52 protein-coding genes, 1 rRNA gene and 1 pseudogene are annotated in these 57,671 nt (G+C 42.7%); 18 read left to right on the forward strand and 36 right to left on the reverse strand.

The features are described 5' to 3' along the window. The 4 genes from FTU03_RS08190 to def form a co-directional block, all read right to left on the reverse strand. Positions 1-372 (reverse strand): 16S ribosomal RNA (locus FTU03_RS08190); the annotation flags it as partial. Between the two features lie 592 nt (positions 373-964). Further along, positions 965-2,995, reverse strand: a complete 2,031-nt coding sequence (locus tag FTU03_RS08195; protein WP_179992705.1) for a TonB-dependent copper receptor — start codon at positions 2,993-2,995, stop codon at positions 965-967. Between the two features lie 71 nt (positions 2,996-3,066). Continuing rightward, a complete protein-coding gene (locus tag FTU03_RS08200) occupies positions 3,067-3,480 on the reverse strand; it encodes a DUF2946 family protein (protein ID WP_179992706.1) in 414 nt (137 codons plus the stop codon). Between the two features lie 92 nt (positions 3,481-3,572). Further along, positions 3,573-4,103 (reverse strand): peptide deformylase, encoded by a 531-nt coding sequence (gene def / locus FTU03_RS08205; protein ID WP_004780730.1) that lies wholly within the window; start codon positions 4,101-4,103, stop codon positions 3,573-3,575. A 120-nt stretch (positions 4,104-4,223) separates the two neighbouring features. Between def and FTU03_RS08210 the strand changes: the two genes are divergently transcribed. The 3 genes from FTU03_RS08210 to FTU03_RS08220 are packed head-to-tail and all read left to right on the forward strand — an operon-like array spanning position 4,224 to position 7,185. Continuing rightward, on the forward strand, positions 4,224-5,378 hold the full coding sequence (locus FTU03_RS08210) for a LysM peptidoglycan-binding domain-containing protein (RefSeq protein ID WP_179992707.1): 1,155 nt from the start codon (positions 4,224-4,226) through the stop codon (positions 5,376-5,378). A gap of 57 nt (positions 5,379-5,435) precedes the next feature. Beyond that, complete coding sequence (gene dprA / locus FTU03_RS08215) at positions 5,436-6,575, forward strand: DNA-processing protein DprA (RefSeq protein ID WP_179992708.1); 1,140 nt, start codon at positions 5,436-5,438, stop codon at positions 6,573-6,575. Between the two features lie 40 nt (positions 6,576-6,615). Further along, positions 6,616-7,185 carry an L-threonylcarbamoyladenylate synthase gene (locus FTU03_RS08220; RefSeq protein ID WP_034171542.1) on the forward strand — a complete coding sequence of 190 codons (570 nt, stop codon included), beginning with the start codon at positions 6,616-6,618 and terminating at the stop codon, positions 7,183-7,185. A gap of 437 nt (positions 7,186-7,622) precedes the next feature. On the opposite strand, the gene FTU03_RS08225 is transcribed toward FTU03_RS08220, so the two are convergent. Further along, positions 7,623-8,522: a DMT family transporter gene (locus FTU03_RS08225; protein WP_179992709.1), complete on the reverse strand. Its 900-nt coding sequence runs from the start codon at positions 8,520-8,522 to the stop codon at positions 7,623-7,625. Positions 8,523-8,711: 189 nt separating this feature from the next. Here FTU03_RS08225 and FTU03_RS08230 point away from each other — a divergent pair, with 189 nt between their 5' ends. Together FTU03_RS08230 and FTU03_RS08235 are read left to right on the forward strand one after the other, a co-directional pair. After that, on the forward strand, positions 8,712-9,257 hold the full coding sequence (locus FTU03_RS08230; protein ID WP_064096960.1) for a glutathione peroxidase: 546 nt from the start codon (positions 8,712-8,714) through the stop codon (positions 9,255-9,257). Between the two features lie 409 nt (positions 9,258-9,666). Then, entirely contained in the window at positions 9,667-10,242 is a 576-nt protein-coding gene (locus FTU03_RS08235) for a hypothetical protein (RefSeq protein WP_179992710.1), read from the forward strand. A gap of 76 nt (positions 10,243-10,318) precedes the next feature. Here FTU03_RS08235 and adhP read toward each other — a convergent pair whose 3' ends face one another. From adhP to FTU03_RS08295, 12 genes are all read right to left on the reverse strand, one after another. Beyond that, entirely contained in the window at positions 10,319-11,350 is a 1,032-nt protein-coding gene (adhP, locus tag FTU03_RS08240) for an alcohol dehydrogenase AdhP (protein WP_179992711.1), read from the reverse strand. A 370-nt stretch (positions 11,351-11,720) separates the two neighbouring features. Then, positions 11,721-13,127, reverse strand: a complete 1,407-nt coding sequence (locus FTU03_RS08245) for an NAD-dependent succinate-semialdehyde dehydrogenase (protein ID WP_179992712.1) — start codon at positions 13,125-13,127, stop codon at positions 11,721-11,723. Positions 13,128-13,473: 346 nt separating this feature from the next. Then, the gene (locus tag FTU03_RS08250; RefSeq protein WP_004780711.1) at positions 13,474-13,893 is read right to left on the reverse strand and encodes a F0F1 ATP synthase subunit epsilon; all 420 of its coding nucleotides are present in this window, start codon (positions 13,891-13,893) and stop codon (positions 13,474-13,476) included. A gap of 26 nt (positions 13,894-13,919) precedes the next feature. Then, positions 13,920-15,314, reverse strand: a complete 1,395-nt coding sequence (atpD, locus tag FTU03_RS08255) for a F0F1 ATP synthase subunit beta (RefSeq protein ID WP_004780710.1) — start codon at positions 15,312-15,314, stop codon at positions 13,920-13,922. A 30-nt stretch (positions 15,315-15,344) separates the two neighbouring features. Beyond that, on the reverse strand, positions 15,345-16,214 hold the full coding sequence (atpG, locus tag FTU03_RS08260; protein WP_004780708.1) for a F0F1 ATP synthase subunit gamma: 870 nt from the start codon (positions 16,212-16,214) through the stop codon (positions 15,345-15,347). An 88-nt stretch (positions 16,215-16,302) separates the two neighbouring features. Then, positions 16,303-17,847: a F0F1 ATP synthase subunit alpha gene (gene atpA, locus FTU03_RS08265; RefSeq protein WP_179992713.1), complete on the reverse strand. Its 1,545-nt coding sequence runs from the start codon at positions 17,845-17,847 to the stop codon at positions 16,303-16,305. Positions 17,848-17,893: 46 nt separating this feature from the next. Next, positions 17,894-18,430, reverse strand: coding sequence for a F0F1 ATP synthase subunit delta (locus FTU03_RS08270; RefSeq protein WP_179992714.1), 537 nt, complete (start codon positions 18,428-18,430; stop codon positions 17,894-17,896). 12 nt (positions 18,431-18,442) lie between these two features. Beyond that, positions 18,443-18,913 (reverse strand): F0F1 ATP synthase subunit B, encoded by a 471-nt coding sequence (locus FTU03_RS08275; protein WP_004780703.1) that lies wholly within the window; start codon positions 18,911-18,913, stop codon positions 18,443-18,445. Positions 18,914-18,952: 39 nt separating this feature from the next. Continuing rightward, the gene (gene atpE / locus FTU03_RS08280) at positions 18,953-19,198 is read right to left on the reverse strand and encodes a F0F1 ATP synthase subunit C (RefSeq protein ID WP_000424060.1); all 246 of its coding nucleotides are present in this window, start codon (positions 19,196-19,198) and stop codon (positions 18,953-18,955) included. Positions 19,199-19,280: 82 nt separating this feature from the next. Next, positions 19,281-20,156 carry a F0F1 ATP synthase subunit A gene (atpB, locus tag FTU03_RS08285; RefSeq protein WP_004780701.1) on the reverse strand — a complete coding sequence of 292 codons (876 nt, stop codon included), beginning with the start codon at positions 20,154-20,156 and terminating at the stop codon, positions 19,281-19,283. A gap of 104 nt (positions 20,157-20,260) precedes the next feature. Next, on the reverse strand, positions 20,261-20,659 hold the full coding sequence (locus FTU03_RS08290; protein WP_166139355.1) for an ATP synthase subunit I: 399 nt from the start codon (positions 20,657-20,659) through the stop codon (positions 20,261-20,263). A gap of 170 nt (positions 20,660-20,829) precedes the next feature. Further along, complete coding sequence (locus FTU03_RS08295; RefSeq protein WP_159124347.1) at positions 20,830-21,669, reverse strand: metal ABC transporter solute-binding protein, Zn/Mn family; 840 nt, start codon at positions 21,667-21,669, stop codon at positions 20,830-20,832. A gap of 145 nt (positions 21,670-21,814) precedes the next feature. Between FTU03_RS08295 and FTU03_RS08300 the strand changes: the two genes are divergently transcribed. From FTU03_RS08300 to FTU03_RS08315, 4 genes are read left to right on the forward strand one after another with little or no spacing between them, the layout of a single operon-like run. Further along, positions 21,815-22,312, forward strand: a complete 498-nt coding sequence (locus FTU03_RS08300) for a transcriptional repressor (RefSeq protein WP_005233384.1) — start codon at positions 21,815-21,817, stop codon at positions 22,310-22,312. After that, on the forward strand, positions 22,294-23,076 hold the full coding sequence (znuC, locus tag FTU03_RS08305; RefSeq protein ID WP_179992715.1) for a zinc ABC transporter ATP-binding protein ZnuC: 783 nt from the start codon (positions 22,294-22,296) through the stop codon (positions 23,074-23,076). The genes FTU03_RS08300 and znuC overlap by 19 nt, the downstream gene beginning before the upstream one ends. Before the next feature lie 3 nt (positions 23,077-23,079). Then, positions 23,080-23,880 carry a zinc ABC transporter permease subunit ZnuB gene (znuB, locus tag FTU03_RS08310; protein ID WP_179992716.1) on the forward strand — a complete coding sequence of 267 codons (801 nt, stop codon included), beginning with the start codon at positions 23,080-23,082 and terminating at the stop codon, positions 23,878-23,880. Positions 23,881-23,883: 3 nt separating this feature from the next. Then, on the forward strand, positions 23,884-24,354 hold the full coding sequence (locus FTU03_RS08315; protein WP_179992717.1) for a DUF523 domain-containing protein: 471 nt from the start codon (positions 23,884-23,886) through the stop codon (positions 24,352-24,354). Positions 24,355-24,393: 39 nt separating this feature from the next. On the opposite strand, the gene FTU03_RS08320 is transcribed toward FTU03_RS08315, so the two are convergent. After that, complete coding sequence (locus FTU03_RS08320) at positions 24,394-25,014, reverse strand: LysE family transporter (protein ID WP_179992718.1); 621 nt, start codon at positions 25,012-25,014, stop codon at positions 24,394-24,396. A 160-nt stretch (positions 25,015-25,174) separates the two neighbouring features. Here FTU03_RS08320 and FTU03_RS08325 point away from each other — a divergent pair, with 160 nt between their 5' ends. Next, the gene (locus tag FTU03_RS08325) at positions 25,175-26,095 is read left to right on the forward strand and encodes a Dyp-type peroxidase (RefSeq protein ID WP_179992719.1); all 921 of its coding nucleotides are present in this window, start codon (positions 25,175-25,177) and stop codon (positions 26,093-26,095) included. A gap of 42 nt (positions 26,096-26,137) precedes the next feature. Here the strand turns inward: FTU03_RS08325 and FTU03_RS08330 are convergent, their stop codons facing one another. From FTU03_RS08330 to FTU03_RS08340, 3 genes are read right to left on the reverse strand one after another with little or no spacing between them, the layout of a single operon-like run. After that, a complete protein-coding gene (locus tag FTU03_RS08330; protein ID WP_004895313.1) occupies positions 26,138-27,004 on the reverse strand; it encodes a hypothetical protein in 867 nt (288 codons plus the stop codon). A 9-nt stretch (positions 27,005-27,013) separates the two neighbouring features. After that, positions 27,014-29,182 (reverse strand): LysM peptidoglycan-binding domain-containing protein, encoded by a 2,169-nt coding sequence (locus FTU03_RS08335; protein WP_004895314.1) that lies wholly within the window; start codon positions 29,180-29,182, stop codon positions 27,014-27,016. Between the two features lie 15 nt (positions 29,183-29,197). Continuing rightward, positions 29,198-31,996: a type VI secretion system Vgr family protein gene (locus FTU03_RS08340; protein WP_179992720.1), complete on the reverse strand. Its 2,799-nt coding sequence runs from the start codon at positions 31,994-31,996 to the stop codon at positions 29,198-29,200. A gap of 273 nt (positions 31,997-32,269) precedes the next feature. On the opposite strand from FTU03_RS08340, the gene FTU03_RS08345 reads away from it, so the two are divergent. From FTU03_RS08345 to FTU03_RS08355, 3 genes are all read left to right on the forward strand, one after another. Next, positions 32,270-33,424, forward strand: coding sequence for a methionine aminotransferase (locus FTU03_RS08345; protein ID WP_179992721.1), 1,155 nt, complete (start codon positions 32,270-32,272; stop codon positions 33,422-33,424). Between the two features lie 103 nt (positions 33,425-33,527). After that, positions 33,528-34,892 (forward strand): MATE family efflux transporter, encoded by a 1,365-nt coding sequence (locus tag FTU03_RS08350; protein ID WP_179992722.1) that lies wholly within the window; start codon positions 33,528-33,530, stop codon positions 34,890-34,892. Between the two features lie 162 nt (positions 34,893-35,054). After that, positions 35,055-36,422 (forward strand): LLM class flavin-dependent oxidoreductase, encoded by a 1,368-nt coding sequence (locus FTU03_RS08355; protein WP_179992723.1) that lies wholly within the window; start codon positions 35,055-35,057, stop codon positions 36,420-36,422. A 149-nt stretch (positions 36,423-36,571) separates the two neighbouring features. Here the strand turns inward: FTU03_RS08355 and FTU03_RS08360 are convergent, their stop codons facing one another. The 10 genes from FTU03_RS08360 to FTU03_RS08405 form a co-directional block, all read right to left on the reverse strand. After that, the gene (locus tag FTU03_RS08360) at positions 36,572-37,387 is read right to left on the reverse strand and encodes an ABC transporter ATP-binding protein (RefSeq protein ID WP_179992724.1); all 816 of its coding nucleotides are present in this window, start codon (positions 37,385-37,387) and stop codon (positions 36,572-36,574) included. 336 nt (positions 37,388-37,723) lie between these two features. Next, positions 37,724-38,536: an ABC transporter ATP-binding protein gene (locus tag FTU03_RS08365; RefSeq protein WP_179992725.1), complete on the reverse strand. Its 813-nt coding sequence runs from the start codon at positions 38,534-38,536 to the stop codon at positions 37,724-37,726. Between the two features lie 18 nt (positions 38,537-38,554). Then, positions 38,555-39,316: an ABC transporter permease gene (locus FTU03_RS08370; RefSeq protein ID WP_179992726.1), complete on the reverse strand. Its 762-nt coding sequence runs from the start codon at positions 39,314-39,316 to the stop codon at positions 38,555-38,557. A gap of 10 nt (positions 39,317-39,326) precedes the next feature. Beyond that, positions 39,327-40,181 (reverse strand): ABC transporter permease, encoded by an 855-nt coding sequence (locus tag FTU03_RS08375; RefSeq protein ID WP_179992754.1) that lies wholly within the window; start codon positions 40,179-40,181, stop codon positions 39,327-39,329. A gap of 27 nt (positions 40,182-40,208) precedes the next feature. Then, positions 40,209-41,276 carry an ABC transporter substrate-binding protein gene (locus tag FTU03_RS08380; RefSeq protein WP_179992727.1) on the reverse strand — a complete coding sequence of 356 codons (1,068 nt, stop codon included), beginning with the start codon at positions 41,274-41,276 and terminating at the stop codon, positions 40,209-40,211. 24 nt (positions 41,277-41,300) lie between these two features. Further along, positions 41,301-42,788 (reverse strand): hypothetical protein, encoded by a 1,488-nt coding sequence (locus tag FTU03_RS08385; RefSeq protein ID WP_179992728.1) that lies wholly within the window; start codon positions 42,786-42,788, stop codon positions 41,301-41,303. A gap of 13 nt (positions 42,789-42,801) precedes the next feature. Next, positions 42,802-43,017, reverse strand: a complete 216-nt coding sequence (locus FTU03_RS08390) for a molybdopterin-binding protein (protein ID WP_179992729.1) — start codon at positions 43,015-43,017, stop codon at positions 42,802-42,804. 110 nt (positions 43,018-43,127) lie between these two features. Further along, positions 43,128-43,832, reverse strand: coding sequence for a Crp/Fnr family transcriptional regulator (locus tag FTU03_RS08395; protein WP_179992730.1), 705 nt, complete (start codon positions 43,830-43,832; stop codon positions 43,128-43,130). Between the two features lie 118 nt (positions 43,833-43,950). After that, positions 43,951-44,892, reverse strand: coding sequence for a TauD/TfdA family dioxygenase (locus FTU03_RS08400; RefSeq protein WP_179992731.1), 942 nt, complete (start codon positions 44,890-44,892; stop codon positions 43,951-43,953). A gap of 185 nt (positions 44,893-45,077) precedes the next feature. Continuing rightward, the gene (locus FTU03_RS08405; protein WP_179992732.1) at positions 45,078-45,926 is read right to left on the reverse strand and encodes an SDR family oxidoreductase; all 849 of its coding nucleotides are present in this window, start codon (positions 45,924-45,926) and stop codon (positions 45,078-45,080) included. Positions 45,927-46,145: 219 nt separating this feature from the next. Here FTU03_RS08405 and FTU03_RS08410 point away from each other — a divergent pair, with 219 nt between their 5' ends. The 3 genes from FTU03_RS08410 (at position 46,146) to phoR (ending at position 49,153) form a co-directional block, all read left to right on the forward strand. Continuing rightward, entirely contained in the window at positions 46,146-46,838 is a 693-nt protein-coding gene (locus FTU03_RS08410) for a TetR/AcrR family transcriptional regulator (protein WP_179992733.1), read from the forward strand. 221 nt (positions 46,839-47,059) lie between these two features. Then, positions 47,060-47,770, forward strand: coding sequence for a phosphate regulon transcriptional regulator PhoB (gene phoB / locus FTU03_RS08415; RefSeq protein WP_159124126.1), 711 nt, complete (start codon positions 47,060-47,062; stop codon positions 47,768-47,770). Positions 47,771-47,794: 24 nt separating this feature from the next. Next, on the forward strand, positions 47,795-49,153 hold the full coding sequence (gene phoR, locus FTU03_RS08420) for a phosphate regulon sensor histidine kinase PhoR (RefSeq protein ID WP_179992734.1): 1,359 nt from the start codon (positions 47,795-47,797) through the stop codon (positions 49,151-49,153). Positions 49,154-49,205: 52 nt separating this feature from the next. On the opposite strand, the gene FTU03_RS08425 is transcribed toward phoR, so the two are convergent. The 3 genes from FTU03_RS08425 to FTU03_RS08435 form a co-directional block, all read right to left on the reverse strand. Then, positions 49,206-49,856: a glutathione S-transferase gene (locus FTU03_RS08425; RefSeq protein WP_179992735.1), complete on the reverse strand. Its 651-nt coding sequence runs from the start codon at positions 49,854-49,856 to the stop codon at positions 49,206-49,208. A 120-nt stretch (positions 49,857-49,976) separates the two neighbouring features. Beyond that, positions 49,977-50,375, reverse strand: coding sequence for an OsmC family protein (locus FTU03_RS08430; RefSeq protein WP_159124123.1), 399 nt, complete (start codon positions 50,373-50,375; stop codon positions 49,977-49,979). 34 nt (positions 50,376-50,409) lie between these two features. Beyond that, positions 50,410-51,357 carry a pirin family protein gene (locus tag FTU03_RS08435; RefSeq protein WP_179992755.1) on the reverse strand — a complete coding sequence of 316 codons (948 nt, stop codon included), beginning with the start codon at positions 51,355-51,357 and terminating at the stop codon, positions 50,410-50,412. 495 nt (positions 51,358-51,852) lie between these two features. Between FTU03_RS08435 and FTU03_RS08440 the strand changes: the two genes are divergently transcribed. Both FTU03_RS08440 and FTU03_RS16310 read left to right on the forward strand, forming a co-directional pair. Then, complete coding sequence (locus FTU03_RS08440) at positions 51,853-53,205, forward strand: GGDEF domain-containing protein (protein ID WP_179992736.1); 1,353 nt, start codon at positions 51,853-51,855, stop codon at positions 53,203-53,205. A 159-nt stretch (positions 53,206-53,364) separates the two neighbouring features. Continuing rightward, a pseudogene (locus tag FTU03_RS16310) lies at positions 53,365-54,589 on the forward strand (GGDEF domain-containing protein). A gap of 52 nt (positions 54,590-54,641) precedes the next feature. On the opposite strand, the gene FTU03_RS08450 reads toward FTU03_RS16310, so the two are convergent. Both FTU03_RS08450 and guaA read right to left on the reverse strand, forming a co-directional pair. Then, entirely contained in the window at positions 54,642-55,574 is a 933-nt protein-coding gene (locus tag FTU03_RS08450) for a restriction endonuclease (RefSeq protein ID WP_004780654.1), read from the reverse strand. Positions 55,575-55,667: 93 nt separating this feature from the next. Continuing rightward, positions 55,668-57,236: a glutamine-hydrolyzing GMP synthase gene (gene guaA, locus FTU03_RS08455; RefSeq protein ID WP_179992737.1), complete on the reverse strand. Its 1,569-nt coding sequence runs from the start codon at positions 57,234-57,236 to the stop codon at positions 55,668-55,670. Positions 57,237-57,671: the final 435 nt, after the last annotated feature.

Below are 57,671 nucleotides of genomic sequence, written 5' to 3' on the forward strand. Positions count from 1 at the left end.
CCATTGTCCAATATTCCCCACTGCTGCCTCCCGTAGGAGTCTGGGCCGTGTCTCAGTCCCAGTGTGGCGGATCATCCTCTCAGACCCGCTACAGATCGTCGCCTTGGTAGGCCTTTACCCCACCAACTAGCTAATCCGACTTAGGCTCATCTATTAGCGCAAGGTCCGAAGATCCCCTGCTTTCTCCCGTAGGACGTATGCGGTATTAGCGTCCCTTTCGGAACGTTGTCCCCCACTAATAGGCAGATTCCTAAGCATTACTCACCCGTCCGCCGCTAGGAATCAGGTGCAAGCACCCTATCCCCGCTCGACTTGCATGTGTTAAGCCTGCCGCCAGCGTTCAATCTGAGCCATGATCAAACTCTTCAGTTAAAATCATTTCGAACTTTATAAGTAAAGTTCTTAAACTTGGCTCATCAATTTTCTGACAAATATTTCTCAAATAAACTTCGAGTAATTTCTACCATTCAATCAATGAAAATAATTTCGATCAATCAACCAGTAAAAATCCACACAAGTTGTTCTTCATAATCTCTTAATGATCTTCTTACTACTTCGTCAGTAGCAAGCTAGGTCGGCTATATTACTCTCTATCTCTAGAAAGTCAACCAGTAATGAAAATTATTTTTAAACTTTCTTTCTAAAACCCAACTCAACCATTTCATGCTAAGTTACTGTTTTATCAGAAGTTTTAATCTTCATCACCGCCGATGGATGTGCATTCTACAGTATTTCAGGGGGCTTGCAACCCCATTTTTTAAACTTTACAAACGCATGTTTATTTTATAATCCATAAAATTCATAAGTTACTGTTTTATTTATAAAAATTATTTTAATAAAAGTTTGAGTTATTATTTAATGCAAAACAAAACAATATTAACTTACTGATAAACATGAATTTAAATTACTACCATAAACAAAAAGCAGGAAAAAACTCCTGCTTTTTGTTTGTTTTCAGTTCAAATTAGAATTTCATACTGATTCTTGCCCAGTAATTCCGTCCGATATTATTAAATTGCTCATTGGCAGCAAATCCAAAACCGGAACTGCCCATCTTGTTCAAATGCTCGGCATAGGTACGGTCCAGTACGTTATCGACACCCACAGAAAGATCCATGTTGTCATTTACATGATATGTACCATTTAAAGAGAGAGTACCAAAACCAGCACTTTGCTTAAGATCATAGCCGACAATATTGCCTTCACGCTCACTAATTCGGTTCTGACCATCGACCAGGCGCCAGTAGGCACCCAAAGTATAGTTATCCTGGATATAACGTAAATTTACCCGAGCTTCCAAAGGTGAAATCTGTGGCAACGGCGTATTGTCACTGGTATTTTTACCCCAAGCATACATCGCACTCAGATCAGCCTGAATCGCATCAGTAAACTGATATCCGATTCCGACTTCTGCACCTGCCACTGTTGCATCTACATTTCGGCTATGTGCTTCTAACATTCCCATATTACCTGTTGGCAAGTAAGTCGTGAGGATGTAATCATTGATCACACCTGCATATGCCGATGCCCATGAACTGAAATTACCATGTTCATGCTGGTAGCCAATATCCAGCTGTAAAGTTTTTTCAGTATCAATGTTCTTAAAGGTATTTGGATGACCATTGCCTGATTTTGGACTGAACAGCTCCCAGTAATCCGGCATACGTTCGACATAGCCAATACCCATATAAGTCTTGCCATCATCATGGTCTGGATGCTGATTCTCAAAACGCAAAAAAGCGCTTGGTAAAGTTTTTTTACGCTCCTGGTTTGACTCCACTGCTTCTACTTTGACCTGATCCAGACGCAGGCCACTCACCAACTTATGATTATCACTGACCTCATAACTGAGCTCACCGAAACCACCGATCGACTGGAACTCCATATCTTTAATACGTGGCTTATTCTGATACGCTGTCATCAGATTTCCGTTACGTTTGCTATGCTGATTATTCTGGCTGTCGATACCTGTAATCAGCTGTAATTTATCCCATTCACTGGTCACGGCCATACGCGCATTCAATGTCTTACGCGCTACATTGGTGGCCATAGGCATACTCATCATACCGCCAGGCTTGAACTCGCGCAGACTATAGTTATCCATGACATGGTCATTAAAATTGTAGTTTACCTGTGCTTCAATTTTCTTGATCACATCGCTGACATTTCTCTTTTCAACACGCAAACCCAGACTTTCACGGGCAAACTTGGAGCCATCCATTGCACGGCCGGCATACACAGCTTCACCATCCGCCTTGCCCCCGGTCAACTCTACCCAGGTATCGCTATCCGGTGTCCAGCCTAATGCAATGTCGGCATTCCAGCGCTCCCAATCGGAAGGAACAGTCGTGCCATTACCATCTTTATAACTGTCTGAAACAGAGCGGCTGGTATTCAGGCGGATATATTTCTTTTCATCACCAGCAGCTGCTTCAATATTCTGGTCCAGACGGCCAAAAGATCCCATTAGTACACTGGCCTGACCGCGATAATGTTGATCTTCCCCAAACTGTTCAGGTGTACGTTCAAAAATGACGGTTGCTGCCGAACCGGTATTGGCATATTGAACCGTTTGCGGGCCTTTAATCACTGAAATACGATCATAACTTTCTGGAGAAATATATGAAGTGGGCGAATCCATCCGGCTTGGGCAGGCACCGAGGTTTTCAGTGCCATCAGTCAGGATTTTAATGCGTGAACCGAACATACCACGAAAGGTCACATCGCCATTGGTACCTGCTCCGCTATTGACCGAACTAAAACCTACAATACTTTGCAGATAATCTGCGCCATCAGTTGCTGGCACTGGCTGAATCGGCTGTTTTGGATCAGCACGAACAATCAGACCATTGGCATCATTACCGGCAGTTGAAGTCACCACAATCGGTGCCATGGTTTGTACTGGCATGGCTTCATTTGCCAACACCATCGAAGAATAACAAGCAACACAAATCGCAGCCGCAAGGGGCTGTAAAGAAAATTTAGGCTGAGCCATTTTCTATCTCACTGAATACATAAATTGAACACGGCCTAAGTCAGTAAAGACCCAGGCAAAACAACGTGGATTTATGCAAACAGTGGCGGTGCCCGTCCCTGCGGGATTAAAAAGAGTCGTTGAAGGATAAACCAGACATGCTTAAAGGCTTGTTCAAAAGCCAATAGTCTGACCTGAATTCGATCCAGGACTTCTTTCACTTCAAGCTCAGGCGGCAAAACCAGGTTGCCATAGACAGTACAGTACTGACACTGATGACTGGCATCGTGTTCATGCGCCATGGAGTCTGAGGAAATAGGATGCTGATCAAGGTGATGATGGGCAGAATGTTCAGAATGAACATGAGAAGAAACTAAAAGGGCGCGCGTGATGGTTTCACAGACCGGAGCAACCTGATATTGCTTCGGCAGCAAAGGCTGTAAGAACACAGCAATCTGTAGAAATACCGCCACAAAGGAAAGTAGCAGACCTCCCCGCAGGACCATAGGCAAACCCTTGAATTTGTCTGGGCTAAGTATAACAAAGCCCAATCGAAATTGGGCTTGTTGAAGCATAAAAATTGCTTGGGAAAAGAGTCCTAGCGTTTAACTGCAACTTTTTCTTTATTGCGCTGGCGAACCAGTTTTTCTACTTTTTCACGGGCACGCTGACGTTTCAATGGCGACAGATAATCCACAAAAAGTTTACCATTTAAGTGATCCATTTCATGTTGGATGCACACAGCGAGAAGTCCATCAGCCTCTTGTTCAAAGGGTTGACCATCCAGACCAATTGCCTCGATTTTTACGCGTGACGGACGCTCAACTTTATCGTATATTTGAGGAACTGATAGACAGCCCTCTTCATAAGGCTGTGTTTCTTCAGTCAATGGTGTGATTTTGGGGTTAATGAACACCATGGGTTGATCTTTGTTTTCAGACAGGTCCATCACAATCAGCTGAATATGACGATCGACTTGGGTCGCGGCGAGTCCGATGCCTGGCGCTTCATACATGGTTTCAAACATATCTGCAGCGAGCTGACGAATTTCATCAGTAACTTCTTCGACTGGTTGTGCAATGGTACGAAGACGGGGATCCGGGAAACTTAAAATAGGTAATAAGGCCATACTGCGTCCTCAATTATGCCATTGATCAAAAAACCAAATGAAGGGAATGCTTCATCAAAAAAATGTGTGTAAGATCGTTATTATAACGCAACTACGCACATAATTTTAGGAATTATGATAATGAAAAAGGTTTTGAAGGGCATGCCATTTTTTAGTGCCTTGGGGTTAAAAAATCAAATGCTCGCACTGGCAGTTTGTGTCGGAGTGAGTATGGGGACAATGTATTCAGCCGAGGCAGCTCCTGCCCGTAACGTCAATCCACCTGCTTTAAAAGCCAGTGCACCCAATGTCTACGTGGTCAAAAAAGGCGATACATTGTGGGATATTTCAAAACGTTTCTTAAAAAATCCGGTGCGTTGGCCAGAAATCTGGGCCAGTAACAAGCACGTGAAAAATCCACATTGGATTTTCCCGGGTGACCGCCTGTTGATGTGTGACTATCAGGGCCGTCCAATTATTGGTAAAGACGAAGGTGATGGCTGTGAAGGTATCATCAGTCGTTATATCGGTAGTACTTCATTACAACCACAGGTTCGCGTTGAATCTTTAAATAATACGATTCCAGTGATTCCACTGGCGCATATCCAGCAATGGCTGGAACGCTATACCATTGTGGCAGCAGATTCAGTTCAGGGTACGCCTTACATTCTCGGCACTGCAGACCAGCGCGTATTGGCAGGTAAAGGCCAGAAGGTCTATGCACGCGGGAATGGTCTGGTGGTTGGCCAGCGTTATGCGGTATATCGTGAAGCAGACCCTTATGTCTTTACCGATGCCAATGGCAAGAAATACACGGCTGCTCTAGAGTTGCAACAGGTTGCTTCCGGAATCGCAGTACGTGGCGAAGGTGATGTCACCACGCTGGAATTGACAGATAGCTATAATGCCGAAGTGCGTCGCGGTGACCGTGTATTGCCTGAATACGATCCGATGTTACCTACCCTGTTCTATCCAGTGAATGCAGAAAATACGGTTGCTGGTGGTCAGATTGTGCGTGTACTGGGTTCAATTGGTACTGCTGCGCGTCATAGTGTCGTAACGATTGACCGTGGTACAGCACATGGGGTTCAGACTGGTCATGTCTTCAGCGTAAACCAGAAAGGTGAAGTGGTGACTGATCCGAAAACCAAAGAGCGCGTACAGCTTCCAGGTGAGCGCATTGGCAATCTGATGGTCTTTAAAACTTTTGACCAACTGAGCTATGCTTATGTGCTGGAAAGTGAGTTACCTATCAAGGTGCGTGCCAATATTCAAGCGCCATTGTTAGATGAATAATAGATTGATCTAACTTTACAACTGAAAGAATAAGAAGACACACATATAGGTCTCGATATGCTGAACTCGTTATCACGCGTGCAACTGGAAACACTGACGTTATGGTATCTGGTTCAGCATTCTCTTTCGAGCTTCTATAAAATCAGTCAGCATTATTCAAGTCTGACCACAGCCCTACAGCCTGATCAGGTGCCCACCTGGCAGGCGCTTGGCATTCATGCCAATCATATCCAACGCTTGAAAGACTTCTCGCTTCCAGAATCACAACAGAAATTTCAGCGCTGTCTGGAAAAAGTTCAACGAGATAGTGATTTCATCCTGCTCTATCATGATCTGCACTATCCGCAGCAACTCAGCCACTATGTAGACAAACCACCAATTATTTTTGGTCAAGGTCAGCCGGATACATTGCTTCAGGCTCAAATTGCGGTTGTAGGAAGTCGCAAGCCGAGTCCTCACGGCCGGCAAGTAGCTTATGATTTTTCCTTTTATTTGAGTGAACAGGGTTTCTATATTAATAGTGGATTAGCACAAGGCATAGATGAAGCAGCACATCGGGCAGGATTAAAATATCAGGGCACCATTGCAGTGATGGGGACTGGACTGGATCAGACCTACCCTTCTCAACATGCACAATTGCGCCAGGAGATTATTGCGCATGGTGGTGCGGTCATTACCGAGTTTCTGCCAGAGACTCCACCCTTGCAGCATCACTTTCCACGGCGTAACCGGATTGTCAGCGGTTTAAGTCTCGGAGTCATTGTGGCTGAAGCGACCTTAAAAAGCGGCTCTCTAATTACGGCCAAACTGGCTGCCGAACAAGGCAAAACCGTATTTGCCATTCCGGGACATATTTATAGCGAATATAATAAGGGTTGCCATCAGCTGATTCGTGAAGGCGCGATTCTAATTGATCACCCGCAACAGGTGATTGAAGAACTGGCTTTGGCGACCCAATGGCAAGCCTTACAAAATGAAGTACAACATGACATGGCGGATGAACTTCCTGCACACATACCGCCTCATCTGCTCAGACTTTATAACCAGTTAGACTGGGTCGGACAGGATCTGGATCATCTCAGTCATCATCTGCAACAGGATGTCTCTTCTCTGACCAGTCAATTGATGGAACTGGAGCTACTTGGCTTTTGCACCCAGCAAGCCGGCATGTATCTACGTTGTCGTCCACATAAATAAGGTTCACAATAGACACTTCTTGTTTTGATAAGGTATACACATGATCACCACCTCTGTTGCCGAAGCAGCTGAATGTCTCAAAGCTGGACAGGTCTTGGCATACCCTACAGAGGCTGTTTGGGGTTTAGGTTGCGACCCCTATAATGAACAGGCATTTCACCAGATTTTAACCTTAAAACAGCGCCCGATTGAAAAAGGCGTGATTTTACTCGCAGCTCATATTTCACAAGTGGAACATTTACTTCAGGATCTAAGTGAAGAAATGCGTGAAAAAGTAATTGAGTCTTGGAGTAATGATCGACCTACAGACCGGGCAACCACCTGGTTACTCCCTGCCAATGACGATATTCCAGGCTGGATTAAAGGCAAACACCCTAAAGTGGCAGTGCGCGTGACCACTCATCCTCTTTGTGTAGCCTTGTGTCAGGCTTTTGGCGGTTTTATTGTTTCAACCAGTGCCAATCCTGCCGGCTTAGAACCTGCACGTTCCCTGCAAGATGCCATGCGTTATTTTGGTCAGGACCTAAATTATCTGAATGGCGATCTGGGACTGAGCCAGAAACCAAGCCGGATTATTGATGCTGTAACAGGTGAAATTATTCGTGACTGAGCCTTTGCTCAGTCATTTTTCTTTTCAAGCCGACTAAAGTTTTAAGACAAAAAAAAAGCTCAACCATATAGGGATGGTTGAGCATAAAAAAGGATGTGTATTATCACATCCAGAGGGTCTGTAAATCTCTGGGAGTTTGATAAATCTAGGTTTTTTCTGATTCATCATTCTCGATGCGGGCATTATGCGAGAAATCCGTCACAACAGCAAATATAATAAAACAATTTATTAATACATTTTTTCTATTAAAAATATTTAAAATTTAATCAAAATTCAAAATATCTTGCTATTTTTGTTTCAGTTTTAAAATGAAGTTAATTTTTAATAATTTATTTTTATATCCATAATCACTAAATTTAAGGAATAATACTGTAAAAATAATGTAATCATTTATTCAAATATTAAACAAATAAAACTTTAACTCTTTATTTGATCGCTTAAACCTTGGGTTTAGCAGGGTATTGCGCCAATAAAATACCTACTAGAATAATGGCACCACCAATGCTATGGTAGATTGTCCAGGCTTCAGATAACCATAAATAAGCGATTAACGCCGTAAAGACCGGCATCAAATTCATAAAAATACTGCTGCGGTTTGGACCAAGTTGTTGTACAGCCATCATCCATAAGAATGGGGCAGCAATAGAAGGAAAAATTCCGGCATAAATAATACTTGCTGCGTTATTACTATTAATAGCATCCAGACCTGAGTACAACACTAAAGGAATGTGATAGAGAACGGCCAAAAAAATCTGCATATACAGACTAACCAATAGCGGAATCTGGATCTGCCATTTTTTGAGCAAAACGCCATAACAGGCATAGAAAAATACCGCAATCAGCATCAGCAGATCACCAATATAATGATCTCCTGCATCCAGTAAATGTGCCCATTGCCCCTGCCCCATCACATACATCAGACCAATAAAAGACAAAATACTACCAATCACCGCCATTAAAGTGGGACGAACATGTAAAACAAAGATTCCGACAATAATAGTAAAAATTGGAATAAAGGCATTGATCAGGCCCATATTGGTGGCACTGGTATAATGTGCTGAGGTATAAGCCAGGCCTTGATACAACACCATGCCCAATGCACTTAAGACAGCCAGATGCCCCAGATGCGGTCGAATTTCCGGCCAGGCTTTGCGAACCTTGGGCCACATTAACGGCGTTAAAATCAGCAGAGCCAGAACCCAGCGATAAAAACTGATACTTAAGGGAGAAATATAATCCGCCACATAACGGGTAACCGTCATATTCAGAGACCAAATCAAAACTGCGGCCAGTGGTAAGGCCATGGCCCACCAGGCTGCTTTTTGTTGTTGTATCATACTGTCGTCCATGAGTCGCTGGTCTTGTATTAAGCTATTCCTATTCGCACCCTAGCATAATAGATTTTTCACATAATATTGCAGCAATTTTACTGCCTTGAGTAAATCAGCTCACCTGTTTGTACTTGTACTAAATCTGAATACCCGTTAAAACAAATACCGATTCAGTCGCAATAAACAGGAAATCTAATGACTCGCTCTGTATATGACATTCCAGTCAAAACCATTGACGGAACAGAAACCACTTTAAACCAGTACCAGGGTAAGGTTTTGCTGGTGGTCAACGTCGCTTCTAAATGTGGCCTGACGCCGCAATATGAAGGCTTACAAAAACTGTATGATGATAAAAAAGCTGAAGGTCTGGAAATTCTGGGCTTTCCTGCCAACAACTTTCTGGAGCAGGAACCAGGCAGTGAAGCCGAGATTCAGGAATTCTGTTCGGTGAATTATAAAGTCGACTTTCCGTTATTCGCAAAAATTTCTGTGGCGGGCGAAGACAAGCATCCTTTATATACCACTCTTACACAGGCTGTACCGGAACGTATTGGCGAAGGTCCTTGGTGGAAAGATCTGGTCGATTATGGCCTGACCCCTAACCAGCCACCGGAAGTGCTCTGGAACTTTGAAAAATTCCTGATCAATAAAAATGGCGAAGTGGTGGCACGTTTTGCACCAGACATTACTGCAGATGATCCACGCATTGTAGATGCGGTGAATGCAGAACTGGCAAAATAACGCTCTGCTCTCCCAATAAGCATTAAGATTAAAATAAGTATCTGTTTTCATAATGGGTACTTATTTCTATTTAAAACTCTTATTTCACTAAGTTGATATTCACCTACATTTGTAAAGACTCAACCAATCCGTGCACAATCAGCAATTGCTTAGGACGCAGGAAAATAATAGTCGAATGAAATTCCACACAATAAAGTCTTCAAGTTAATCGCCGGCCAAACGAGCCGCCCCGCTTAAAATAAAATATTTACTTATTCATTTTTATTAGATTTTTCTCACTTCTGTCTGGCTAATTATTTAAAATCCAGAAGAATTGTTATGAGTTTGCAACAATCTTTTTTATCTCCATAATTTGTCCTTATATTAAATACTATCCAAATTCTATCACCTGTATCGAGACCCTGATTCCATGTCCAAAATTCTTGCCAATGCTGTCCTTCCTTTCGCATTATTTAGCTCGGGAATTTTACTGATGGGCTGCGAACAGGCTGTCGAAACACCCACTGAACAGGCAGATACAACAACGTCAGATCTGGAACCAACCTCTCAGCAACAAGGCTCGGCAACACCAACTGAACTTAAATCTGGCAATATGTTTTATATGGTTCGGGATGTCGCCGACTTGCAGCTCAAGGCCGGCAGTTATGTGGAACAGTTAAAACAGACCCAGACCGAACTGCAAACGGCGGTCGAAGCCAAAGATACCCAGCAGCTGCAATCCACTGCGACCCAGCTTCAACAGCAACTCAGCAGTTTTAATCAGGTGCTGGGTAACCTGAACTTAAAAAGTCAGGAAATTGACCAGATTCGTAATAATATGATGTCTGCAAACCAGCAAGTGCTGGCTTCTCCCCTCTTGAATGGTCAGGTGGATTTTAGCCAAGTGGACTTGAAAAAGATTGAATCGCAGATGGTCAATGTTCAAGCCGAAATGATCAAACTGGCCGGCTTGCTGATCCAGAATCCCGAGCAGAAACAAGGTTAAAACTCATTCAATCCCTTTCATCAAAAAACCAATCCGGCAAGAACCAGATTGGCTTTTATTTTCCCTCAATGAGGAATTAAAGTCGCATATCGATCACGATCCGGCCATCAATTTTCCCTTGTTCCATACGCTGAAAAATATCATTGATATTTTGCAGCGGCTCAACATTAATATGTGCCTTAACCTTACCCCGGGCAGCAATATCCAATGCTTCCTTGAGATCCAGTCGTGTACCCACTATCGAGCCGCGCACCGTAATGCCGTCAAGTACCATATCAAAAATCGACAAGTCAAACTTGCCTGGTGGTAAACCATTTAGCACCATAGTTCCCCCCCGACGCACGATCGAGACTGCCTGTTCAAAAGCTTTGGGAGAGACTGCTGTTACCAATACCCCATGACAACCTTCTCCAGTGGCTTTCATCACTTCTTCTTTTACATCGGATTTCAGTGCATTTATGCCCACATCAGCACCCAGATTTTTGGCCAGTTCCAGTTTTGAGTCATCCACATCTATGGCAATAACATTAAATCCCATGGTTTTGGCATATTGAACAGCAATATGACCCAGACCGCCAATGCCCGAAATTGCCATCCAGTCTCCTGTTTTGGCATCAGCCATTTTCAGACCTTTATAGACAGTGACGCCTGCACAGAGAATAGGTGCAATTTCAAGTAAGTCTACTCCCTCCGGAATTACTCCTACATAATCTCCATCGGCCAGACAATATTCAGCAAAGCTGCCGTTGACCGAATACCCCGAATTTTGCTGTTTTCTACACAGGGTTTCCCAGCCCGCATAACAATGTTCACAATGACCACACGCCGAATACAGCCATGGAATACCGACAATATCTCCTATTTTTAAATGGTCAATGCCTTCACCTATTTCAATCACTTCTCCTACTCCCTCATGCCCGGGAATAAAAGGTAAGCTCGGTTGCACCGGCCAGTCGCCATGCATGGCATGCAGATCGGTATGACAAACACCTGTGGCAATGATCTTGACCAGGACTTTGCCTGGACGAACTTGAGGGATGTTGAGTTCTTGGATTTCTAAGGGTTGGTTAAATGCAGTTACGACCGCTGCTTTCATTGTTGTTGGCATATTAATTCTCTCTTCTATTATTATAATTTCAGATTATTTTTGAATAATCTCCTTAATTATAGACAATAGAAAAACTGCAACAACTATAGAATTGTATTTCTCCGCTATTCTTTAAAAATTCTTAAAATTTTTTTGGCTGTTATTTTTAAATTATGCTCGACTATCTCCAAACAAATATTTTTATTTACACATAAATATAAGAATAATAATGATTTAATTAAATTCACTATCAGCAGATATAATATTTTTATCCAAATAAGATAGCTTCAAATTTTAGACTACATCTTCTTAAGCCCGTATCTTTATAATAAGGTGATAATTAGTCATATTCGAAAGGAATTTAATCAATACTAATTAAAAGAAAGCCACTTCAGCAGTGGCTTTCTAGTTTGGTGTTGGGCTTATTTTTTGGGCTTTTTACGACAACCAGACGTTTCTGCACAAATTCTTTGAAACCATCAATTGAAAGTTCATGACCATAACCTGAATTTTTGATCCCGCCAAATGGCAGCTCTGGCGCAGTATCGGTATACCAGTTGATCCAGATCATGCCAGTTTCTACACGTGAAGCCAGCTTTTTCGCCCGCTCAATATTTTGTGAATGAATCACGCCTCCGAGACCATAATTAGAATCATTGGCAATCGATACAATTTCATCTTCATCTTTTGCGACATAGATCTGTGCCACAGGACCAAAGAATTCTTCATACCAGGCCGGATTATCACGGCTGATATTTTCCAGAATAGTTGGCTGATAGAAATTACCTTCATGCTCATAAGGCTTACCACCAGTCACGACTTTCGCGCCATTCTCTACTGCCTTATCAACCTGCTTGGTCAGTTTTTCCAACGCATCTGCCGAAGACAGTGGGCCAAGTGTAGTTTCAGAATCCAACGGATCACCAATTTTTAAGCCTTCAAAGACCTTGATCATGCCCGATTTAAATTGTTCCGCAATTTTCTCATGCAGGATAAAACGTTTAGCTGCTGTACAAACCTGCCCCGTGTTATTAACGCGTGCCTGACAGCCGATTTTGATCGCTTTTTCCAGATCAGCATCATCCAGCATAATGAATACATCATTACCGCCCAATTCTAGTGTCGATTTGGTGACATGTTTACCGGCCTGCCCCGCTACTGCACGCCCTGCGCCTTCTGATCCCGTGAGAGCAACGCCTTGTACACGCGGATCTGCGATAATATCTGCGACCTGATCGCTACTGATAAACAAGTTAGTCCACACACCTTTCGGTGCGCCTGCATCCAGAATCAATTGTTCAAAGGCTTCAGCACATTGCGGAACGATGCTGGCATGCTTGGCTACCACAGGGTTGCCAATCGCGCAGTTTGGGGCAAAGACACGCATCAACTGATAAAAAGGAAAGTTCCAGGGTTCTACTGCCATGATGATGCCTAAGGGATGATGCTCTACCCATGCTTCTCCTAGTTCCGTTTCATAAGAAACTGGCGCTAAAAACTCTTTGGCATGATCTGCATAATACTCAGCAATTTTGGCACAGCTTTCGATCTCACCTTCACTCTGCTTGATCAGCTTACCCATATCCAGTGTCATGATTTTAGCCAGTTCTGACTTGCGTTCCCGCATATTGTTTGCCAGTTTGCTAAGTACCTCAATCCGGGTATCTACTTGTTGAGTCCAATCCGACTTCAGGATTTTTTCTGCGGTATCCAAGGCATTTTGGATATCTTGATCAGTGTGTGACGGATAATCTTTTAATTTCTGGTTGTTAAAGGGGTTAATGGATTGATAACTCATAATTAGATCCCTGCTTGGCCAATTCAATTTTTATAAATGGATAACAACGTGATTTGCGTCGTGACAGAGGTAGTAGAACCGTGAAACTTTTTATTGAATAAATCTGAAAAACTTAAAGACGCCATATCAACTTAGCATTGTTTTTTTCTGACTATGACTTTGCTTACAGATTGGTTCAAAAGATTACGCAGCGCAGGTAAAAGTTATATCGAGTGGTACAAATTAGAGCTATATAGTTTTCTTAAAATAATTATTCATAAGGCTAAAATCTGGTAACTTTTTTCAAAATAGTTTTTATATAAAAAAACCACCCTTTCGGGTGGTTTTTTCAATCTTAAACCAGCAATTACATTGCACGGTTTTTGATTTTGCGGATCGTTTCCAGCTGAGCAGCAGTTTCTGCAAGAGCAGCCAAAGCAGCAGCAGAGTCCAAATCGCTCTTTTGATTTGCTAGCAATTGTTCAGCGTGTTTACGCGCTTCAATAATTGCAGCTTCATCCAAGTTTTCTGCACGGACTGCTGTATCAGCAAGAACCGTAACAACATGCGGTTGAACTTCTAGAACACCACCAGATACATAGATTAATTCTTCTGTACCGTTTTCCAAAATAACGCGGATCGCGCCAGGTTGGAGCAAAGTTACCAGCGGAGCGTGACCAGGCATAATACCTAACTCACCGCCAGCACCTTTAGCAATTAGCATAGTTACAGTGCCTGAGTACAAAGACTCTTGAACACTTACAACGTCACATTGCATAGTCGCCATGAGAATCTCCTAAATTAGGGAACTAATTAAAGTTTCTCAGCTTTAGCAATCACTTCGTCAATACCACCAACCATGTAGAACGCTTGTTCTGGGATGTGATCGTATTCACCAGCTAGAAGACCTTTAAAGCCACGAATCGTTTCTTTAAGCGGTACAAGTTTACCAGGAGCACCAGTAAACACTTCAGCTACGTGGAACGGTTGAGAGAAGAAACGTTGGATCTTACGTGCACGGTATACAGTAAGTTTGTCTTCTTCTGACAATTCGTCCATACCAAGAATTGCGATAATGTCTTTCAATTCTTTATAACGTTGAAGAACGTTTTGAACTGAACGAGCGATTTCGTAATGCTCAGTACCAACTACAAGTGGATCTAGCTGACGTGAAGTAGAGTCAAGTGGATCAATCGCAGGGTAAATACCTTGAGAAGCGATGTCACGGCTCAATACAACAGTTGCGTCCAAGTGAGCGAACGTAGTTGCAGGCGATGGATCTGTTAAGTCATCGGCAGGTACGTATACCGCTTGGATTGACGTAATAGAACCAGACTTAGTAGATGTAATACGTTCTTGAAGAACACCCATCTCTTCTGCAAGAGTCGGTTGGTAACCTACTGCAGATGGCATACGGCCTAGAAGTGCTGATACTTCAGTACCCGCTAGTGTATAACGATAGATGTTGTCGACGAACAATAGTACGTCACGGCCTTTACCGTTTTCGTCTTTTTGATCACGGAAGTACTCAGCCATAGTCAAACCAGTCAACGCTACGCGTAAACGGTTACCTGGTGGCTCGTTCATCTGACCGTAGACCATTGCTACTTTGTCAAGAACGTTAGAGTCTTTCATTTCGTGATAGAAGTCATTACCTTCACGAGTACGTTCACCAACACCAGCAAACACAGATAAACCTGAGTGCGCTTTCGCGATGTTGTTGATCAACTCCATCATGTTTACAGTTTTACCAACACCGGCACCACCGAACAGACCAACTTTACCACCTTTCGCGAACGGGCATAGTAAGTCGATGACTTTAATACCAGTTTCTAGAAGGTCAGTAGAAGCCGCTTGTTCTGCATAAGAAGGCGCTTGACGGTGAATTGGTAAACGCTCTTCAGTCGCAACAGGACCAGCTTCGTCGATCGGGCGACCAAGAACGTCCATGATACGGCCAAGAGTCGCTGTACCTACTGGTACAGAGATCGGAGCGTTAGTGTTAGTTACGTTCAAACCACGCTTAAGGCCTTCAGTAGAACCCATTGCAATAGTACGAACTACGCCATCACCAAGTTGTTGCTGAACTTCTAATGTAGTTTCAGTACCGTCAACTTGGAGAGCGTCATAGATCTTAGGAACGCTGTTACGTTCAAACTCGACGTCGATAACCGCGCCGATGATCTGAATGATACGACCGCTACTCATTGCTGTCTCCTCAATTCAAACTAATATATGTTAAACGGCAGCGGCACCACCAACGATCTCAGAAATTTCCTGAGTAATCGCGGCTTGACGCAGCTTGTTATAAATAAGTTGCAGGTTCTTGATCAATTCACCCGCGTTATCAGTTGCAGCTTTCATTGCAACCATACGAGCAGACTGCTCACACGCGATGTTTTCGATCACACCTTGATACACCACAGACTCGATGTAACGAACCAACAAGCCATTTAAAAGCTCTTCAGCTTCAGGCTCGTAGATGTAATCCCAACCGTATTGACGGTTAAGCGTCTTGTCTTCTTCAGCAGCTGCCAAAGGAACAAGCTGTTCGATCTTTTGGTTTTGAGTCATGGCGTTGACAAAGCCGTTAGAAACCAGATAAATACGATCTAATTCGCCTTTATCATAAGCGTCTAACATCACCTGTACAGAACCAGATAACTGTTCAAGACTTGGAGTGTCGCCCACTTGAGTGGTCGCACCAAGCACTTTACCGCCGTAGTTTTTAAAAAACGAAACCGCTTTTTGACCAATCAAAGCAAATTGAACTTCAATTGACTGCTCTTGTTGCTGTTGAACGTGTTTTACCACTTTCTTGAACAGGTTAATGTTCAAACCACCAGCAAGGCCACGATCTGAAGACACAATGATATAGCCAACGCGCTTAACAGGACGTTCAACCATATAACGGTGTTTATATTCAGGATTCGCTTGTACCAAATGAGCAATTACACGGTGCATATTTTCGGCATACGGACGGCCTTGTGCCATGCGCTCTTGCGCACGACGCATCTTAGAAGCTGCTACCATCTGCATCGCGCGAGTAATTTTCTGCGTGCTTTTGATACTAGCTACTTTGGCGCGAATTTCTTTTAAATTTGCCATACGCTTAACCTAGTATTCGAAGGCCCTTACGAGCCCTCGAAGGTTGATTCCGTGAACCAAACCAACACCAATCTAGCAAGTTGCTAAATTAGTAAGTTTGAGTCGCTTTGAATTTTTCAATACCAGCTTTGAATTCAGCTTCGATATCTTTATCCCAAGCACCAGTCTCGTCAATTTTTTGCATTAACGCAGCGTGTTCTGAACGGAAGTAAGCAATTAACGCAGCGTCAAAGTCTACGATTTTCTTCACTTCTACGTCAGCCATGTAGCCTTCGTTAGATGCATAAACTGATACAGCTTGGTCAGCGATTGAGTATGGAGCATATTGTTTTTGCTTCATAAGCTCAGTTACGCGTTGACCGTGTTCAAGCTGTTTACGAGTTGCTTCGTCAAGGTCAGAAGCGAACTGAGCAAACGCTGCCAATTCACGGTACTGTGCAAGTGCAGTACGGATACCACCAGACAATTTCTTGATGACTTTAGTCTGCGCAGAACCACCAACACGAGATACAGAGATACCCGCGTTCACAGCAGGACGGATACCCGCGTTGAACAATGATGTTTCAAGGAAGATCTGACCGTCAGTAATCGAAATTACGTTGGTTGGTACGAATGCAGATACGTCACCTGCTTGAGTTTCAATAATCGGCAATGCAGTTAATGAACCAGTTTGGCCTTTAACTTCACCGTTAGTGAATTTCTCAACGTAGTCAGCAGATACACGAGAAGCACGTTCAAGTAGACGTGAATGTAGATAGAACACGTCACCTGGATAAGCTTCACGACCTGGTGGACGACGAAGAAGCAATGAAATTTGACGGTAAGCAACAGCTTGTTTAGACAAGTCATCATAGATGATCAGAGCGTCTTCACCGCGGTCACGGAAGTATTCACCCATTGTACAGCCAGAGTATGGAGCCAAGAACAGCATTGCTGCTGGATCGGCTGCAGCTGCTGCTACAACAGTTGTATACGCCATAGCGCCAGTTTCTTCCAGCTTACGTACTACGTTTGCAATAGTTGATTGTTTTTGACCAACTGCAACGTAGATACATTTAATGCCAGAGTTTTTCTGAGCGATGATCGCGTCGATCGCCATAGCTGTTTTACCAGTCTGACGGTCACCAATGATCAACTCACGTTGACCACGGCCTACTGGGATCATTGTATCTACTGATTTATAACCAGTTTGTACAGGTTGATCCACTGATTGACGCCAAATTACGCCTGGTGCTACTTTTTCAACAGCATCAGAAAGTTTTGCATCAATAGGGCCTTTACCATCAATCGGGTTACCCAAAGCGTCTACGACACGACCAAGAAGTTCAGGACCAACCGGAACTTCTAATACACGACCTGTACAACGAGCTTTTTGACCTTCTTGAAGGTTTAAGTAGTTACCTAAAACAACGACGCCCACTGAATCCTGTTCTAGGTTCAGTGCCATACCGTATAAGCCGCCGTCGAATTCGATCATTTCACCGTACATTGCATCAGCAAGGCCGTGAATGCGCACAATACCGTCGGATACCATAACAATGGTACCTTCGTTTTTAGCGGTCGCGCTGGTGTCCAGATCGCCGATACGCTGTTTAATGAGCGCACTGATCTCGGATGGATTCAGTTGTTGCATTGCGCTATACCTCAATCTTTTTAAAGTTCAGTCTTCTGATATGCAATTAAGCTAGAAGACGAGTACGCATTTTTTCAAGCTTATTAAGCGCAGAATCATCTATCACTTGGTCGCCTGCACGAATAACCACACCCGCGATTAATGCCGGGTTAACTTCTACAGAAACGTTTACTGCTGCATTGAATTTTTTCTCTAACGCATGAGTAAGAAGTTGTTCCTGTACAGAAGTCAACGGGAATGCTGATTCAATTACAACATCCACAGTATTGTTATTCTGTGATTTGAGCTGTTCATATTCTGCAGCGATTTCAGGAAGCAAAGCCAAACGTGCGTTTTCAGCAAGCATAGTCAAAAAGTTTGACACTGCAGGCGTTTGGTCTTCGCCTAAAACTTTAGCAAAAAGTGCCACCTGCTCAGCAGGTGTCAACTCAGGGCGATTTAGATAAGCTGAAAATGCTTCGTCTTGCACCGCAGCACTGAGCAAGTTAAGTGCTGTTGACCAATTGTCAGTTGCACCTTGCTCAGAAGCGTAAGCAAATGCTGCTTTAGCGTAAGGGCGTGCCAACGTCAAGAGTTCAGCCATAATCCGCCTCTCTTAAAGTTTAGCAGCCAGCTGAGTCAGCATGGCATTGTGAGCTTCTGCGTCAACTTGCTGGCTAAGAATTTTCTCAGCACCAGCAACTGCAAGAGCAGCCACTTGTTGACGTAATTCTTCGCGAGCAGCATTGATTTCAGTATCAACAGCTTCTTTAGCTTGTTGACGAATACGCTCACCTTCAGCTGACGCTTGGGTACGAGCTTCTTCGACCAATTGCGCTGCACGACGGTTCGCTTGTTCGATCAATTGAGCCGCTTGTGCTTTTGCCGCGTCCAGTTCAGCTTTCACTTGTGCTTGCGCATCTGCAAGGTCAGCCTTCGCTTTTTCAGCAGCGTTTAAGCCATCAGCGATTTTACGCTGACGTTCACTAATCGCATTGATTAGTGGTGGCCATACAAACTTCATGCAGAATGCGACGAAAATCGCAAACGCAATCGCTTGGCCAAACAATGTGAGGTTGATATTCATTGCAAATTCCTCAAATAGTGAATTTCGGAATTAAGCTGATTAACCTACAAATGGATTAGCGAAGATGAAGAACAAGCCAATACCAACACCGATCATAGGCACAGCATCAAGAAGACCCGCGATTAAGAACATACGAGTTTGAAGTTGTGGAGCCAATTCTGGTTGACGAGCTACAGCTTCAAGGAAACGGCCGCCTAGAAGACCAAAACCAATCGCAGTACCTAAAGCACCGAAAGCGATCAAGATAGCAGATGCAATTGCAACTAGACCTAAAGTGAGTTCCATGATAATTCCTCAGAGGTTAGGTTTATACCAAATTAAGTTAAAAAATTGTGCCCAACCATCCCGTGACAGTTAGGCAATACCATTAATGCTTTTCGCTTGCCATGCTCAAGTATACGATAGTCAGCATCATGAAAATGAATGCTTGTAGCGTAATAACAAGAATGTGGAAGATCGCCCAAGGCACAGATAACGCCCACTGGATCCAGAACGGTAATAACGCGATAAGAATGAAGATTAACTCACCCGCATACATGTTACCGAATAGTCGTAGAGCCAATGAAACTGGACGTGCAAGGAAGGTTACCAATTCCAGAATCAAGTTCACTGGAATAAGGATCGCTTTTGCAACTGGGTTACTTGGGTTAAATGGGTTAAGTGCTAGTTCACCAACGAAGCCGCCAACACCTTTTTCACGGATGCTGTAGAACAAGATAAGTGCAAATACAGACAATGACATACCAAGGGTAATGTTAGGGTCAGTAGATGGAACGATCTTGAAGTATACGTGGTGTGGATCAATACCAAACAGGCCACCAATCACGTGTTGAGCGACATAAGGAATCCAGTCAACCGGGATAAGGTCCATCAAGTTCATGAGGAAAATCCACACGAAGATGGTTAGCGCTAGTGGAGCGATCAAACGCGATTTACCATGGAAGGTATCGCGTACACTTGAGTCAACAAACTCGATAATCATTTCGATTGCAGACTGGAACTTGGTAGGAACACCAGAGTTTGCAGCTTTCGCTACGAGCCAGAATAACAAGCAGAAAATGATACCAAGGCCGATTGACCAACCCATTGAATCCAAGTGAATAGCAGTGAACCCCATCTGTTGAGCTTCAGCACCGTTCTCGGCCAATTTCCATGTACCGTCTGGCATTTTGCCATAGGTCATATTGGTCAAGTGATGCTTGATATACTCGGTCGAAGTAAGGGCATGTTCTTCAGCAGCCATAAATCACACCTGGTCAATGTCAAAAAACTATAGAACAAACGAATATCGCGTGCTGCTTGATATCTCGCCTGCTCCTAAAAAAACTTTTCAATTTTTTGTTGTGTTTAAACTCGTTTTTGTAGACGTGACACCCAAAAAGGAGCGACCCACGACATGGCTTGAACGAGCATAAAACCACAAAACAACGCAACCGGGGATAACGGCTTGACATTGCTTAAAATTAAAATGAAACCAACAATCACAATTGCAAACTTGCCCATCAAGCCTTTATACATGTTCGAAAGAACCTGCTTAGATGCCCGGGCTCCTGCCGCTCGAAATGATTGCCATGAAAAATAACAACTCGCAAGCCAGCAGACGAACGCCCCCAAAGCGGCACTCAAGGCTACGGTTGAGTCTTTCACGACCCAGCCAATCAAGGCTGAAACAGGAATCATTAATGCTTGTAAGAGGACTAAAGCTTTCGCTAATCGTCGGTCAATCAAGCGACTAGTTCGGCTCATTATTTATTCACTCACAGCAAGCATGCTTGACAAGTTTAGCTGATGATTATTTTTAATCGCAGGCATTATAGAGTTACACCCCTGAACATGCAATCTTTTCCCGACCTTAGTCGTGTTTTTTTCAACAGATCAAATGCTGGCAAACTAATCAAAACTTGATTATTTTTAAATCATTGATGGGCATTTAACACACATTTACGGGTTTGCTCGGCCAATTTCTGCCAGGCCTGGATAAAGTCCCCTGCCCCACTCATACTTTCATCGACACTCTGGAACACAATCGGTTTCAGTTTTCGGTACTGATTTTCACCAGCATGTGCTTCTGCCAGTAGACACATTTTGCTCTGCACACGACTGTCTTGCAGATACTTGATCTGCGCCACGGTTGGTGAGACATGCGGATCATCAGTCAAAGCCCCCATGAACTTCAGGTTCAATGGGCGTTCCAGATATTGATAGGCATCATGGTAGGACCAATAAGGTTGAGCTTTACTTGTAGAACTATAACGCTGTGCAGTCAAAAACATGGTTTGGGCAAAGTCACGCGCATTTTTCCAATAGACCTCCCGATGCTCAGGCAGCTGCTGAGAACGTAAGGCTGCAATGAAGAAACCGATGCGCACTGCATTGTTGGGATCGAGCCAGACATGGGTATCGACGGTATCTTTTAAGGCTTGCCCACGTGGATTACGCATTGGCAAAGTGGTCAGAATACCCGAATCTAAAATCGCGATACTTTTATTGTTATTGTTCAACACTTTTGCCAACGGTGCTTCATGTGCCTGCCCCAACCAGATCACCAGGCCGGCATCCTGAATCGTTTTACGGTGTGCCGGGGTGAGGCTGACATCATGACCGCTTTGATTGGCCAGTAATAAAGTCGGCTGTTCCACGCCTTGAGTAATGGTCTTGGCAATCAGATAAATCGGCTGCGTTGAAACCACCAGACTTTGCGACCAGCTAAGGGTACTGAACAAAGCCAAGCTACACAGGGCAAGGAAACGGAACATGAAGAGAAATCGCTATATAAGGACAAATTTAATAGTGTTATAATATAACAAAATTACAAAAATACCTATGCCCAATCGAAACTCTGGGCGCTTCATGTTAAGATTTGAAATCTTTTAATTTTCAGTTTCGCACCTGAGGTGAACTATGGGTTCATGTTCGCACGAACACCACAATGCATTGCACGGCGTACACGACCATCCAAATGTCGCGCAACGTCTGGCCGAAGCAGAGAGTCTTTGTGCGGCAAGTGGCGCACGCCTCACTCCTTTACGCAAAGAGGTACTGGAACTGATTCTGAATGCAAGCGGCCCGATGGGTGCGTATGACCTGCTGGCACAAATGAAAAATGCCAGCGACCGCCCCGCTGCCCCACCAACGGTGTACCGTACACTCGACTTTTTATTAGAAAAAGGCTTTATTCACCGCCTGACCTCTATTAATGCCTATATTCCCTGCTGCCATCCGCGTGAAGGTCATCAGGCGGCATTCTTGATTTGTACTGAATGTAAAGCCGTAAAAGAAGCATCTGCACAAGGTTTATTAGAACAACTGGATGCCTTGGCGGCTTCAGACGATTTTAGTGCACACCACAGCATTATCGAAATTTCAGGAATCTGTCAGCAGTGTCGCAACAAAGCTTGAATGCATCTCCCTTGATCCAGCTTTCCAAGATCTGGGTCAATATTGATGATCGTGACATTTTAAAGGCCATTGATTTCTCTTTGCAGGAGAAAGAGATTGTTACGCTGATTGGTCCGAACGGTGCCGGTAAGTCGACCTTAATAAAGGTCATGCTTGGGATCGTCAAACCGAAATCCGGTGAAATCAAAACGGCGCGCAAGCTAAAATTCTCTTATGTGCCACAGAAATTCAATCCTTCACATAGTCTGCCACTACGTGTCAAAGACCTGTTAGCTCTAGAAAAATGCCCTGCGGATATTACGGCAGAAATCATCCGTGATACCGGCATTGCCAAACTGGAAAATTCTAAAGTACAACAGCTTTCCGGCGGTGAACGTCAACGTGTGTTGTTGGCTCGCGCCTTATTACGTCAGCCGGATATTCTGGTACTGGATGAACCGATGCAGGGTCTAGATATTCAGTCTGAGGCTGAACTGTATGAATATGTGCGTAGCCTGCCGGAAAAATATGGCTGTGCCATTTTAATGGTCTCGCATGACCTGCAATGGGTGATGCAAGGCACGCATCGCGTGGTTTGTCTGAATAAGCATATCTGTTGTAGCGGCCTGCCAGAAAGTGTGCAGCAGCATCCAGAATATCAGGCCATCTTCGGTACTAACCGGGTATTCTACCAGCATCATCATGATCACTGTGCCCATGGTGACTCCGCGACACCTTGTCAGCACGATTCACGTCCCCACATTCACCCCGAGCCGGAAGCTTAAGCCATGATGGATTGGTTATCTCTCCTATTACCTGCATGGATTATGGGAACACTCTTGGTGTTCCTGACCGCACCACTCGGCTGTCTGATGCTGTGGCGCCGTATGTCTTTCTTTGCAGATACCATGGCACATGGTACTTTGCTCGGTGTTGCAATTGCTGGTGCGATGAGCCTGCCACTCTGGATGGGTGTCAGCTTTATTGCAGTCTTATTGGTCGCTGTACTTTGGGTACTGTATGACCCACGCTTGCCAAATGATGCGCTGCTTGCACTCTGCTCCGCCACCCTGCTCTGTTCAGGGCTGTTATTCATTCAGCATTTACCGAATTTAAGACCGGAACTGCTTAGCTATTTGTTTGGTGATCTACTCACCATTTCATGGACAGATCTTCCTACTTTTGCCGTCGTGATTATCTTGGCATCGGCCGTTCTATATAAAAGCTGGCAGGCACAAATCCAAATTGCAATTGATCCTGATATGGCGATCAGTGAAGGGGTGAATGCAAAACTGCAACGTCTGATCTTTATGCTGTTATTGGCATTGTTTACTGTATTGGCATTACGTGCGGTCGGTTCACTCTTGATGGGTGCATTGCTGGTGATTCCAGCTTTGACGGCTCGCCTACTGGCAAATTCTCCTCGTCAAATGGTGATCTGGGCTTTTGTGATTGCACAAATTGGTGTGACAGTCGGACTCTGGTCAAGTGCAGGTCTGAATACGTCAACAGGTCTGACCATTGTGCTGACCATGTCAGTGCTGTTTGCCGCTATTTTTATCCTACAGAAGTTTAAAAAACTGGCTTAAGGCATGGCAGGCAAATTTTATCTGATCAGTGCCTGCTTGCTCGGACACAAGGTCCGTTATGATGGTCGCGACTGTCTGGTAAAAGAGTTGGTCGATTATTTATTGCCGGATCAATATGTCACGATTTGCCCTGAAGTCAGTGGTGGTTTGCCTATACCCCGACCTGCAGCAGAGATTCAATCTGGCGATGGTCGAGAGGTGCTGCTGTACCAAGCTCATGTTATAGATATAAATGGTACAGATGTTTCCGATGCCTTTATCAAAGGCGCCTATGCCGCTTTAGATCTTGCCCAAAGATTTCAAGCGACACATGCCATCCTCAAAGCCAATAGTCCATCTTGCGGCAGCAAGCTGATTTATGATGGTTCATTTACTGGGAATAAAATTCAGGGTGATGGCGTGACGGCTGCATTATTTAAACAGCATGGTATGGAGGTCATGACTGAAGATGAATTTTTACAGATGATTCTTTAAGAGATCGTTGAATTCCCTCTCCTGTAAGAAGAGGTTCTCCTACTGATGCACTAGACTCAATAAAAATGCGGCTCCAGCGAACAAGCTGGCAAAAGTTCGATTCATGACTTTCTGCTGTTTTGGCGATTTCAGAAGACGCAGAACCTTGGCAGCCAGACCGGTATAGCCTGCCATCACGATCAGATCAATCGTTACCATAGTCGCGGCCATAATCACATATTGAATCCATTGCGGTTTAGATAAGTCCAGAAATTGCGGCAATACTGCCAGCAAAAATACAATCGCTTTGGGATTACTCATATTGACCAGAAAACCGTGGATGACGAGTTTCCCAGCTGATTTTCGTGCGAGTTCATGTTTAATTTCAATCGACTGCGCTGGTGCTTTCCACTGCAAAAGGGCCAGATACAGTAAATAAGCAACCCCAAACCATTTCACAGCAAGAAATGCCCAAGGTGTAGTCGCGAACAATACCCCTGCCCCGGCAGCCACAATAGCAATTTGAACCAATAGGGCGAGTTGCAGGCCGAGCGCATTCCAGTATCCATGTCGAAAGCCATAATTCAGTCCGCTCGACATTGAAGCAATAGCACCCGCACCTGGGGAAATACTGATCACCCAACAGGCTAACATATAAGCAAACCAGACTTGATAGGACATAGAGATTTAACTCATTCAAATTCAGGATCTAATTATATGACTTTTCCAATATTTTCAGCCAAAAAAATTGCTTAAACATCAGACTGCATACTATTCACTCTATAGCGCTTCAGGCACAATAGCAGGATTGGATACAGAAAATTTATTACAGGAGCCATGAATGACAGCCCAATCTGTAATTTTGCCATTACCTTCAGATCATGCTCGCTTTATTGTTTTACGCCTGAAAGATCTCAGTATTGAAGATTTTAAGGAACGATTAAAACAGCTATTTACGACACGCGATCGCCTGATTACCCAACATCCGAATGCGCAAATTAAAACGGCTGTCGCTTTTGGTCCTGAACTCTGGTCAAAATTGTATGAACAGGCACCTGCTGGTTTTAAACAATTAGAGCCAATTCAAGGTTCATTTAATATGCCTGTGGTACCGGCAGATGTGCTGATCCATATTGCCAGTGCGCGTGCCGATATCTGTTTCGCCTTGAGTCAGTCTTTCTTTGAAGGTATTCGCGATCAGGTTGAAGTACTAGATGAGCGTGTTTGCTTCCGTTACTTTGATGGCCGTGATATTACCGGTTTCATTGATGGGACTGAAAATCCGCAATTCCCGGATGATCGAGCTGAAGTGGCTTTACTGGGTGAAGATGCTGGCATTTTCCAAGACGGTTCATTCATTTTTGCACAGCGTTATGCGCATAACCTGGATAAATGGAAGAAACTCAAAGTCGATGCTCAAGAACAAGTGATGGGTCGTACCAAACTTGAATCGATTGAACTCGAGGATGAGGTAAAACCTGCCAATGCGCATATCGCTCGTACTGTCGTTGAAGATGAGGGAGGCGAGGAAATGGAAATTCTACGTCACTCTCTGCCTTATGGAGATGGTCGTGGTGACCAAGGTCTATTCTTCATTGCTTATACCAAAGACCTGAAAATCATTGATGCCATGTTAGTGCGCATGTTTGGTACATCAGGCGATGGGATCCATGACCGCTTGCTACACTTCGTGACTCCAATGGATGGTGCGTATTACTTTGCGCCGAGTGAGGAATTGCTGGAAGAGGTTTTGGAAGGGTAAAGTGAAAAGCCGATGAAAGTCGGCTTTTTAAATCAATTATTCTTAGAATGAGAATTCTTTTTTATTATTTCCTTCAAAATATTTTATATTCAAATTATTATCAATCTCTACATTCTTTCCTGCATATATATATTTTTCTGAAATTAAGTTAAAATCTTTAACTTTCATAATCCTTAAATTGGCCCCTTCTTCATCAAAAAACGGAGATACTATTAAAAAGAAATCTTTTTCTCCTTTCAAGAGCACACTCATTCCATCTTGAGGATTAATAAAGTTATACTTATTCAACATTGTTTGCGAAGATATCAATCTTAACCCATTACACTTATTTAATTTAATATTATTTATACATTTAAAATGAATATCGGATGAATAGGGCAATTTAGAAAATTCTTTATTATTTAAATTCAAATCCTCTATTTTACTTATACGACCTTTTTCAAAATTATAACATTCATCTTCAATATTAATATTATTATTTTTTAAAAAATAGGTAGTTCCTGATAAACAAATTTTATTACCCTTCTTATTGTATTTTATAATAGCAGGTTCATTATAAATCTCCCTTAACTTACCATCAACAAAATTACCTACCATCTGAGGAACAGGAATTACTTTTTTCCCTAACGGGTCTAATATAACTATCAGCTTAACAACTCTACTTTCACCTACACCTAAATCTCTATTATGATTTAAGATTAATAACACTTTATCATTTGAAAAATTAGGTAAATCTTTAATATGCTTATTATAAACCTCAAGCTTATCTTTCGAACAAAAATCAATATTTCCACCTTCAAAATAACATTTTGAGACATTATCTGAAGTTATCAATATATTTTCTTTGGGGTATGTACAACTCGAAAATCCTAAAATAGAAAGAAATAATAAAATTAATTTGAACTGCATTTTTAAAACCTATTTATTTGAATGATAAGTATGTATTTTCTCAAATATAACTTTAACTTTCTCAGTAGAATGTTTATTTGCTTTATTTGTTCTAGATTCATGGTAACCAATATTACCATCAGAAATAACCCCATATTTATTCTTTTTTCCCTTTGGTAAAGCAATTGAAGCCCACTCTTTAGAAGCATCAACCATAGCCTGTTCTACAGTTTTATTTCCATTAATAATCAGGTTATAGATAGATGAACGACCTCTTAATAAATGTTCCTTAAAGACTCTTTCTTGCATATCATGATCATACAACTCATTACCAGTCAAATTTAGTCTTGCTTTAGCTGCCGCTAGAGTAGAAGGAATCGTTTGATATTTCCCCGTTGCAAATCTTCTTCTATTATCATCCCATTTATATTTTTTCGCAGCCTCTAAAAGCTCATCAATAGTTTTCCCAGTAATTGTACCTGGCAAGTCATTCATTTTCCCATATTTGACCCTTTTCCCTTCAGGAGCTCCCGCATTCCAAGCTTCATAGCTACCTTCACCACTAGCAATTGCGTCCCCTAACTCTTTTACAAGATCATCAATAGTTTGGTCTGTTATTTTAGAAATAGTAGAAGTATTTACAATTATTCCTGCACAATTAAAAATAGAATTTATATTTAGTGATTTAGCAATCTCAACTATCGGCTTACCATTTAGATCTTTAATCTCTTTTTTAAAGTATTCATCATTAAAGTAAATACTCGAGAATCTTGTTACATCAAAATGAACCCAAGTAGTTGCTCCATTTGCTCCACTCTTAAATTTTGTTGGCTCTAAATATATTTTATCAGAAGCCCTTTCTTCACTTGCTCCCATTTTTACAGTCATAATTTCTTTTCTAATAAACTCTACATCTTCTATAGCCTTAGTTCTTTTCCCATTTTTTTTGATGTGTATATCTAGCGCTAAACCCATATGGTTTACTGTGGTTCTGCCTTTTTTCTTATTATCACCTATACATCTATAACCAGATTCAATATAAGCCACTTCAAGGCCTTTAGGTTTAAATTCATTTTTTAAATAGAAATTTAAAGATTTTAATATCCATATTAATGACCTATGTAATCCTGGATATTCATTGGCAGTATTAAAGCCTGACTTTGTATTTCTTCTATTCATACCATAGCCTGAACATTCTCCACAAGGGCAACTGGCTTTAGCCATAAAATTAGCAATCGGGTATTCATAATAAAACTTATCTAAAGCAACTAAAACACTGCCACATATTTTTCCAGTTTCTGGCACCCCCATATAATCTCTTTGAAACTGTTTAATACATTTCGCAGTTAAAGGAGTAAACTCATCTGTAGGTAATGCACCTCCAAATCCAGCTAATCTGATATTAACTTCTCTAATTAATTCACTTTGACCTTTTGATATACACTGAGGATTATTTTCACACAAATTTTTGGTATTGGTTTTAGGTGTTCCACTCTCTTGGCTACGGTCTTCTGTAATATCAATTTTTACCGATTCTGAAAGTGCTTTTTTCCCTTCTTCATACCATTCATTAAGTTGTTCTAACGCTTTCCTTTGGTATTCTTCAAATGTAGTAGCAATGCCTGTATCTGCCGTAGTAGCAACTTTTTTATCTTCTGTTTTACTTTTTTCTATTGGTTGAGTACTCGTTTTTTTATTCGTACTAATATTATTCCCTGTTGCAGGTGTATTAACTGGTAGCTTAATTACTTGGCCTATACTAATTCTATTAGCATCTTTTATTCTATTCAGCTTTTCAAGTGCTCGAACTGTGGTCTGATATTTCTGCGCAATAGATGATAAAGTTTCACCCTTTTCAATAGTATGTGTTTTACGCTTATAACTTCCCTGACTTCCATTATTATCAACTGTTTTTAAATCCAATAGAATTTTAGGGCTAATTACCGTGACAAGCATACGATCTTTCGACATTGTGAATGTCTGAACTTTTTTCATACCTATGCCAAAAAGGCTTTTGACGTAAATATCTAAAACTGTTCCTTTATCTCTTTGAATCTCGTATAGGCATCCTTTAGAGTTGGTAAAGCCACGCACTACATGTTGGCCTGTTTTACTATTTTTAACTTCATATTGAACTTTAGAAATTGGGTTACCCAATAAATCTAAAATTTGTATGGTTGCTAAAGACTTATTCACCATTTTTGTTTTTATATCCTAGTTATTATTATGTTCTATTAAATCTTCTACATCATAACCCTGAACATTTAATTCCCAATCATCATTAAGGCCTACTAAAACTTCAATCTTAGAAGGATCTGCTGTAGTCATTTTTTTAGTACGACCATGCTCATCAAGCTGACCTGATATATATGAATTTGTCTCTGGAATAAAAGCTTTATAAGTTAATGTACTGAAGTCAGATTGCCAAAATAAATCATATACATCCAGTCTGTTGCTATATAAAGGCTTGTTGGGAAGCTGAGGTACTTCATACGTTACGTTTGCTCCCCCCATAAAACTATGCTTCCCAGCCTTACACTCAAACTTCCCACTTGTAGTACTAAATACTCCCTGTCCATTAATCTTTAACTGAGATCCACCCGCAGTCAGTACAATTTCTTTAGGACTTATAATTTCAATCTGATCTTCAGTCGAAATAATTTTTATTTTTTGACGAGCAATTGTTTCTATTGCGTCATCTTGTGCCTGGAGTTCGACCTTCCCCTTTGCCGCAATGGCTTTTAATCCTTGTTGGGCTGCAAATAAACTGATCTTGTCCTGAGCGTGAGCAATCAAAGATTTCTGTGTGGAAAAATTAATATTATCCGCAGCACTGTGGTTAATCTGATGATCAGCTGAAAGGTATAGATCTTCATTAGTTGAGAGTGCAATTGAATTCGGTGCGCACAGCAGCATTAAAGCCTGTTTAAAGGTTTCAGCCTTGCTTTGATCTTGCTGTTCAATCTGATCCAGAAATTTTTTCAGATGATCTAACCCTTCTAAGGGATCTGTTTGCTGATTTTTGGCAATCTCACTTAAGGCTTTACTATGATTCAAACTAGATTCAAGCTGGCTTTTCGCAGGACTGGCATTTAAGTGATTGGCATTGGCATTTTCTTGTTTATAGGTAGAGAGAAGCAAGCCAGCTCCCGCTCTAAGTGCTCCCCATTGATCTGTTCTTAACTCAAAGCCCTCACCACGCCCGTCGCTAGCCTCATCTTCTTTTGGATGACTTAGATTTCCTAAATTTAGCTGACTGGCCCCATGACTACTTTGCAGCTGTGCACTAATCTGTCCAGTTGTATCATCGAAGCGAAGCTGGTTAAAACCTTCACCCTCCACCTCTTGAGAACGGATACCACTTAGTTTTTTAGTGAATGGCAACTGCCCCTTCTTATCAAACATAGTTTGATAACGTTCAGCTTCATGAATACGTCCAACAATAAAGGGACGATCAATATCCCCTTCGAAGAAATCAATCACTACGATTTCCCCGATACGTGGATGGAATCGGGCGCCATAACCTTCACCTGCCCATGGCGTTAGCACATCTACCCAGGCCGAATCAGTGTCATTATCATTGGCGCCAGCACCACCATCATGCTGATGATCTTCACTACGGGTAAATAAAAAACGAACCTTCACGCGTCCCCATTCATCGACATAAATAGTCTCACCTTCAGGCCCTACCACTTTCGCCCGTTGTGGATAGGCCACGGGCCGATGTTGTAGTGGATGATATTCAGGTATCACCAGAATATCTCGACGAATTAAATACAGCTCATTGCCTTGTCTCTCGTCATCCAGAACTTTCCAGCGACTGGACAGCATGAGCTGATCCACCTGTAGCAAAATGTCTTTTGGTAAATTATTCTGGTTATAGAAGTGTTTGCCCAAAATTAAAAATTCACGCTCATTGCACGGATGTTGATCAATTTCGGGATGATGATGCAGTTCAAACCAGTAACCCACTCGGGCATCACGAACCCTACTGCTGGCCTTAAAATATTTGGATTGCATGGCATGAAAGTGACTAAGTTGCTGACTGAGTTGATCCAGTTGAGCTGGACTGGATGATGTAGCCTGATCTTCTCTATTTAGGTCACTGGTCCAAGCTGGGCTGATGTTCCAGACATCTTCCAGATTTAAACTAGTATGATCCTGAACACTACTCTGCTGAATATTCACCAATCGCTGGTTTTGCTCCTGCTCCAGATCTATAGCTTGCCAGCGTTGCAATGCAACACTGTTTGGTACAAGTTGTCGCTCAGCGATTAGGCTGGTGATAGTATCGAATTGCTCAGTTGCATGACTGCGATGGAAGCGGATGGAACGGCGCTTTAAGGCTTGAAAATATTGCTGCTCATCAACAAGACGCAGGACTTGTGGCTGAATGGTTCGAGCTGATATTGAAATGATTAATTCCTTTTCATCAATCAGCCAGTTAATACCCTCACTACGCCATAGGCGGGTCAGAAAGTCATAATCACTTTCATTGGACTGTATGACCAATGGCCGTACATCATATTCACGATTTAGTCCGGAAAGATCCAAACTTAAACTTTGCGCAAATAAGCCACTTCGCTTTTGCCATTCAGCAAACAAAATTTCACTGATTTCTTTGACACTTTTATTCAAAAACACACGACTATTACGGCGTTTATGCCAAAGTGAAGTCGCATCTTCGAGAGTCAGCTGATAGACACTTAAAGCACCATCGCTATGCCCCTGTTTAGCTGCGGTAATGATACCTGTAGTCCGGAAAAGCTCACCTTGATCAGTGACCTGATCAACAGCAACCTGACAGCCAATAAACTGTTTTAAAGCAATATAGGGATGAGTGGATAGACAAAGTAATTCAGCATGTAGCCCCTCATTGATCCAGTGCCTGCCTTCAATACGCTGAATCAGAACCTGAGAATTTAAAATTTCATTGGAAAATCGGAGATGAAGTGCACGCTTCTGTGAGCTTAGACCCAAGCCCTCAAGCACCGTATAAATACTCTGTAGCATTTTATAATTATTATTTGAGGTTATTTTTATCGCACTGATTTTAGGGAATAAGCTTAGAACAATCCATCTTGGTATTTATTTCACATGAATTAACCACGAATAGCCTTAACCTGACCTTATATTCTCTATGCTTATGAAATAGAAGATGTATTCTGTTTCAACCTTTTCGATTTTTCTGATTATTTGCTGATTCACTTACTGCTACACTGAAAGCCGAATACTTTATATCTCCTACATCATCCTCGATTACAGGATAAGCCAGAGGCCAAGGACATGCTTGAGTTACATTCTAAACTTCCCAATCTGGGCGTTACTATTTTTAGTACTATGTCGGCCTTGGCACAAAAACTCGGAGCAATTAACCTGTCACAAGGTTTTCCAGATTTTCCTGCTCCACCGCAATTGATTGAAGCCCTCAGTCGGGCGGCTGAAAATGGTTTTAATCAATATGCACCGGGTGATGGTTTACCAGTATTACGTGGGCTGGTCGCTGATCTTTATCAGCATCGTGACCAGCTCATTCTAGACCCGGTAGATGAAATCACCATTACTCCTGGCGCAACGATTGCAATCTTCTGTGCAATTCAGGCAACGGTACGGGCGGGTGAAGAAGTCATTATTTTTGATCCCAGTTATGACAGCTATGCGCCAAGCGTGAAGCTGGTCGGTGCCAAACCGGTACATATCGCTCTGGAATATCCTGGTTTTTCTGTGGACTGGAATCAGGTCAAAGATGCAATCAATGACCGTACCCGCATGATTGTAGTGAATACACCGCATAATCCCACCGGAACGGTATGGACAGAGCAAGACTGGCAACAGCTGATTGAACTGATTCGTGATCGCAATATTGTAGTTCTGTCTGATGAAGTTTATGAACATCTGGTATTTGATGAAGTTCGTCATCATTCTGCAGCATCATTTCCGGAACTCCGTGAACGCAGTTTTGTGATTGGTTCTTTTGGTAAAACCTTTCATGTGACCGGCTGGAAAACTGGTTTCTGTGTTGCACCGCCAGCCTTAATGCAGATGTTCAGACAGATTTACCAGTTTGTCAGCTTCTGTGGTGTAACGCCAATTCAGGTGGCTTTGACTGAATATATGCAGCTACATTCTGAACATATCCATGAGCTGTCCGGTTTTTATCAGACCAAACGGGACCTGTTTAATCATGCACTTACAGATTCCCGTTTTCACTGGACGCCGTCTCAAGGTACCTATTTCCAGAATCTGGATTACAGTGAAATTCGTCCTGATCTGGATGCACTGTCGATGTGTCACTATCTGGCTGAACAGCATGACATTGTAGCGATTCCGGTATCAGCGTTTTATCAGGAGCCGCCTAAAGATTTACACTTATTACGCTTCTGCTTCGCCAAAAAAGATGAAACCTTAATAGAAGCGGCACAGATTCTTTCCAAAGTTTAAAAAAATAGACTTATTGGTTACTGAAAAGCTAAGGCGTTCTTGATGCGGATCAAGGATAATTTAGTCCTGATAAATATATGAAAAATCAAGAACAGGATGTCATATGGCACAGCAAGCATTGGTTCACCAGCAGAATTTATGGAAAACATTTTTTATTTTCCTGTTACCGCTGGTCGTTACCAACATCCTGCAAAGCCTGTCCGGTACGATTAATACTGTTTTTGTCGGGCAAATGCTCGGCGTGCAAGCAATTGCCGCTGTGGCAGTATTTTTCCCGATTCTGTTCTGTCTGATGGCTTTTGTGATTGGTCTCTCTGCAGGTTCTACGGTTCTGGTAGGACAAGCTTGGGGTGCCAGAAACCTGGAAAAAGTGCGCTGTGTAGTTGGCTCTACCCTGTTTATGACACTGATTGGTGGCAGCCTGATTGCCCTATTGGGTGTATTTTTTGCTGAAAATATCCTGCAATTATTAGGTACAGATCCGGATGTGATGCACCTGTCTTTGCCTTACGTGCAATGGATGCTGGCTGGTAGCCCACTGATTTTTATTTATATTATTTATACTTCAATTTTACGCGGGGTTGGAGACAGTACTACGCCACTGTTTGCCTCTGCTTTGACGATTGGCGTTGGCTTAGTGGTGACACCAGTCCTGATCGCCGGTTATTTCGGTTTTCCTAAAATGGGGATCATCTCTCCAGCAATTGCAACCATTCTGGGCAACTTGGCTGTTCTGTTATTTCTCATTCTCTATTTAAATTATAAGCGTCATCCTCTAAGACCAGACTGGGCGTTGATCAAAGATATCCGTCATCAGCCCCAGCTCAGTAAGATTATCCTGCGCTTAGGTATTCCGACTGGAGTTCAAATGGTGACGACTTCAGTCGCTGGTTTGGTCATTGTGGGTCTGGTTAACCGGTATGGCGCAGAAGCAACAGCGGCCTATGGTGCCGTGAATCAGGTGCTGAATTATATTCAGTTCCCTGCCCTTTCTATTGCCATTGCGGCTTCCGTCTTTGGGGCACAGGCCATTGGTGCTGGTAAAAATGATTTGCTCAATAAAGTGACCCGAACTGCCTTAAGTATGAATATCTTGTTCACAGGTAGTCTGGTGATTCTGGCTTATCTGTTTTCTAAATATCTGATGGCACTATTTATCACTGATCCGCAGGTCGTGGTATTGGGTCAGCAACTTCTCTTCATTGTCCTATGGTCGATTTTGTTCTTTGGTGCTAGTGCAATTTTCGCTTCGATCATGCGGGCCAGTGGCACAGTAACAATCCCTATGTTGATCAATATCATTGCCATTATTGGAATTGAAGTACCGGCTGCCTATATGTTCAGCCGCTGGTGGGGTTTACAAGGGATCTGGTATGGCTATGCCCTTGCCTTTGTCTGTCTTTGTATTATGCAAGGCTTGTATTACCAGTTTATCTGGAAGAAAAAGACCATCGAGGCACTGGTTTAATCTTCCGGCCTGAACTACTGGATAAACCTTAGTAAACCACCTCTAAAGAGCGTATTTCCTGCTTAATCCATATTTTTTATATGGATTCATTTTTATTATATTTTTCAGGCATGAAGATCCTTGTTATAAGCAGTGTATTGCATAAAAACACAAGGTCTTCTCATGGCTAAACGACAAATTAAACTGGGTGCTTTTATTCCAACGACTTCGCAACATGCGGCAGGTTGGCGCCATCCTGAGTCTCGTCCTCAGGATCATTTAAGTATTGATTATGCGATTGAATTAGCGAAAACTGCTGAACGCGGCCTGTTTGATGCCTATTTCCTTGCAGATGGTCTGGCAGTCAACTGGAGTCATGGTGCTTCCAAACATAATAAGAAGGTCGGTTATAGCGATAAAGTCGTTGGCTTTGAACCCGTCACCTTATTCGCAGCGATTTCAGCCGTCACCCAAAATATTGGTTTTATTGCCACTGCTTCTACGACCTATGAAGAACCGTATCTGTTGGCACGAAAATATGCCTCTTTAGACCATATCAGTAAGGGTCGTGCCGCCTGGAATGTTGTCACCACCATATCTGCTGAAACCGCGCGGAACTTTGGTTTTAGTGCACATCCGGATGCCAAAGTCCGTTATGAGCGCGCGGATGAATTTATTGAAGTTGTACAGAAGCTCTGGGATTCATGGGAAAATGATGCATTCCTCTATGACAAAGAAAGCGGTCATTTCTTTGAGGCATCTAAACAGCACGAACCGCTACATAGCGGCAAATATTTTAATGTCCAAGGTGCACTCAATGTCTCTCGTCCGCCACAAGGCTATCCAGTGATTGTTCAGGCGGGCCAATCTGAAGATGGACGTGAGCTGGCCGCCAAATATGCCGAAGTGATTTTTACCGCCCAGCAAAGCCTGTCTGATGCCCAAGCCTTCTACTGTGATGTCAAAGGACGCCTGGCTAAATATGGCCGTCATCCGGATGATCTAAAAGTAATGCCGGGGGTCTCTGTCTTTGTCGCTAAAACCGAACAGGAAGCCAAAGAAAAATATGAGTTACTGAATCGTCTGATTCATCCAGATGTCGGTTTGGGCTTACTGTCTGGTCTGGCAGGTGATATTGATCTTTCAAACTATGATCTGGATGCTCCATTTCCTCTAGAAGACATTGAGATCAAGTCTAGCCGTCAACAAATAATGTTTGAGATTGCAGCTAAGCATCACTTCAGCATTCGCCAGCTATATGAATATATTGCTTCTGCTCGCGGTCACTGGACGCTGATCGGTACGCCTGAACAGGTGGTTGATCAATTACAGGAGTGGTTTGAAAATGAAGCTGCGGATGGCTTTAATGTATTACCACCGACGACACCTGCCGGTCTGGATGACTTTGTAGATTTCATCGTGCCAGAACTACAACGTCGTGGTCTATTCCGGACTGAATATGAAGGTACAACTTTACGTGAAAACTTAGGATTGAAACGGCCAGAAAATCAGTATGTGATTACGCAACAAAATACTGCGGTTGCCTCTTAAACCATCCATTATAAAAAATGCCCGATAGGGCATTTTTTATTTCTTTAAGTTAAGCACTTGGGTAATTGGTGCTAGTGGAAATGACAACTATGGGCGAGGTTGTGTCGCTGTTGATTTCTGTTTAATTTAAAATGAATGAAGACCCTAGCCTACCAGCAAAACTGACCAGAGCTTGTAAGTAGCAGCTGTTGATCCTTCACGATTGAGAAATTTAATACTTTTAGAATTTCTTTTTTCAACTGCTGTAAACGCGTATTCTGGCGCTTGCGTGGATAAGATAAAGACACCTTTAAAACCTGTTCGATTCGTCCAGGATTAGCCTGCATTACCACAACTGAAGTGCTCAGTAATAAAGCTTCAGCAATATCTTGGGTCGCTAAAATCACGGTAATTTTTTTGGCTTTCCAGATTCGCTGTAATTCTTCATGCAGATGATGACGCATCAGCGCGTCCAGTCCAGCAAAAGGATCATCTAATAATAATATATCCGGTTGAGTAACCAGGCTTTTGGCAATGGCCACTTTCAGATTCATGCCAGCAGACAAGTGCGATGGATAAGCATCCTTAAATGGTGTCAGTTGCAGCAATTCCAGCTGTTCCTGAATTCTTCGGTTTTCCTCTTCTTTGCTTAAAGGGATTTGATGTAAGGCCATGCGGATATTTTCCGTCACACTGAGCCAGTTAAACAGTCGATGATCCTGATAGACAATACTGAGATTTGGAAGATGTTCAGCTGGCTGTTTTCCCTGAATCAGAATCTGTCCCTGTTGATGCTGCTCTAAGCCCTTCAGTAAGCGTAACAATGTGGATTTACCGCAGCCAGCATGCCCTATCACACTGACAAAATCACCTGCATGAATATCCAGATTAATATCTTCGAGGACTTGGGTCTGCTGATCTGGTGCGGTGCTATAACTTTTATATAAATTTTGAATCGTGATTCTACATTGAGAGTGCTCCGTCATTTTTCCTCACCTTTTGCTGCAATACATATTTAATGATTGTTCTAGACTGGATCTATCCTGTTTATGAACTTGGATAAATTTCTGTCTCTTTTAGATCTGCTGAAAATAGGACTCTTTTGACTATAAAAGAGTTTAGGGTAAGGAGTTATCTTGATTTTTTATTTGGTTATCAAAAGCATGTATAGATTTTAATAGTTAGATATAAAATTATATATTTCAATAACTTAAAATTTTTTTCTTCTAGAAAACGTTATTTAAAATATTCCGAACAACCAAATCGCAACAATGCTTAGGGCAATAAAAAACCCGCGAATGCGGGTATTCAAATGGCTCTGCTTACCAGGACAATTTATACTGTTCCAGTTCATGCGGCACAAGCTCGACCTGATCCTGGAAGTCAAGCAAGATGTCATTTTTAATGGCCGCCAGACGGTAGTCTTCACGTTTACGCGGACGTTCCAGATCCACTTTCACAATACGTTTGATTCGTCCCGGATGGGGTTGCATTACCACTACGCGATCACCTAACAATACCGCCTCTTCTACATCATGGGTGACCAGAATAGAGGTGATCTTTTCCGACTGCCAGATCCGCTGTAATTCCTGTTGCAAGTTGGCCCGAGTCAAGGCATCCAAGGCACCAAAAGGTTCATCCAGTAATAAAATTTGTGGACGATTCACCAGACTACGCGCAATTGCCACACGCTGGCTCATCCCCCCGGACAGCTGACTTGGATAGGCAGTTTTAAACTGGCTCAATTGCACCAGCTCCAGATGATAATCAATGAGTTCCTGCTTTTCAGCTTTGCTCAGGCCTGATTTTTCCAGCGCTAAAGCTACATTTTGCTCGACACTCAGCCAAGGGAACAAACGGTGATCCTGAAACACAATCCCGCGATCCAGACTGGTGCCCTGAATCGGTTTGCCATCAATCAAAATACTGCCTTGAAACTCGGCATCAAGGCCCACCAAAAGCCGCAATAAGGTTGATTTACCACAGCCACTATTACCGACAATACTAATGAACTCGCCTGGCTGGATATTCAAATTAATCTGATCTAACACTTGTAACTCTTCCCCATCTTTAGGGAAGAACTTGTCGAGTTTCTGGATCTCGACATGACCCTTAATATTCACCTGTTGATTCATGTTGTTATCTCACATCTTTTATTTATTGGCCGCCTGACGCCAGCGTAAGTTATAGTTTTCAAAGAATTGTGCTGCCTTGGAAAATAACAGCCCGACAATCGCAATAATGGCCATGCCATATAGCACCACTTCCATCTGGAACAGGTTCTGTCCATCCATGATTGGATTGACCACGCCAACCGAGGACACAAAGAAATACTCCGCGCCAACAGTTGCTACCCATGAAAACACCAGCGCAATATTCAAACCGGCAAAAATACTTGGGGCTGCTGCGGGTAAAATCACTTTAAAAAAAGTACGTACCGGACTAAGCTGGAAAATCTGCGCCACTTCCTTAATTTTGACCGGCACATTCTTGACCCCGTCATAGGTATTAAAGAACACCGGATAGAACACCACTAAGGCAATAAAAATCACTTTTGAAACTTCACCGTGTCCAAACCACATGATCATCAGTGGAATCCAGGCAAATACAGCCACGTGTTTAATAGCATTCAGCGTTGGAGAAAAGATTCGATCCAGCCAGACGTTTAGACCCAGGGCCAAACCCAGCACTGCACCAACCACTCCACCGGCAATAAATCCTGCCGTGTTGCGAAGTAGACTGGCGATAATATTTTCTGTCACCTCGCCTGCCTGCCAGCTTTCTACAAAGGCCTGCCATACAGCAGCTGGCGGTGCCAGTAAAGCAGGATCAACCCATTGTTTTGCGGTCACGATCAACCAGGCAACCAACAGAACCAGGGGAATGACCCAGCCGCGATAATCTATTTTTTTCATGATATTCTCTCTATCTAGCCTGATCCCAACCACGGAACTGTTTTTGTATAAGGCGGATAATGACGTCAAAGCCAAATCCCACCAATCCAATCACCACTACAGTTGCCATCACTACATCGAGCTGGAAAATCTGACGGCCATAGACCATCACATAGCCAATCCCTTCACTTGAAGCTAGCAGTTCTACTGCAACCAGAGCACCCCATGAACTTGCCAGAGATAAACGCAGACCACCGATAAAACTGATAAAAGCACCCGGCAGAACCACATTTTTAAATCTGGACCAGGTGCTCAACTGATAAACTTCCGCGACTTCGGTCAATTGCTGTGGAATATTGCGCACGCCTTTAAATACATTGATGGTCATCGGTACCAGCGCGGCTTTAGCAATCAGAATAATCTTGAGGGCTTCATCAATCCCGACCAGTAAAATTAACAGTGGAATCCAGCCAATCACAGGTACCAGATTAATGGCTTTGAATGTGGGCCAGATATAGGCTTCTGCTCGACGCGATAGTCCCATGGTCAGACCTAAGACCAGTGCCAGTACAATGCCGGCACTGAACCCATAGCCAATTCGGCTCAGACTGACACTCAAATTGCTCCACAGTTCGCCAGTTTGATACAGATCTTTCAGGGCCACCCAGACCAGTTCAGGTGCAGGCAGCAATAAAGGATTCACCCAGTTCCGTTCTACCGACACATGCCACAGATAGAGCAACGCGATGGGGAAAATGACTCCAATTCCCCATATGAACACCTGATTCTGTTTTAAAAAATTCAGAATACTTTTTCGGTTCAATCTGGATGCAGCATTGTCCTGTGTCGGTATCTTGGCTGTTTCAAGCTCGATTTCCTGTAACATCACTCAACCTCCTCAAGGGCATGATGGTTATTGCCCATTGGCATTCAGAGGTTTCCAATAGTTCTGTAAATTCAGCGTTTTTAAAGCATTATTGACATACTTCGGCTCAATCCAGGAATCAACATCGACATTACCGCGAATCAGTTTCAAATCTTGACCCGCTTTAAGCTTCTGCTTAATGAGTGACACGTTATAGGCATCAAAAATCGGGGCACTATGACGTTTCAGATCTACCCCAATATGGGCTTTATTGATGTTGCTATACGATATTCCAGATTTTGCCCAGAGTTTAAACAGGGCATCTTTATTAGCGGGCTTGCTTTCCCAAGCCGCTTGTTTGACCAGCACATTCACTACACGCTGAACCACTTCAGGATATTTTTGCTCAAACTTGGAATTCACCAGTACATAGCCTGAGGTTTTATAGAGATCAGGTTCATTTTTGGTACTATAAATAATCTTGGCAATACCGCGATCGACTACAGGAAAAATATAGCTACTGCTCCAGATTGCATCAATATCACCACTGGCTAAAGCGGAATACGCCACTGGGCCATCCATGTTGACAAAACGGAAGTCTTTCTCACTGAATCCGTATTTTTTGACCACATTAATAATCGATAAATGCAGATTGGTTCCTTTAAAGAAGCCTATTCGTTTCCCTTTTAAATCAGCAATCGATTTAGCCGGAGAACCCGGTGCTACCACCAGATAAGTATTATCCTGTGAGCCAGCCATGGCGACCAGTTTAGTGTCCAGACGACTGGCTTTGCCAATCAGTCCAGGCAAATCACCAATCCAGGTAATATCGACCAGACCATTCGCATAAGATTCATTAATCGCAGGACCCGCTCCTTTAAAGTTATTCCATTGTACTTTGATGCCATCTTTCTGGAATTCTTTTTCAAATAAACCCAAGGTCTGTGCAGTCGCATAGTAATTACCATAACCTACAGGGCGATTACCTGTACCGACCATCGGCGAAGCAAAACGGATCACGCTGGGTTTCGCCTCTGCGGCAGAGGTCTGAATCGCTGGCAGCAGTGTTGTTGTAGAGAGAAGGCCAGCAAATAATACTTTTGACCATTTAAACATGTGAAAATTCCTCAAAATATAAAATTAGAATCCGTACTGGAATTGTGCGACCAGTTCGTTATAGCTCTTGTTTGTAATGTCATTGTTGACATGATTCAGGTTGATCTGAAACTTGGTGGTTTCCGCAAAGAATGCATTCAGGCCCAGACTGTGAATATCAACAGTTTGATCGGCTAAATTCTTGTCACGATCAATGGTGTCGTAGCGATAGAAGGCCTGGTAAGACTTTGGCCACCAGTCGTCATAACGGCCCTGATTACGGAATCCTTTGACAAACTGCTCACCAAAGTTCCAGAACAAGGTACCTGTGTGCGACTCACTTTCACGCTTATAGGTCTGTGCAGTTTGTGAAATGTAGGTGTCATCTTCACCTTGTACATATTCATAGGTCACACCGAATGGATGGTGGTTATAGTAAATATCGAAGCCTTTACGCAGCACATCGCCCTTACCAGCAAAGGCCGCGCTGGTACCATCAATTTCAAATAGATTGCTCTTGCCTTGATACCAGGACAGACCAAAACTCAGTTCACGCAGCCATGAGTTATATTCCGCAGGCAAGGTATAACGCAGACGTCCAATAAAGTTTTTGTCATCATTGTCATCCGATTTATTGGCTCCATTACCATTCACCAGACCAAAGGCATAGCTAATCATTGGTGAGCGATAGTTATATCCATAGTCCACGGTTGGTAAGGCATCCCCACGTACAATCAAGCCGACTTCACGCAGTGCCAGTCCATAACCTAGGCCCGGCAAACTGAACAAGGCATTGTTAATGGTAGGTTTTAGGTCTTCAGTGGCCTGAACTTCCTGGCCAAATGGTAACAGTTGCTGACCTAAAGTAACGCTCAAGCGCCCCGTGTCGGCACTTAAGGTTGGCAATACGTGATAAGTCAGTTGCGCATCCAATAAGTTCAGATAACTGTTATTGGTCCCTGTCTGTGGAGAAGTACCAAAACGCAGATTGAAATCCAGGTTTTTGCCTTCTTCATAGTCTTTATACAGATTGCCAATAAAACCAATTTGGACTGCACCTAAATCAAATGAAGAATGGCGGTCTTGAACAACCATCCCGGTATTGGTACCCGTAGGTGGAGTGCGCTGTGCTTCATCGATATAAGAAGCTTTGGCCTGCACGACTCCATTAATCAGCAGTTGACGTGTTGATAATGCCGTTTTGGTATCGCGGTCACGTTGTACCTGATATTTATAGTTTTCCAGATCGCTTTGCAGACCTTGCAACTCGGCACGTGTCACAAAGCTTTGGTCATCATCAAATTCAGTTTCTGCATCAGCAGATAGTTCAGCCTCATCAGCAGTAGTGGCTTCTGTAACGGCTTCGTTCTGATTCTGAATCTGCGCTAACTGGGTTTTTAATTGTTTTAATGACTGCTCGAGTTGACTGACCTGTTGTTGTAACTGACCTACCTCCGCATCTGCATGCGTTAAGCCAATACTCGCGCTTAGCAGAGTCAGTACCGTTGCCCCTTGTTTAAAATATTGCTTCATACAATCGACACACCTACAGTTTTGCCAGTGAAACATCAGTCGATTTGATCAGCACAATCACCTGACTTCCTACCTGCAAATCCAGCTCTTCTACAGAACGTGTCGTAATTACCGAAGTGAAAATACCCGAAGCAGTCACCACATCGACTTCAGAAACCACATCACCTTTTACAATTTCCTGAATAGTACCTTTTAACTGGTTACGCACATTAATAGATTGAATTGTCATTATTAATTCCTGTTGTTTTGGTTGGAATTAATATGCATGATTTTTAATATGCAGAAAAATAATATAAATAGATTTTGATATATTATTTTATAAAATCCAAAAATATTATTTTAAATCCATTTAATCTGATAATTTAAATATTCTTTGTCTTTAATCACGATATTTTCATATTGCCAATCCAGAATATTTTGACTCGCCAGATTCTTTATCTCTTTATTAATGGTTTGGCGTGAGGCAGAGAGTAAATCTGCTAAATCATGCTGGGAGATCTTGAGTTTAATTTCAGTTCCCAGAGGATGAGATCGACCATACTGAATCGAAAGGTCATGCAAAACCTTGCATACTTTTTGATGTAAATTAGCGACTTGCAGGAATTTGACCTGCTGGATCAGATATTGCATCCGATGGCTGAGAATATTTAAAGCATCCTGCTTTAAGTAATTGTTATCATTTATTTCTTCTATAAATATATGCTGTGGAATTTGCAGGACCTTGACCTGATTAAAAGCATAATAATCATAATCAATCACTTGTGTATTGAGGCAAGGAAGCAGGTTAATCAGATGCTTTTCCGAGAAATAATTAAAGGCATGAAAACGACCTGATGGGCTTAAATATCCAATCTGGATAATCCCATCAAGCAATATATATAAAGCAGTATGGCAATTTTCTTTATTTAATATCAAATCGCCTTTTTGATATTTTCGAATCGTTGAATATTTTAAAATATAATCCAGCTTATCCTCAGAGATATTTTTAAATATATTTTTTAATATGTCATAATCCACATTATTTTTTGCAGTATGAATTTTCATAAAATGATCCACCCTATATTTTATTTAAATATTAGATGGATCATTAATGACTGGCGAATCATTTATTCTTGATTCTTTAGCTATTTATATGCAAAGTTTCCAATTGAATAAGAATTACTTATGAAACTTTTTCATAAATACCGTCTTCGCTGTTATAGCGGAAGTTGCTAATGTCCTGCTTGACATCTTTACGCAGTTCACGGCTTGGACGGCCATCCACACCGACTGGCACATCACCCTCTAAAGTTACACGGCGTACTACACGGTGCTGGTCACCATAATCATTAATCGCACGGTGTTGCGTTGCACGGTTATCCCAGATCGCCACATCACCTGCACTCCAGCGCCAGCTGACAATATTTTCCAGCTTCTCTACATAACTTTGGAACAGGTCGAATAAACGGCGTGATTCACTTGAGCTATAACCGACCAAGCTCTTAAAGAAATGGCCCAATAACAAGGTTTTTTCACCTGTTTCAGGATGAACGCGTACTAATGGATGTTCAGTTTCATATTCAGTTGAATTGAAGTAGTTTTTATATTTTTCCAAAGCTTCTTTTGGAACACTGACTTTTGCAGCATAGTCAAAGTTGTTGCTGTGGATCGCACGCAAGCTATCCGCCAGTGTTTTCAGTTCTTCAGGTAAATCATTGTAGGCAGCGGTTGTATTTGCCCATACGGTATTGCCACCTACTGCGGGTGCAACCACGCTACGCAGGATAGAAGCTTTTGGATAGGCATCAATAAAACTGATGTCCGTATGCCAGCTGTCTGCACGAGCACCACGTGAATCAATTTCCAGAATATGTGCAGAGCCATCTTTTACCGGCACAGTCGGGTGATTTAACGGCGTGCCTAAACGTGCTGCAAAGGCTTCTTGGGCGACATCATCCAGATGTTGCTGATCTTTAAAGAAGATCGCTTTATGCTGCAATAATGCCTGATTGATTTCATTCACCACTTCATCAGCCAAATCTGCTGACAGTTTTACGCCCTGGATTTCAGCGCCAATACGGCCACCAATTGGTTGTACCTGGATGTGTTTATATTCATAAGCCATGATCATTTCCTCTATCTATAATTATGTCGACCTTCGGTCTGTGAAATCATCATGCCGAATCGGCTTATCTAACGCTGTCAATTTATTGACATTCTTATGCACCATTTTTGATTTATAAAATACTTTAGCTGCTTAAGTTTTCGGGCATAAAAAAACCCGCTTACGCGGGCTTTGATCAGGGTGTTTTAAGCTGACTTTTTCTTCTGCTTGCCGAGGCGGGTAGCTAAAGCCGTGACTTTCTGATAGCCAGTTGGCATAAGGCGCTGAATTAAATCAATCGCTTTGGCATCATTTCCAATCAGCAGACGGCGTTTATCTTTTTGTACCGCTTCCAGAATTTGACGCGCTGCTTCTTCCGGTGGACAACGCAGCAGCTTATTGAAATTCTGTGCAGATTTTTCCGGGTGCATTCCCAGACTACGAATACTGTCATTCATTTTCGCTGCAATGGCGATATTGGTACGGATTCCGCCTGGGTGTACACAGAGTGCGCTTACGCCGCAGTTTTCCATATCCAGTTCCTGACGCAAGGATTCAGTAAAACCACGCACAGCGAATTTAGTGGCATTATAAGCGGACTGGGTTGGCTGGGCAGTTAAACCGAACAAGCTGGAAATATTAATGACATGACCATCACCGGTTTTCTTGATTAAAGGCAGGAACTCTTTGGTGCCATAGACCACGCCCCAGAAGTTAATGCCGACGATCCATTCCAGCTCTTCATAGCTGGCGCCTTCTACGGTAGAACCAAGGGCAACACCAGCATTGTTAAAAATCATATTCACGCTGCCATGATCTTTCTCGACCTCAGCGGCCCAAGCGTGCATTTCTTCCAGATTAGCCACATTGACCTTTTTGGTTGTGACACGAACATCAGTACCTTTCAGCAGCTCAACGGTTTTAGCCAGGCCCTGTTCATTCACATCACTGAGTGCTAAATGACAGCCCTGCTTTGCTAAAAGCACCGCAAGTTGTTGACCGATACCTGAACCTGCGCCAGTAATGGCCGCGACCTTATTATTAAAATTTTTCATTGAATTTCCTTGATTAAAACACTGCCCTTCCATGACAGCCTGTTTTTCTGTCGCATAGGGATACAGCACATTATTTCAATATAGTTTTGACAATCCATATTGTCAATAATTCCAGCATGTCTCTACGGGCCAATTTTCAAGCTTGAATTTCAGCATAGGTCAAAGCCGGATTTATTGATAAGATACTTAAAATCTCAAGCAGATGAGTCTATGGTCTTTATGACGGATGCAGTAAATTCAGGACAAAAACTAGCAAGTAAAAGTAAGGAACGCCAGTTTAAAGGACTTTCCATGGCTGAGCGTCAGCAGGCGCGTCGTGAAAAGCTGATTGAGGCCGGGATTGAGGCGTATGGTCGTCATGGTTTCTTTTCAGTCACAGTGAAGGATATCTGTAACGAAGCCAAACTGACTGAACGTTATTTTTATGAATCCTTTAAGAAAAGCGAACATCTGTTCCAGACTATTTTCCTCAAGCTGATTGACCAGTTACAGCAGAATGTCATGCAAGCCATGATGCAGGCTTCTTCTGATCCAAAGAAAATGATCGAAGCCGGTCTGACTGCCTTGCTGACGACCTTACGTGACAATCCGGGTATGGCACGAATTATTTATATCGATGCGATGCTGGTTCAGGAACTGCATAATCAGGCCACGATTCATGAAACCATGGGCCGTTTCGACCGTATGATTCAGGCCTTTGTCATGCTGATGATGCCGAACCTTAATCGTTCTGAACGAGAGATTTCCCTGGTCTCGACCGGACTTAATGGTTATGTCACCCAGATTGCGATTCGCTGGGTCATGAGCGGCTTTAAGCAGTCTTTGGAAGAAATTCTGTCTTCCTGTAGTCTGGTGTTCTTTGCTTTACTAGATACTTTGGGTACAGAAAAACCGGCGGATCCGGTTAGATAATTTTTAAATCAGGATAAGGTCTACGTAGATCTAGCTCTCAGTGATCTACAAGATTTTGAATTAAGACCCTCTTATAAAATAACAGCTTAAATTGTGACAAATCTTTGCAGAAGACCACGGAACTACCTATTCTGCAATGATACTGTCATAATTAATCTTTGTAATAAGCCTGTCATAAATATAAAACGGTCCACCGTTTGCATGAAATAGGGTATTGCGCTGTGAAAGATGACTACATTCTAATTGTTGATGATGAACTGCCGATTCGTGAAATGATCCATACTGCTCTGGATATGGCAGGCTTTCAATGTTTACAGGCAGAAGATGCCAAGCAGGCTCATCAAATGATTGTGGACCAGCGTCCAGCATTGATTTTGCTGGACTGGATGATGCCAGGTGGCGTGAGTGGTGTGGATCTCTGTCGTCGTCTGAAACGTGATGAAAACCTGTCCGAAATTCCGGTCATCATGTTGACCGCGCGTGGTGAAGAAGATCATAAGGTTCAGGGACTGGATGCCGGTGCCGATGACTATATGACCAAGCCATTTTCGACCCGTGAGCTGGTTTCACGCATTAAAGCCGTCCTGCGTCGTTCCAATGCCCTCAGCGGTGAAAAATCCATTGATGCTAACGGATTGGTATTAGATCCGGTCAGTCAGCGCGTGAATTTTGGCAGTACTATACTGGACATGGGACCCACTGAATATCGTCTCTTGGCATTTTTCATGACCCATCCGGAACGTGCTTATACCCGTGCGCAATTGCTGGATCAGGTTTGGGGTGGCAACGTCTATATTGAAGACCGGACTATTGATGTGCATATCCGTCGCCTACGCAAGGTGCTTGAACCTTATGGCGCTGACCGCTATGTACAGACTGTACGTGGCACCGGTTACCGTTTCTCGACTCGTGCCGACGTTGCACTCGGTTAATTATTTTTAGGTAAATCTTGTTTTATGTATGAGCCCTATCCTGTTCCCGAACTGTCACACGAGCACAAAAGACTCCGTTACAGCAGCCTATGGGATTTTGCCAAGCAAGATTTACGTCTACTTCTTCTCTTCCTGGTCATTGCCAGTTGTATTGGTCTAGGCATCGGTTATTTCTGGATCTGTATCGTTCTGGCCTTTGTTGCCTTCTTTGGCACACAGTTGCGTTCACTCTACCTGGTCAATGAATGGATCTCGAACCGTCCCTATGATGTACCGCCAAATATTAACGGGATCTGGGGGGCTTTACTGTTCAATGTCTATCGGGCCCAGCGTCAGGAACGTGTTGTTCAGGCGGAGATGGTCGAGCTGATTGACCGTGCACAATCCTCGCTAGTCGCCCTACAAGAAGCCGTGGTACTGATTGATGAAAACCAGCAGATTGAATGGTGGAATCCAGCTGCAGAACGCTTATTAGGGATTGGTCAGGAAGATCGCGGCCGTAATATCCTGAGTTTGTTACGTCAGCCAAATTTCATTGATTACTATCATCATATTGATGATGCACCTGATGGCCTTAAAATGAAGTCTTCGATATTCGAAGATCATTATGTGCAAATCAAAATGACCCGTTTTGGCGGTGAAAGTCGTTTGCTGGTCGCCTATGATGTGACCCGAATGCATAATCTGGAACAGATGCGTAAGGACTTTGTCGATAATATTTCGCATGAACTGCGTACCCCTTTGACTGTGCTCAGCGGTTATATCGAAACCTTTACCGATCAGGAAGATATTAGCCCGCGCTGGAAACGCGCCTTTGACCAGATGCAGTCCCAGACTCGTCGCATGAATGCACTAGTGAATGACCTGTTGCTGCTATCCCGTCTGGAAAATGACAAGAATATTGCCAAGAACCAGATTATTGATATGCCGAATCTGATGAACCAGCTGTTTGATGATGCGCAAGCCTATAACGTGGATTATGGCCATACCCTAAATCTGGATATTGATAGTCACTGTGACCTGATCGGCTCAGATATGGAAATTGCCAGTGCCTTCAGTAACCTGATTACCAATGCTATCAAGTACACGCCTAAAGGTGGAACTGTCACCATGGGCTGGCATGATGATGGTGAATCGGCCTATTTTGTCGTAGAAGATACCGGAATTGGGATTGATCCTAAACACTTGCCTCGCTTGACCGAACGTTTCTACCGGGTAGATTCTGACCGTAGCCGCCGTACTGGTGGCACAGGACTGGGTCTGGCGATTGTGAAGCATGTACTGATGCAACATCAGGCCCAGCTCGAAATTGATTCCCATGAAAATCAGGGATCCACCTTTAAGGTGATTTTCCCTAAAGAACGTCTCAGTTTCCCAGACTGATTCAAAAATAAAAAAAGGTGCAAATCGCACCTTTTCTTTTTTAGCGAAGGCTTTAAGACTTTAATGCCTGCTCCTTGGATAAGGCCCGGAAATAAGCCGCACGATGCGAGATCCGTTCCAGATAGGCTTGAATCGCCGGATAGCTTTTACCGGTACGGCTTTGCATGGCTTCAAGTGGGAAGCTCATCTGGATATCCGCAAAACTGAAACGACCGGCAAAATATTCATGCTGGCTTAAATGATCTTCCAGAAACTGGATATGGTCTTTTAGACGGCTTTGTACAAACTGCTTTTTTACCCCTTCACAAATTGTTTTAGCCACGGGACGAACCAGAAATGGCACTTGCTCAGGAACTTTGGTCATCACCAGTTGCATGACCAGCAAAGGCATCAAAGACCCTTCTGCATAATGCATCCAGTAGCGGTATTGCGCCTTGTTCTCGGCACTGATCGGCTGAAACTGATGGGTCGAATCATAGGTTTCTTGGAGATACTCCAGAATGGCGGCAGACTCAGCCAGTACCAGATTCTGATCTTCCAGAATCGGGGCTTTACCCAGAGGATGAACCTGTTTCAAAGCAGGCGGAGCAGAATAGTTAGGCAGGCGTTTGTAATACTTGATCTCATAATCAAGTTCCAGCTCTTCCAAGGCCCACATGATTCGAAATGATCTTGATTGTTCGAGATGATGTAAAACACGCATATTAGACTCATGATTTTATTGTTATTACTGCGTGAGCATAGCAAAAAGTCTGGCTCTAACTAAAGAGTTTATCAGTCTACTTACATTTTCCCTACCGGATATAGCGTACTCTCTTTTAGCTTAAATCAGGCTAGTGCGGATCTCCAGACTGCGTAACAGGGTTTTGGTCACCGGGGTTTTGGCACAAATCTCCAGAATTTTCTGCTGCAAAGCCGAATCATGAGTAATATCGAAACTTAAGCGTCGTTCAATCCATTCCTGTCCTTCTTTATTGGCAAAGAATTCTGCTTCAACCTGAAAGTCGCCCAGTTCAATGTCCTTATGTTTGGCATACATGCGCAAAGTAATCATGGTGCAAGAGATCAGACTGCCTAAAAGCAGATCATAAGGTGCAGGACCTGCATCCTGCCCACCGAAGGATTCCGGTTTATCGGTTAGATAATGATGCTGACCATGACTGATTTCTCCCTGCCACGGTATGGTTAAGCTCTGTATTTTGGCAAGTGCGATACGGGCCATACTGATCCTTTGTTCTTATAGTTATATGAAAGATTTATCGAGAAGCACGCATATGTTCCGGAAATGCTGGTGCTTCCATACGCGGCCCATCATAGCTTGGAATGGTGCCAAAACGCGGGTGCCCCATCATCCACTGTTCACGGGCCAGCTTCAGTTCTTCCACATCACGACCAACCAGATTCCACCACAATAAAATAGGGCTTTCAAATGGCTCTCCACCAATCAGCAAGATTCGCCCACCCGCATGAATTTCGACATCTACATACTGTAATCCCGGCTCAAGAATCACCATATTATCTTCAGTCAGTTCATGCCCATTAATACTTGCCAGACCCTCAAGGGCCATAAAGCCATATTCAAATCTTGGATCTAAACTCAAATGGGCACGGGTACTTTCAGCAGCAAATAGATCCACCCCCAAAAGTTCGGTATGCACTTTAACCGGGGATTGTGTATTTAGGAATTCCCCGACCAGGACCGTACATTGAATGCCTTGTTCTTCGATCACGGGTAATTGCGGATAATGATCAAACGCGGGAGCCATATTGATCTTGTCATCAGGTAGGGCGATCCAGAGCTGTGCTGCATGCATTTTGGTTTCAGTTTCCGGTGAAACCTCTGTATGCGAAATGCCATAGCCTGAAGTCATCAGATTAACCTGTTTCGGCCGGATCAATTGCCGGTTACCCAGACTGTCACTGTGCATCATGGTGCCTTCAATCATCCAGGTAAAAGTTTGTAGGCCAATATGCGGATGCGGTCCGATATCCAGACCATCTCCCTGAGGAAACTGAGTAGGACCGGCATGATCCAGAAAACACCAGGCGCCAATCATGCGTTTATGCCGACTCGGCAAGGCGCGTTTAATGACTGTTCCCTGCCCGATTTCCGCACGCCGTAAAGGAACTTCCTGTATGAACTGATTGATATACTTTTCACAATCATCTGAATTTGACAGTTCAATATCATTATTATTCGACATGGTTGAGCTGACCTCGGCAAGTTCATTCTGGCTGTATGCTGCATCAAGACATCTTTCCCTGATCATTACAAGATGTCTACCTCATACAACAATGTACCGCGTCTACCCACAAAATCTATCTTTGGAAATATTTCGATACGTATAAAATGTGCTACTCATCAGAACAGTTCAAATACTTAAAGGCTTCAGTCTTCCAAATCCTGTAATCAAGATCTTGGTGATGAATCATATAATCATTCAAGCACCTTACATCAGTTCGTTTAAATCAACTTATTCATCATACTCATGTTTCACGTGAAACGCCTATTTTTATTGATATAAATGATTAAAATCAGCAATCTATAAAAATGTGATCCGTATAGCTTCATATTTACAAAACAAAAATTTTGTTACGTTTTCTTTTTAAAATTCGTACTACCCCCTGATTCTAGGGAGATTTTTTTTTATTCATTTGGTCCATAATAGGACCCAATAAAAATAAGATTGGATCAGGACATGTCATCCTCGAATGAAAATATATATTCAACGGCGAATATGTCTTTTCAAAACTCGACCACAGATAGATCATTAAAGTTGGCCGAATGTGATCTGCAAAATCGCCAGTTAATTGAAGATGCGCTTGTACATCGCGCTGCACCTATTCCTGCGCAATTCCAGCAGTACTTTTATAACTATCTTTATGTGCATCGTCATCAAAATCTTCGCCAGATTAATTACATGGCGCAGATCGCCTTTTTGCTGTATTTCTTTGCCGATATTTTTATTATTCCTGACATGTTTTTCCTGTCTGGCCTGATCCGGGTATCACTGGTCATTGCTGTCATGTTTTGCTGCTATTACCTGTTTAAGCATCAAAAGAATATCCGGGTTCTGGACATGATTTTGCCTGTGGGCACGACTGTGGCTGCAGCGACCTGGATTAGCCTGCTCCTGCTGTCGAGTAGCCCGCATGTGTCAACTTATATCTATGCCTCTGCGATCTTTGTTTTAATTACCAATCTCTGTGTACAGACCGAGTTTAAGGGTGCGCTGTATTGTTCTATTTTTATCGCCCTGTTTATCATGATTGGGGTAACCCATCTCATGAGTCTATCGCAGGCCTTTATTTTCGCCGTTGTTTTCACGCCTCTCTGGGCGTTTAGTATTTATATCAACTGGAATAATATCATCAACATACGGCGCTCTTTTTTACGCACTTTGCTGGATGAATGGAACTATCAAACCTTAAAAAATCTTGCTCATACTGATGATCTGACGCAGTTATTTAATCGTCGTCATTTTGTGGATATGGCGGAACGTTCAATCCATCAATGGCCAAAGCCTGCCAGCACCTGTCTTTTGATGTTTGATGTCGATTATTTCAAGAGAATCAATGACAATTATGGCCATGATGTGGGTGACCGGGTGCTACAACTGATTGCTGAAATTACCCGTAAAGAAATGCGCTCTAGCGATGTACTGGCACGTTTTGGTGGAGAAGAATTTATTGCCTTGCTGGAAGATACCCAGCTACAGGACTGCCTGATGATTGCAGAACGGATTCGCTGTTCGATTCAAAAGCAGGTGATGCACATCAATTCTGACCAGAAAATCCAGTTCACGATTTCTATCGGTATTGCTGAACTTGAATCTCCGCAACAGGAGCTTGAAGACCTGATTAAGCATGCGGATATTGCGCTTTACGAAGCCAAAAAAGCAGGACGAAATCGGATTCGGGTCTATCATCCTAATATGCTGCAACCGACTAAACCGCTCTCTCCAAATCCCTGGAATGTATTTAAACCACTGAATAAACAGGAGCATCCTGGCGCTCATCATAAAGCGAAACAATCTTGGTCTGCTTTGTAAGTTGAGAGCAAAATCAAGATTATTAGACAAGAATTTAAGAATTAGACCTAAATCTGTTTGGGATACTTTTCAAATAATTTCTAAAAGAATAGAATATTTTTCATACAAATATAAGTATTCATCTTATTCATTTCTTTGGATTTAATGTGGGAAGGCGATATGCCAGATAAATATGAAGAAGAAGCTCGCTTCCTGCTTCAGGATGCCCTTCAAGATCCTCTCGTTCGTATTCCTGCGTCTTTAAAACCTGCCTACTTTAACCATCAGAAACAGCTCACTTTAAAATATCTTTTACAGGTGAATCTATTTGCACAGGTGGCATATGCCTCCTACACCCTTGCCGATATTCTGGTGCTGAATAACATTATGAATTTGCTCATTCTGACCAAGCTAGGCTATACCTTGGTGATCGTGCTAATAACCATCTGGATGTATCATTTTTACCGGAATTTGCCTGTATTTGACCTGCTGTTGCCGACCTCGATTATCGGAGCAAGTGCAATCTGGTTTTTTAATCTAAACCAGTCTGAAAGTCCGCATACGCTCATTTATCAATATGCTTCACTGGTATTTATTGTCCTGGCCAATTTATGTGTACAGATCCGCTTCTGGCCTAGCCTGATTAATTCCGGTCTGATTACACTGGTGATTTATATTGGTGTGTATTTCAATACCCAAGCTGACCTGTACCAGATGTTCTTGTTTTCCCTGATCTATATGCCGGTATTAACCTTCAGTTTATATATCAGCTGGAGCTCTACACTAAAATCCCGTTTGGTATTCCTGCAACATACCCTGAATGAATATCATCGTCAGACCTTTGAAAATCTCGCCCATACTGACTCGCTGCCAGGCCTGAATAATAGACGCTGTTTTGAATATCTGGTGCAACAGCTGATCCGAAAGAATCTTAAAACAGCCTGCTCCAATCAGTTTGCTGGTCTTTGATGTCGATCATTTCAAGCAGATTAATGACCGTTATGGACATGATGTTGGAGATCAGGTACTGCAGTTGATTGCACAGACCACACGCAATGAAATGCGACGCCATGATGTGCTAGCACGGTATGGGGGTGAAGAATTTATCGCATGCCTTCCTGAAACTTCACTAGATGATGCACTCAAAATTGCCGAGCGTTTACGACACAAAATCGAAAATATTGTGGTCAATCTGGAACATGGGCATCGTCTTGATTTTACCGTTTCAATTGGTGCGGCCATTCTGGAAAGCAGTGAAACGGATTTAATGGCGCTGATTAAACAGGCTGACATTGCCCTGTATCAGGCTAAAGCCAATGGTCGGAACCGAGTCGAGTGTTATGATCCTGAACTTGACCAAGGTTTATTTGGAGAACTTCAAAACTGGCAGGTTAAACCGGCTTAAATGTCATTTGAAAGATAATAAAAAAAGAGCGCCGAAGCGCTCTTTTTATGAGTTAAAAATTATCTTCATCAAAACGATCTTGATCAATTTTATAGATATGAAAACTACGTTCTATTTGTACGCCTAAACCAAATTCAATCATTAAAGACGTTAACTTATCACCATCAATTAATACAATTCCCGACTTCTTTGCGGATTCAATTGCCTCTTTACTAAAATTAGAAGTAGTAATAAATACGCCTTTCTTGGCAACCTGATCCGCCAAAGCCCCTTTAAACTGCTGAATATCAGGACGTCCTACTGTATTTTCCCAACGTTTTGCTTGAATATAAATTTTATCTAAGCCTAATCGGTCTTCACTGATGACTCCATCAATTCCACCATCGTTGGTTTTACCAATTGCTTGGGCTGCATCTTGATGTGAACCACCGTAGCCCATAGCAACAAGCAGATCTACAACAAGTCTCTCAAAAAATGAAGGAGACTTTTCCTTTACCATTTGAAGTAAATCACTTTTCAAATTGAACCTTAATAATTCAGTCGTAGTCTGAATTGTTTCTTCAGGTGTTTGTGTTTCTTGTAATTTATTTGAGTTTTCAAAATTTTTTAAAATTTCGACCTCTAATCCCTCTTCGTTTTTCTTTCCAAATTTAAAATCTATAAATCCATCAAACTGTGCTAAAAATTCATTAGTTATTGCTTCTAAGTTTTTTAAATCAATTTTTCTTCCTAAATCGCTAATTTCACAATATGCTCGTTTTGGTTGATGAATTAAACCTGCTTTGACTAAGTATGTCTTTGCCCAAGCAACTCGATCTTTAAATATATTTTTACCACTTGGTAGTACCTTATTTAGATCTTCTTCAGGTAAGCCAGAACGCTCAGCTAGGATATTGGCGGCATCTGAAATTTTAATTGGCCCTTCTATTTCTGATAATAATTTCATCAAAGGCAGCATTAACTGATCATAAGTAGGTAATGACATATATTTTTTAGCTTAAGAATTAATTTTTCTTGAGTATAAATGAAAAAAAGAGCGCCTAAGCGCTCTTTTTTATAGGTAATTTTCGTTAGAAAATTACTCCCATTCAATTGTTGCTGGTGGCTTAGATGAAACGTCATAAACCACACGAGAAACTTCAGCAATTTCGTTCATGATACGTGTAGAAATACGGTCAACCAAGTCATATGGCAGATGTGCAAAACGCGCTGTCATGAAGTCGATAGTTTCAACTGCACGAAGTGCAATTACCCATGCATAACGACGGCCATCACCGACCACACCCACAGATTTCACTGGTTGGAATACGGCAAAAGCTTGAGCAGTTTTGTCGTACCAGCCGCTTGCACGAAGTTCTTGCATGAAGATGTCATCAGCAAGACGAAGAATATCTGCATATTCTTTTTTTACTTCACCTAAGATACGAACACCAAGGCCTGGACCTGGGAACGGATGACGGTAGATCATGCTGTGTGGCAAGCCTAGAGTCGTACCTAATTTACGTACTTCATCTTTAAACAGGTCACGCAATGGTTCAACCAGGTCAAATGCCAAATCTTCTGGCAAGCCACCTACGTTGTGGTGCGACTTGATGACATGTGCCTTACCTTGTTTGCTGGCAGCAGATTCAATCACGTCTGGATAAATCGTACCTTGTGCAAGGAAGGTTACGCCATCGAGCTTACGCGCTTCTTCAGCAAAGACTTCAATAAATTCACGACCGATGATTTTACGTTTTTTCTCTGGATCAACTTCTCCAGCCAATGCAGAAAGGAAACGGTCTTCAGCATCAGCACGGATCACGCGGATCCCCATGTTGTCTGCAAACATCTGCATCACTTGATCGCCTTCGTTCAAACGAAGCAGACCGTTGTCTACAAATACACAAGTCAACTGATCGCCAATTGCCTTGTGTAGAAGTGCCGCTACAACTGATGAATCCACACCACCTGAAAGACCTAACAATACTTTTTCATCGCCAATCTGTTCACGAAGCTGTTCTACACGCAGGTCAATAATATGTTCTGGTGTCCACAGACCACGACAACCACAAATCTGGTGTACAAAGTTAGACAGTAATTCTGCACCTTTCGAAGTATGTGTCACTTCAGGGTGGAACTGGATCCCATAGAAACGGCGGGTTTCATCAGACACCATGGCAATCGGGCAGCTTGATGTGCTTGCAGTCACCTGGAAGCCTTCTGGAATGCGTGCAACCTTGTCACCATGACTCATCCAGACATGCAGCTGGTTTTCACGGTCTTGCAACTGACCAATCAGCTGGTCACGTACCACGATATCCACTTCTGCATAACCGAACTCATGTACAGTACCTGGCTCAACTTTACCGCCAAGTTGTTCACACATGGTTTGCAAGCCATAACAGATACCCAGTACAGGTACACCTAACTCAAATACCACTTGCGGCGCACGCGGGCTGCCTTCCAGGTGAACACTTTCAGGTCCACCAGACAAGATGATACCGTTTGGATTAAATGCGCGAATGTCTTCTTCAGACATGTCATAGGCATACATTTCAGAATATACACCAGCTTCACGGACACGGCGTGCGATGAGCTGACTATATTGAGAACCGAAATCCAGAATCAGGATACGATCTTCAGTAATTTGAGTATTGGTAGTCATGACAAACAACTATGAAAGGCAAACGAAAGATAAGCGCCGTATTCTAGCATTTTTATTAGGCTTAAGCACACTATTCCCATCAGCATAATAATTAAGCAGTTTATTTTTTTAGATGGAATAACGCTTTCGATTCAACAGTAGAGTCTTCCCTTCTCTCCACAGAATTCAGCGTATTTATCACCCTATCTGGATTTCAACCATTTTAAGATCGGCCAGTTAAGTGGCTATTGAAAGTTTATTTCGCTTACCTCTATCCTCTATTACGGTCTTCACTTGGATGGCGTTAAGGGTTAAACATGGGAGCCACCTTTTAATTTTTATTTTAATGACGTTTTCATGCCAAGCCGGTTTTTGCAGGAATTCACCGCCAATTTGTAAGATAAATTTTTAATTCACCCATCAGGGATGAGCAGGCAATTATTTTCCTTTTCGGTA

The sequence above is a fragment of the Acinetobacter sp. YH12046 genome (assembly GCF_013419905.1).
In the GTDB taxonomy this organism is placed as follows: Bacteria; Pseudomonadota; Gammaproteobacteria; order Pseudomonadales; family Moraxellaceae; genus Acinetobacter.

Excerpts from the sequence above, each read along its gene's own strand:
- FTU03_RS08250 (WP_004780711.1), bottom strand. The coding sequence starts at position 13,893 with ATGGCGACTATGCAATGTGACGTTGTAAGTGTTCAAGAGTCTTTGTAC.
- FTU03_RS08225 (WP_179992709.1), bottom strand. The coding sequence starts at position 8,522 with ATGATACAACAACAAAAAGCAGCCTGGTGGGCCATGGCCTTACCACTG.
- FTU03_RS08335 (WP_004895314.1), bottom strand. The coding sequence starts at position 29,182 with ATGGTGAATAAGTCTTTAGCAACCATACAAATTTTAGATTTATTGGGT.
- dprA (WP_179992708.1), top strand. The coding sequence starts at position 5,436 with ATGCTGAACTCGTTATCACGCGTGCAACTGGAAACACTGACGTTATGG.
- FTU03_RS08320 (WP_179992718.1), bottom strand. The coding sequence starts at position 25,014 with ATGTCCTATCAAGTCTGGTTTGCTTATATGTTAGCCTGTTGGGTGATC.
- FTU03_RS08380 (WP_179992727.1), bottom strand. The coding sequence starts at position 41,276 with ATGTTTAAATGGTCAAAAGTATTATTTGCTGGCCTTCTCTCTACAACA.
- atpG (WP_004780708.1), bottom strand. The coding sequence starts at position 16,214 with ATGGCAAATTTAAAAGAAATTCGCGCCAAAGTAGCTAGTATCAAAAGC.
- phoR (WP_179992734.1), top strand. The coding sequence starts at position 47,795 with ATGTATGAGCCCTATCCTGTTCCCGAACTGTCACACGAGCACAAAAGA.
- FTU03_RS08195 (WP_179992705.1), bottom strand. The coding sequence starts at position 2,995 with ATGGCTCAGCCTAAATTTTCTTTACAGCCCCTTGCGGCTGCGATTTGT.
- FTU03_RS08200 (WP_179992706.1), bottom strand. The coding sequence starts at position 3,480 with ATGGTCCTGCGGGGAGGTCTGCTACTTTCCTTTGTGGCGGTATTTCTA.
- FTU03_RS08425 (WP_179992735.1), bottom strand. The coding sequence starts at position 49,856 with ATGCGTGTTTTACATCATCTCGAACAATCAAGATCATTTCGAATCATG.
- atpA (WP_179992713.1), bottom strand. The coding sequence starts at position 17,847 with ATGCAACAACTGAATCCATCCGAGATCAGTGCGCTCATTAAACAGCGT.
- atpB (WP_004780701.1), bottom strand. The coding sequence starts at position 20,156 with ATGGCTGCTGAAGAACATGCCCTTACTTCGACCGAGTATATCAAGCAT.
- FTU03_RS08440 (WP_179992736.1), top strand. The coding sequence starts at position 51,853 with ATGTCATCCTCGAATGAAAATATATATTCAACGGCGAATATGTCTTTT.
- FTU03_RS08245 (WP_179992712.1), bottom strand. The coding sequence starts at position 13,127 with ATGAGTTATCAATCCATTAACCCCTTTAACAACCAGAAATTAAAAGAT.
- znuB (WP_179992716.1), top strand. The coding sequence starts at position 23,080 with ATGATGGATTGGTTATCTCTCCTATTACCTGCATGGATTATGGGAACA.
- FTU03_RS08400 (WP_179992731.1), bottom strand. The coding sequence starts at position 44,892 with ATGGCTTATGAATATAAACACATCCAGGTACAACCAATTGGTGGCCGT.
- FTU03_RS08395 (WP_179992730.1), bottom strand. The coding sequence starts at position 43,832 with ATGAAAATTCATACTGCAAAAAATAATGTGGATTATGACATATTAAAA.
- FTU03_RS08295 (WP_159124347.1), bottom strand. The coding sequence starts at position 21,669 with ATGTTCCGTTTCCTTGCCCTGTGTAGCTTGGCTTTGTTCAGTACCCTT.
- atpE (WP_000424060.1), bottom strand. The coding sequence starts at position 19,198 with ATGGAACTCACTTTAGGTCTAGTTGCAATTGCATCTGCTATCTTGATC.
- FTU03_RS08345 (WP_179992721.1), top strand. The coding sequence starts at position 32,270 with ATGCTTGAGTTACATTCTAAACTTCCCAATCTGGGCGTTACTATTTTT.
- FTU03_RS08360 (WP_179992724.1), bottom strand. The coding sequence starts at position 37,387 with ATGACGGAGCACTCTCAATGTAGAATCACGATTCAAAATTTATATAAA.
- FTU03_RS08315 (WP_179992717.1), top strand. The coding sequence starts at position 23,884 with ATGGCAGGCAAATTTTATCTGATCAGTGCCTGCTTGCTCGGACACAAG.
- FTU03_RS08405 (WP_179992732.1), bottom strand. The coding sequence starts at position 45,926 with ATGAAAAATTTTAATAATAAGGTCGCGGCCATTACTGGCGCAGGTTCA.
- FTU03_RS08390 (WP_179992729.1), bottom strand. The coding sequence starts at position 43,017 with ATGACAATTCAATCTATTAATGTGCGTAACCAGTTAAAAGGTACTATT.
- FTU03_RS08330 (WP_004895313.1), bottom strand. The coding sequence starts at position 27,004 with ATGCAGTTCAAATTAATTTTATTATTTCTTTCTATTTTAGGATTTTCG.
- guaA (WP_179992737.1), bottom strand. The coding sequence starts at position 57,236 with ATGACTACCAATACTCAAATTACTGAAGATCGTATCCTGATTCTGGAT.
- FTU03_RS08435 (WP_179992755.1), bottom strand. The coding sequence starts at position 51,357 with ATGTCGAATAATAATGATATTGAACTGTCAAATTCAGATGATTGTGAA.
- FTU03_RS08325 (WP_179992719.1), top strand. The coding sequence starts at position 25,175 with ATGACAGCCCAATCTGTAATTTTGCCATTACCTTCAGATCATGCTCGC.
- FTU03_RS08355 (WP_179992723.1), top strand. The coding sequence starts at position 35,055 with ATGGCTAAACGACAAATTAAACTGGGTGCTTTTATTCCAACGACTTCG.
- FTU03_RS08385 (WP_179992728.1), bottom strand. The coding sequence starts at position 42,788 with ATGAAGCAATATTTTAAACAAGGGGCAACGGTACTGACTCTGCTAAGC.
- FTU03_RS08350 (WP_179992722.1), top strand. The coding sequence starts at position 33,528 with ATGGCACAGCAAGCATTGGTTCACCAGCAGAATTTATGGAAAACATTT.
- FTU03_RS08230 (WP_064096960.1), top strand. The coding sequence starts at position 8,712 with ATGACTCGCTCTGTATATGACATTCCAGTCAAAACCATTGACGGAACA.
- FTU03_RS08410 (WP_179992733.1), top strand. The coding sequence starts at position 46,146 with ATGACGGATGCAGTAAATTCAGGACAAAAACTAGCAAGTAAAAGTAAG.
- FTU03_RS08370 (WP_179992726.1), bottom strand. The coding sequence starts at position 39,316 with ATGAAAAAAATAGATTATCGCGGCTGGGTCATTCCCCTGGTTCTGTTG.
- FTU03_RS08270 (WP_179992714.1), bottom strand. The coding sequence starts at position 18,430 with ATGGCTGAACTCTTGACGTTGGCACGCCCTTACGCTAAAGCAGCATTT.
- def (WP_004780730.1), bottom strand. The coding sequence starts at position 4,103 with ATGGCCTTATTACCTATTTTAAGTTTCCCGGATCCCCGTCTTCGTACC.
- FTU03_RS08450 (WP_004780654.1), bottom strand. The coding sequence starts at position 55,574 with ATGTCATTACCTACTTATGATCAGTTAATGCTGCCTTTGATGAAATTA.
- FTU03_RS08290 (WP_166139355.1), bottom strand. The coding sequence starts at position 20,659 with ATGAGCCGAACTAGTCGCTTGATTGACCGACGATTAGCGAAAGCTTTA.
- FTU03_RS08210 (WP_179992707.1), top strand. The coding sequence starts at position 4,224 with ATGAAAAAGGTTTTGAAGGGCATGCCATTTTTTAGTGCCTTGGGGTTA.
- FTU03_RS08375 (WP_179992754.1), bottom strand. The coding sequence starts at position 40,181 with ATGTTACAGGAAATCGAGCTTGAAACAGCCAAGATACCGACACAGGAC.
- FTU03_RS08430 (WP_159124123.1), bottom strand. The coding sequence starts at position 50,375 with ATGGCCCGTATCGCACTTGCCAAAATACAGAGCTTAACCATACCGTGG.
- FTU03_RS08275 (WP_004780703.1), bottom strand. The coding sequence starts at position 18,913 with ATGAATATCAACCTCACATTGTTTGGCCAAGCGATTGCGTTTGCGATT.
- atpD (WP_004780710.1), bottom strand. The coding sequence starts at position 15,314 with ATGAGTAGCGGTCGTATCATTCAGATCATCGGCGCGGTTATCGACGTC.
- FTU03_RS08220 (WP_034171542.1), top strand. The coding sequence starts at position 6,616 with ATGATCACCACCTCTGTTGCCGAAGCAGCTGAATGTCTCAAAGCTGGA.
- FTU03_RS08365 (WP_179992725.1), bottom strand. The coding sequence starts at position 38,536 with ATGAATCAACAGGTGAATATTAAGGGTCATGTCGAGATCCAGAAACTC.
- FTU03_RS08235 (WP_179992710.1), top strand. The coding sequence starts at position 9,667 with ATGTCCAAAATTCTTGCCAATGCTGTCCTTCCTTTCGCATTATTTAGC.
- adhP (WP_179992711.1), bottom strand. The coding sequence starts at position 11,350 with ATGCCAACAACAATGAAAGCAGCGGTCGTAACTGCATTTAACCAACCC.
- FTU03_RS08340 (WP_179992720.1), bottom strand. The coding sequence starts at position 31,996 with ATGCTACAGAGTATTTATACGGTGCTTGAGGGCTTGGGTCTAAGCTCA.
- FTU03_RS08300 (WP_005233384.1), top strand. The coding sequence starts at position 21,815 with ATGGGTTCATGTTCGCACGAACACCACAATGCATTGCACGGCGTACAC.